This window comes from Streptomyces sp. NPDC043996 (assembly GCF_056435225.1).
Genome location: NZ_JBWKEY010000019.1, coordinates 1 through 57,671 on the forward strand (window position 1 = coordinate 1; position 57,671 = coordinate 57,671).

At 73.6% G+C, this 57,671-nt stretch carries 10 protein-coding genes and 1 pseudogene (1 of these 11 running past the window's edge); 2 read left to right on the forward strand and 9 right to left on the reverse strand.

From position 1 onward, the window contains the following. Positions 1–596 precede the first annotated feature (596 nt). Complete coding sequence (locus AC07A4_RS37235; RefSeq protein ID WP_478607859.1) at positions 597–797, forward strand: hypothetical protein; 201 nt, start codon at positions 597–599, stop codon at positions 795–797. A 135-nt stretch (positions 798–932) separates the two neighbouring features. Here the strand turns inward: AC07A4_RS37235 and AC07A4_RS37240 are convergent, their stop codons facing one another. The 5 genes from AC07A4_RS37240 to AC07A4_RS37260 all read right to left on the reverse strand — a co-directional run bounded on the left by AC07A4_RS37240 (position 933) and on the right by AC07A4_RS37260 (position 6,729). Next, on the reverse strand, positions 933–1,679 hold the full coding sequence (locus AC07A4_RS37240; RefSeq protein ID WP_478607862.1) for a thioesterase II family protein: 747 nt from the start codon (positions 1,677–1,679) through the stop codon (positions 933–935). 84 nt (positions 1,680–1,763) lie between these two features. Continuing rightward, entirely contained in the window at positions 1,764–2,882 is a 1,119-nt protein-coding gene (locus AC07A4_RS37245; protein ID WP_478607865.1) for an agmatinase family protein, read from the reverse strand. A gap of 94 nt (positions 2,883–2,976) precedes the next feature. Then, positions 2,977–4,245 (reverse strand): cytochrome P450, encoded by a 1,269-nt coding sequence (locus tag AC07A4_RS37250; protein WP_478607868.1) that lies wholly within the window; start codon positions 4,243–4,245, stop codon positions 2,977–2,979. Next, positions 4,245–5,195: an ACP S-malonyltransferase gene (locus AC07A4_RS37255; RefSeq protein ID WP_478607871.1), complete on the reverse strand. Its 951-nt coding sequence runs from the start codon at positions 5,193–5,195 to the stop codon at positions 4,245–4,247. The genes AC07A4_RS37250 and AC07A4_RS37255 overlap by 1 nt, the downstream gene beginning before the upstream one ends. A gap of 94 nt (positions 5,196–5,289) precedes the next feature. Further along, entirely contained in the window at positions 5,290–6,729 is a 1,440-nt protein-coding gene (locus AC07A4_RS37260) for a class I adenylate-forming enzyme family protein (RefSeq protein WP_478607874.1), read from the reverse strand. A 414-nt stretch (positions 6,730–7,143) separates the two neighbouring features. Between AC07A4_RS37260 and AC07A4_RS37265 the strand changes: the two genes are divergently transcribed. Further along, positions 7,144–8,577, forward strand: coding sequence for an ArnT family glycosyltransferase (locus AC07A4_RS37265; protein WP_478607876.1), 1,434 nt, complete (start codon positions 7,144–7,146; stop codon positions 8,575–8,577). A 143-nt stretch (positions 8,578–8,720) separates the two neighbouring features. Here the strand turns inward: AC07A4_RS37265 and AC07A4_RS37270 are convergent. The 4 genes and pseudogenes from AC07A4_RS37270 to AC07A4_RS37285 form a co-directional block, all read right to left on the reverse strand. Continuing rightward, a pseudogene (locus AC07A4_RS37270) lies at positions 8,721–21,362 on the reverse strand (SDR family NAD(P)-dependent oxidoreductase); the annotation flags it as partial. Between the two features lie 196 nt (positions 21,363–21,558). Then, on the reverse strand, positions 21,559–37,587 hold the full coding sequence (locus AC07A4_RS37275) for a type I polyketide synthase (RefSeq protein WP_478607880.1): 16,029 nt from the start codon (positions 37,585–37,587) through the stop codon (positions 21,559–21,561). 100 nt (positions 37,588–37,687) lie between these two features. Next, on the reverse strand, positions 37,688–47,821 hold the full coding sequence (locus AC07A4_RS37280) for a type I polyketide synthase (RefSeq protein ID WP_478608069.1): 10,134 nt from the start codon (positions 47,819–47,821) through the stop codon (positions 37,688–37,690). A gap of 30 nt (positions 47,822–47,851) precedes the next feature. Next, positions 47,852–57,671: the 3' portion of a type I polyketide synthase gene (locus tag AC07A4_RS37285; protein WP_478607883.1), read on the reverse strand. Its footprint extends 5,831 nt past the window's final position; 9,820 of the gene's 15,651 nt are visible here — the last part of the coding sequence; its start codon lies off the right edge, out of view — the gene reads right to left on this strand; its stop codon occupies positions 47,852–47,854.

Below are 57,671 nucleotides of genomic sequence, written 5' to 3' on the forward strand. Positions count from 1 at the left end.
CCCAACACCAACAACGGCCACACCCGCCGCACCACCAACACCACCACCACAACCACCTGCAACCCCAACCCCGCCCACGGACCAAACCGCGGGTGGCCGTTGTCCACGTTGCCGATGGCCACCAGAACGTTGGCCACGATGAGAACAGTCATCAAAACGAGGTCGGACGTCGTCGGACGGCACCTCTTGGTGCGTTGTGCTCCGGCCGTCCTGACTGGTTGCACGACAAGCCCACCCCCGTACGTGTCGGCTTCGCGCTCTGTGGGTCGTGAAGGAGCTTAATGCGTACCGCCAGCGCCCGCAGCTAACCGTCTGACCTGCGGCTTTAACGTCCTCTTAGCGCGGTTTGGGGCCTTGTGGCGAGGTCCGGGACGGTGCGGCCGGACCCTCACGCTCCGCCCACACCAGGTCCACGAGAGGGGGAACGCGCGATCAGGGAACAACTTTCGTCGGTAGCGGTACCAACGTTTCCCTCTGCCCCGCGGGTGCCGCGGACCGGTTGAATACATGGTGTTGGCGGCCCGGCAGGGAATGCCGGGGCGCGGAGCGAGCAGCGCGATTCTGCGCACCCGTACAGAAATAAACTGAGGAGCGACATGCTGTGGGTCGGCATCGTCCTGGCCGTTCAGGGAATCGGTTCATTCCTGACCGAGCGCATCTGGGACACAAAATTCGGTGTCACGGCACTGCTGCCCGATGACACCCCTTCCTGGGTGAGCCTGGCCATCGGTGTGGTCGGTCTTGTCATCCTCGCGTTCTGCGCGAGTTCACGCTCTCGCAAGTCCGTGCACAGCTAAATATCACCACAAACTCCCGGTGGCCGGTTCTCCCCCGTAACTGGCCACCGGGCTTCTCTCCCCCGAGCTCCCCCGAGGCTCATGAGGCGGGGCGGTCACCGTGTTCCTTGGTGACCGCCCCGCCTCATCGTCGTGTTACGACGTGAAGTGCCCCTTGAGGACGGCGATGATCTCCTGGGCGTGGTCCGTGAGGTAGAAGTGACCGCCGGAGAAGACCTTCATGTCGAAGGAGCCCATGGTGTGCGGCTCCCAGGCCCGTGCCTCGTCGAGGGTCGTGCGCGGGTCGTCGTCGCCGACCAGGACGGTGATGGGGCTGCCGATCTGCGCGCCGGGCTCGACGCGGTAGTTCTCGATGGCCGTGTAGTCGCTGCGGATGGCGGGCAGCACCATGCGCAGCACCTCGTCGTCCCCGAGGACCCTCGGGTCGGTGCCGCTGAGCTTGCGCATCTCGGCGATGATGCCGTCGTCGTCGCGCTGGTGGACGTTCTCCTCGCGGTAGCGCGAGGGGGCGCGGCGGCCGGAGGCGAAGACGTGCGCGGGGGCCTGGCCTTCCGCCTCCAGGCGGCGGGCCACCTCGAAGGCGAGGACGGCGCCCATGCTGTGGCCGAAGAACGTCAGCGGGGCCGTGCTGGAGCCGCTGAGGACCTCGGCGATGCGGTCCGCGAGCTCCGCGATGTTGTCGATGCCCTTCTCGGTGTGGCGGTCCTGGCGGCCCGGGTACTGCAGGGCCACCACGTCCGCCACCGGGCTGAGGGCGGCCGAGACGGGGAAGTAGAAGCTGGCCGAGCCGCCCGCGTGTGGGAAGCAGACCAGACGGCCCGCGGCTTCGGGCGCCGGGTGGTAGCTGCGGACCCAGAGCTCGGGTGAGGCGACTGTAGTCATGACGGGTTTCCATCCCTGGTCGTCAAACGGACCGAAGGCGGGCCGTGGCCCGCCTTCGACGGCGTGAACACTATGCGCCCGGCGTCACTTGAGAGGGAAGCGGACCTCTCCGGCGACGATCGGGTTCGCGTAGTTCTTGCTGGAGATCTTGATCCGGTTCAGGGCGAGTCCGGTCAGCGTCTCGAAGACGGCCCTGCGGGCGTTCATGGCGGTGGAGTAGCCCGCGTCCAGGTGCGGGGCGACCTCGACGACGTCCATGCCGATCAGGTCCGTCTCGTGCGCGATGCGGCGCAGGGCGGTGAACAGCTCGCGGGTGGTCAGGCCCGCGGGCTCGGGGGTGCCGGTGCCGGGGGCGAACGCGGGGTCCAGGACGTCGATGTCGAGGGACAGATAGACGTGGTCGGCGACCGCGCGGGCCTCCTCGATGACCTTGTCGATGACCGCGGCGAAGCCGATCCGCTCGATCTCGGCCATGAAGTGCGAGCGCATCCCGGCCCGGCGCATCCAGTTGAACAGCTGGTCGTCGGGGCCCGAGATGGTGCGGATGCCGACCTGGATGACGTTCGGGCCCGGCACCATCTCCTCGTCGATGAGGCGCCGGATCGGCGTGGTGTGGGTGGCGCGGTGCCCGAACAGCTCCTCGTGGCAGTCGGGGTGCGCGTCGAAGTGGATGACGGCGATGGAGCCGCGGCCGTGCACCTCCGAGAGCGCGCCGACGCTCGGCCAAAGCAGCGAGTGGTCGCCGCCGAGGACGACCGGCTTGGCCCCGACCTCGGCGATCTCCCGGACCAGGCCGCGGATGGGCTCCATGGACCGGGTGATGTCGAAGGGGTCGACGGCGGCGTCCCCGTAGTCGACGACCTTCAGGACGTTGAACGGGTTGACGCGGGTCGCGGAGTGCACGAACCCCTCGGGCGTGGCGTACAGGTAGCGCTCGTCGGCGCGGATGGCGCGCGGGCCGTAGGCGGCGCCGCGGTGCCCGCTGGAGACGTCCACCGGGCAGCCCACGACGGCGACGTCCACGCCGCCCGCGCGCAGGTCCTCCTGGTTGAGGGCGAGCGGGACGCCCATGAAGGTGGGCACGCCCGAGTAGGACGGCTGGACGTAGTAGCGGCGCAGGTCGATGGGGCCGGCCTCGCGCCGCGGGAAGGTGGAGCGGTCGACCTCCCGCCGCCAGGCCTCGGACTCGGGTGTCTCGCTCATCGTTCTCCTCGGATACGCGGTTCGTACGCGACGGCGCCGCGCCCCGTCAGGGGGGCGCGGGCCGCCGTTGCCCTCAGTCGGGCGCTCGTGGGGGTCAGGCCGTGCCGCTGACGGGCAGCCGGGTGCAGCCGCTGATCACGGGCGAGCTGCGGCGCTGGACGCGGCCGGACACGCGCAGCTCGGGCAGGCGTTCCACCAGGACGCGCAGCGCGGTCTCGCCCTCCATGCGGGCCAGGGGGGCGCCGATGCAGTAGTGGATGCCGCCGGAGAACGACAGGTGTTCGGCCGGGTTCTCGCGGGTGAGGTCGAAGCGGTCCGGGTCGTCGTAGACCTCGGGGTCGCGGTTGGCGGCGCCGATCAGGACGACCACGGAGCTGTTCGCCCGGATGTGGTGTCCGTCGAGGGCGATGTCCTGGTGCGGGACACGCTGCGCCTGGAGGGCGGGCGAGTCGTAGCGCAAGGTCTCCTCGACGGCGCGCGGCGCGAGGTCGGGGTCCTCGCGCAGCAGGTCCCACTGCGCGCGGTCGCCGGTCATGGCGAGCACGGCGTTGCCGATGAGGTTGGTGGTGGTCTCGAAGCCGGTGACGGCCAGGACCGTGCAGAAGGCGAGGAGTTCCTCGGTGGTGAGCTTGCCCTCGCCCTGGGCCACGGTGAGGCGGCTGATGAGGTCGTCGCCCGGGTCCTTCTCGCGCAGCGCGATCAGCTCGGTGAAGACCTGGTCGAGGTCGTCGACGGCGCCGCGGAACTCCCGTGCCATCTTCAGGGACTTGACGCCGTCGATGACCGGGCCGACCTTGCGCCCGGCCCGCACGAACCGGTCGTGGTACTCCTCGGGGACGCCGAGGAGCTCGCCGATCACCAACAGCGGCAGCGGGCCCGCGAAGTCCTCGATGAGGTCGAAGCCCTCGCGCTGCTCCAGCGTGTCGAGGAGGCCGTGGCAGAGCTTCTCCACCTGCACCCGGTACTTGCTGATCATCCGGGGCCCGAAGGCGGGCTGGGCCAGGCGCCGCAGGCGGGTGTGGTCGGGCGGGTCGAGGCCGAGGATGGAGCTGTTCCAGGGGATCTCGGCCATCATCTCGTGCCCGGGTACGCCGCCTTCCTCGCGGTTCAGGAACAGCGTGCGGTCGCGCAGGATCTTGCTGCCGAGCTCATGGCTGCCGGTGACCCAGCTGCCCAGGTGGCTGCGGTGGATGGGGCCGCGCTGGCGCACCTTCGCGTACAGCGGGTACGGGTCCTCGCGGCCCTGGAGGAGATGGGTGAACGGGTCCCCGAAGAGCCCGAACGCGCGCAGCAGGGCGCGGGTCACGCCGAGCTTGGCGCTGAACTTGTACCCGGCCGACTTGCTGTCCATCAGCGTGGCCATCACTGCTCCTTGCGCGAGGCGGTCCGTGCGGGCCGAAGGGCCTGCTCCGGCCCGAGGGCCACCACGTCGAAGTGGCGGGTCGTGACGTCGAGACGGTGGATGAGCCGGTCGGGCCCGGTGACGTGGAGCGTCCGCACGCCGTCGGCGCGCAGGGTGTCCACGACGGGGTGCCAGCGGACCGGGTGGTCGAAGGTGTCCAGGAGCAGGGTCCGCATCTGGTCCGCGCTCGTCACCAGGGAGCCGTCGTGGTCGGCGACCACCGGCAGCTCCGGCTCCGCGAGGTCGAAGCCGGAGAGGACCTCCTCCTCGACGCGGGCGCGCAGCCCGGTCAGGACGCGGCAGTGCGCGGGCGGCTTCATCGAGTACAGGGAGTAGCCGCCGATGGCGCTGATGCGCCGCTGGAAGGACTCCAGGACCTGCTCGCGCATCGTAATCATGTGCATGCCCTCGTCGAGGTGTCCGGAGACCTCGTGGAACTCGCCGCGCTCGGCCAGCTCCCCCAGGACCTCCGCGAGCCCCTCGGCGGGCACGCGCGTGATGGTGAGCGTCACCAGGTCCTGGTACTCCTGCTCGAAGAACCGCCGCTCGCACCGGGCGAGTTCATGGGTGAGCCGGACGGCCTCGGGGAAGGGCAGGGCGCCGCTGAACGCGGCGGCGGCCTTCTGGCCGAAGCTGAAGCCGACGCAGAGGTCCGGCTTCATGCCGCGCGTCTCGACCGCCCGGTCCGCGAGGGCCAGCGAGTTGATGAAGAAGGCGACCTGGGCGAACTCCCCGAAGTCCGTTCCCTGGGTGCGGAATCCGTCCAGGACCGACTGGCCGAGCGCCTCGTCGGCGGCCGCGAGGCGCTTGCGCACGAAGGGGTCGATCATCATGAACTTGCCCACGTCGGTGAAGCGTGAGGGCCCCATGCCCGGGAACACCACGGCGCTGCGTGCCTGGTCGGTCGTCATCGTGTCCGCTCTGTCTGCTCTGTCTGTGCTGTGTTCACTGTCGGTACGGCCGTCTCCCGTGGCCCCCCGCGCGTGCGGGGGGCCACGGAGAGGGTCAGGAGGCGGACGTGGCGAGTTCGGCGGTGTGCCGCTCGGCCGCCCGCTGCTCCAGGGCGCGCCGGTCGGGCTTGCCGTTGCGGTTGAGGGGGAAGCTGTCGATGACGACGACCCGGTTGGGGTGTTCGTAGGAGGGCAGGGCGTCCTTGATGCGGCGGCGCCACTCGGCGACGTCCTGCCCGGTCGGGTCCTCCACGAAGAAGACGAGCTCGGCGCCGCGCGCGTCGTCCGGCAGGGCCACCACCTTCACGGTGCAGCCCGCGACGGCGGCCCGGCGCTCGATGATCTCCGGGTAGAGCGTGTATCCCATGCGGTGCACCGCGAGCTTGCGCCCGGCCACGAAGAGGTTGCCGTCCGCGTCGAGGTGACCGAGGTCGCCGGTGCGGTACCAGCCCTGCTCGACCGGGGCCAGGGTGCCATCCTCGGCGAGGTAGCCGGCCATCATGTCGGGGGTGTTGACGACGAGTTCGCCCATCTCCCCGGCGGCCAGGACGTTGCCGTCATCGTCCTGGACGTTCATCTCCAGGCCCTTCATGACGCGGCCGCAGGCGACGGGGTTGTCGATGGTGGCGAAGGCGATGTTGCCGAGCTCGGTGCTGCCGTAGCTGTCGAGCAGCGGCTGGCCGAAGAAGTCGACGTAGGCGTCGGACAGGGCCGGGTCGAGCGGGGCGGCGCCGCTGCAGAACATGCGGACGCGCCCGAGCGCGGCCGCCACGTCGGGCTGGCGCTGGGCGAGGTTGAGCATGCTGCGGTAGGTGGCCGGGGTGGCGTCGATGACAGTGACGCCGCACTGGCCGCCCATGAGCAGGGACCGGTCGAGCCGCCGGTGCGGCGCGACGATCAGGGAGCACTCGGCGAGCCAGGCGATGAGCACCATGGACAGGCCGTACTGGTGCGCGAAGGGCAGCAGCGGAAGCAGCACGTCGCCGCGGCCGTGGCCCATGTGCTCGGCGTTGCGCCGCAGGTTCTCCAGGAAGCGGCCGCCGTTCTTGACGACGCCCTTGGGCGTGCCGGTGGAGCCGGAGGACCACATGATCAGGCCGTCCGGCAGGGCGCACCACGTCGTGAAGTCGAAGGACCGCTCGGTCGGGACCAGGCCGGAGGCCTCCACGAGCAGCTTGTACAGATAGACGGCGTCGCGCGTCTCCGCGGGCACGGGAGCGTCGTCGTCGTACAGGCAAAGGCGGGCGCGGGTGCGCTCGACGATGCGGCCGGTCTCGCGGGCGTGCTCCTGCTGGTCGACGAGGACGATGGAGGCGCCTACGTGCATCAGCGCGAAGAACGCGTTCAGCCACGCCGCCGAGTTTCCGGCCTTGAGCAGCACCCGGTCGCCCGGCCGGATGCCTTCCGCGCGCAGGACCATCGCCACGCGCAACGTTTCCTGCTCGAATTCAGCGAAGGTACGCGCCGAATCTCCCGTGAAGATGTTCGGTGTCATCAAAGCCGCCCCCTTTCCCGGTTCTGAGAATCATCGGGTCACGATAAGGTCGAGCAATTCCCTCGCCCCGGGCAGATCGCCGGGGAGCTAGCGTAGAAGTTATGCGGAAGCCCGTGCGGACAGAACCCCTATCCTCCCCCTAGCACCCCCTGAGCGGCCAACTTGCCGGACACAGGGGCAAGCTGACGAGCCATGCCAACCGCTACCTTCGAGCGTGTTTGAGCCATGTACTTGATAACCGCGGAGGCCTTGGTGGGAGTACGGACGCAGACCGGTCAAGGACCGGTTGAGGAAGTCGAGGAACAGAATAAAGAACGGCGGGAAACATCCGCCATCACGACGGAGGAAAAGCAAGGAAAGGAACCCGCAGAGCACGCGGAGCACCCGGAGTTCGCGGGGCGCTGGGTGGGCGCGGTGGCGGGCGCGTCCGGCCTCGCCCTGCTCGCGGTCAGCACGCGGTACGGCTTCCAGGGCGACGAGCTGTACTTCCTGGGCGCCGGGCAGCACTTGGACTGGGGGTACGCGGACCAGCCAGTGCTCCTGCCGCTGCTCGCCCGCGCCATCGACGCGGTGACCGGGGGCTCGCTGTTCGCGCTGCGGCTGCTGCCCGCGCTGCTCACGGTGGCGGGCGTGCTCGTCGCCGCGCTGATCGCCCGGGAGTTCGGCGGGCGCCGCCGGGCGCAGCTGCTCACGGCGGCCGCCTACGGCTTCGCCCCCGCCGTCCTGATCAGCGGGCACGCGCTGTCGACGATGGCGGTCGACCTGTTCCTGTGGACGACGGTGAACTGGCTGCTCGTCCGCTGGGTGCGCACCCGTGAGGACCGGCTGCTCCTGTGGGCGGGCCTGGCCACGGCCCTGGCCCTGCAGGGCAAGTATCTGATCGTCGGCTTCTGGCTGGTCGTCGCGGTGGCCGTCCTCGCGGTGGGCCCGCGTGAGCTGCTGCGCCGCAAGCCGCTGTGGATCGGCGCGGCGATCGCCCTGGTGACGTCGCTGCCGGGCCTGATCTGGCAGGCGCGGCACGACTGGCCGCAGCTGGAGATGTCCGGGGTCCTCGCCGACGAGAAGATCCTCGGCGGCCGTGCGGGGTTCCTGCCGTATCTGATCGTCCTGTCCGGCGGCGTGTTCACCGTCGTCCTGGTCTACGGCCTGGTGCGCCTCCTTCGCGCGCCGGAGCTCGCGCCCTACCGGTTCCTCGCCTGGACCTTCCTCGGTCTGACGGCGGTGTTCCTGGTCACCGGCGGCCGTCCCGCGTACGTGGTGGGCGCGTTCGCGCCGCTGTGGGCGGCGGGCGCGGTCGCGCTCGGCGACGGCGGCGGCGCCCGCTGGTGGCGGTGGCTGGCCTCCTGGCCCGCGGTCGTGGTGACGGCGCTTGTGTGCGTGGCCCTGTCGCTGCCGATCTATCCGGTGTCGCAGGTGACGAAGACCGAGCAGCCCGACAACAACCCGATGACGGCCGAGACGCTGCGCTGGCCGCACCTGATCGACGCGGTCGAGAAGGCGTACAAGACGCTGCCCGCCGACGAGCGGAAGCGGGCCGTCGTGGTCACGCAGTACTACGAGGAGGCGGGCGCCGTCGACCACCTGGGCGCCGACCGGGGGCTGCCGTCCGCGTACAGCGGCCACCGCGGCTACTGGTACTTCGGCGCGCCGTCCGACTCCTCGGGCCCGGTCCTGTACGTCGGTTCGGACGTCGCGAAGCTGAAGCCGTACTTCTCGTCGGTGAAGAAGGCCGCGAAGGCGGCGGGCGGCCCCGGCGAGTCCTTCGTCGACGGCGTCCCGGTGTGGGTCCTCGACGGCCGCACCCAGCCGTGGTCGAAGATCTGGAAGGACTACGGCCACCTGTCCTGACCGCCTTGGGCGCCCTCTCACGCCGACGGCCCCGCCCCCACCACCAGGTGGGGACGGGGCCGTCGGCTTGTGTCCGTCAGCGCCGGTCAGGGCCGGTCAGCGCTGGTCAGAGCTGGTCAGAGCTGGTCGAGCCACTCCTCCACGGCGCGGGCCGTGGTGCGGGAGTGCTCCTCCATCACCGTGAAGTGCGTGCCGGGCACGTCCACGGCGCTGTGCTCCAGCTTCCAGGAGGGGCGCCAGTCGTAGTCCTTGGTCCACTCCATCAGCGGCTCGCTCGCCCGGACCAGGAGCGTCGGCGCCTGGACGGGGTCGGGCAGCAGGCCGAGGAACATGTAGCGGGCCATGGCGGTCACCCAGGCGTCGCCCCAGTCGTTGTCGTCCGCGCCGGGCACCGAGTCGTAACGGTCGCTGAGCTGTTCGCCCATCGCGGCGGCCATGTCGCCGAGCGCCTTCTCGTCGACGTAGGTGTCCACGAGGACCACGCCCGCGGGGCCCGTGCCCCGCCGCTCCAGCTCCTGGGCCACGGCGTGCGCCACGAGCCCTCCCGAGGAGTGCCCGCACAGCACGTACCGCTGGTCGCCGACCTGCCGCAGCACGGTGTCCGCGTGCAGCCGCACCAGCGCTTCCTTGTCGGCGGGCAGCAGTTCGCCCTCCAGGAAGCCGGGGTGGGTGATGACGCTGACGTCGCGCCGGTCGCGGAAGTACGCGCCGAAGCGGGCGTAGTCGTAGGCGCTGGAGCGGCCGACGTACGAGGTGAACATCACCACGGCGACGGGCTCCTCGCCCCGCGACAGGGGGAAGACCGCGCGCGGCGCGCCGAGTTCGGACTCCTCGGTGAACGAGGCGCGGAACTGCGCCATGGTGCGAAGGAGCGGGATCAGGTCGTCGGCCCTGCCCTGCCGCGCCGCCTCGTCGTACAGCTCGGCGAGGCCGGTGGCGGGCCGGGGCGCGGCCGGGTGGGCGGTGGGCGCCTCGGCCGGGTGCGCGGGGCGCTCGGGCGTGGTCGGGGCGCTGCCGGGGCGCGGGCCCTGGGGTGCGGGCGCGGTCGCCTCGGGCGCCGCGGGTCCGGCCTGTTCCAGGTCCGCGGCGAGGCGCTCGGCGAGCGACCTCGGGGTGGGGTTCTGGAAGACGATCGTGGCGGGCAGGCGCAGGCCGGTGGCGGCCGTGAGCCGGTTGCGCAGTTCGACGCCGGTGAGGGAGTCGAAGCCGAGCTCCAGGAAGCCGCGTTCGTCCTCGACCCGGTCGGCGGACGCGTGGCCGAGGACGGCCGCCGCCTGGTCCCGCACCAGGGCGAGGAGCAGGTCCGCGCGCTCCTGGCCCGCGGTGGCCGCCAGGCGGCGCGCGAACGCCTCCGCCTCGGAGGCCGCGGCGCCCGCGGCGGTGCGCCGGGCGGGCACCCGCACCAGGCGCCGCAGCAGCGGCGGCACGCTCTCGCCCTGGCGCGCCGCGGTCCGCAGGGCCGCCGTGTCGAGCCGTACGGGAAGCAGCAGCGGCGCGCCGATGCAGCGGGCCGCGTCGTAGAGCTCGACGCCCTCGCTCGACGACAGGGCCTGGACGCCGCCTCGGGAGATGCGGCCGCGGCGGGCGTCGTCGAGGTGCCCGGTCATCTCGCTGCTCTCGGCCCACAGGCCCCAGGCGAGCGCGGTGGCGGGGACGCCCCGGGCGCGCAGGTGGTGGGCGAGGGCGTCGAGGAAGGCGTTGGCGGCCGCGTAGTTGCCCTGTCCGGGGCTGCCGAAGGTGGCGGCCGCGGAGGAGAACAGGACGAACTCGGCGAGGTCCGCGTCGGCGGTGAGCGCGGCCAGGTTGAGGGCCGCGTCCAGCTTGGGCCGCAGGACGGTGTCCACGCGCTCGGGGGTCAGGGACGCGATGAGGGCGTCGTCCAGGACTCCGGCGGTGTGCACGACGGCGGTCAGCGGGTGCGCGGCCGGAACGGTGGCCAGGGTCCGGGCCAGCGCGTCGCGGTCGGCGGCGTCGCAGGCGACGACGCGCGCCGTCGCCCCGAGTGCTTCGAGGTCGGCGACGAGGGCGGCGGCGCCGGGGGCGTCCGGGCCCCTGCGGCTGGTCAGAAGCAGGTGCCGGGCGCCGTGTTCGGCCGCCAGGTGGCGGGCGACGAGGGCGCCGAGCGTGCCGGTGGCGCCGGTGATCAGGACGGTGCCCTCGGGGTCGGGGGCGCGCGTCGCGGTGTCCGGGGCGGCCGGGGCCTGCGCGGGCACCAGGCGCGGCGCGAGCAGCGCCCCCTCGCGGACCGCGAGCTGCGGCTCGTCCAGGGTGAGGCCCTGGGCAAGGAGCGCGGCGACGCGCTCGCGGCCCGCGCCGTCGGCGTCCAGGTCGACCAGGACGATCCCGGCGTCGCCGCCGCCCGCCTGCTCGGACTGGGCGGAGCGCGCCAGGCCCCACAGTGCGGCGCCCGCCGGGTCGGGCACGTCGCCGCCGTCGGTGGCGACCGCGCCCCGGGTCACCAGGACCAGGCGGGCGGCGGCCAGGCGCGGGTCGCCCTGCCAGGCCTGGAGCAGGGCGAGGGCCTGGTGCAGGGCGGCGCGCGTCCGCTCGGCGGTGCCCGCCCCTGAGGCGTCCGGGTCGGGCCCGGGCGCGAAGGTGACGAGCAGCGTGCCCGGCGTTTCGGCGCCGGTGTCGAGGGCCGCGAGCAGGGCGTCGGTGTCGGCGTAGGCGGCCATGTGCGCGCCGGACGCGGCGAGTTCGGCGCCTGCCTTCAGGTCGTCGCCGCCGAGGGTCGCCCAGGTCGTGGCCGTCGCGTCGGCCGTACCCGTGGGCAGCGGCGTCCACTCAACGGCGAACAGGGCGTCGCGGTGCCCGCCGCCGGAGGCGGCGCGCAGCTGCTCGGGGGCGACGGGGCGCAGCTCCAGGGAGTCGGCGCGGGCGACTTCGGCGCCGGTGTCGTCGGCGAACAGCAGCGCCACGCCGCCGGTCGCGGCGGGGCGCAGGCGGACGCGCAGCACGGTGGCGCCCTGCGCGGCCAGCGAGACGCCGCTCCAGGCGAACGGCAGTCTGACGCCGTCGGCCTGGGTGAAGGGCGCGAGGGCCACGGCGTGCAGGGCGGCGTCGAGGAGCGCCGGGTGCACGCCGTAGGCGCGGGCATCGCGGTGTTCGCCCTCGGGCAGCGCGACCTCGGCGTAGACGGTGTCGCCCGCCGGGTCCCGCCAGGCGGCGCGCAGTCCCTGGAAGGCGGGCCCGTAGGCGAGTCCGCCGTCGGCGAGGCGCTCGTAGAAGCCGTCGACGCCGATCGCTTCGACGCCCTGGGGCGGCCAGGCGCCGAGGGTTTCGCCGGGGGCGGCCGGGGCGTCGCCGAGGGTGCCGGTGGCGTGCCGCGTCCAGGGGGCGTCGGGGACGCCCTGGGCGCGCGAGGAGATGGTCAGCGGGCGCCGTCCGGTGGTGTCGGGGGCGCCGGCCCACACCTGGAGGGTGACGGTGTCGTCGGCGGCGAGGACGAGCGGCGCCTGGAGGGTGAGCTCCTCGACGAGTCCGCAGCCGACCTCGTCGCCCGCGCGCAGGGCGAGCTCCACGTAGGCGGTGCCGGGCAGCAGCACGGTCTCGCCCACGGCGTGGTCGGTGAGCCAGGGGTGGGTGCGGCGGGAGAGGCGTCCGGTGAGGACGTACTGGTCGGCGTCGGCCAGTTCCACGCGGGCGCCGAGCAGCGGGTGCCCGGCGGCTTCGATGCCCGCGGCGGTGACGTCGCCGGTGGCTCCGGCGGCGGGCTCGGGCCAGTAGCGCTGCCCCTGGAAGGCGTAGGTGGGCAGGTCGAGGGTGGTGCGCGCGCCGGGCAGCAGGGCCCGCCAGTCGAGTGCGGCGCCGTGGGCGTGGGCTTCGGCGATCGAGGCGAGCAGCCGGTCGGGGCCGCCCTCGTCGCGGCGCAGGGAGCCGAGCGCGACGGCGCTGGTGTGCGGCGCGGCGTCGATGGTCTCCTGCACGGGGACGGTGAGCACCGGGTGCGGGCTCATCTCGAGGAACAGGCCGTGGCCTTCGGCGAGCAGACCACGGGTGGCGTGCTCGAAGAGGACGGTCTGGCGCAGGTTGCGGTACCAGTAGCCCGCGTCCATGAGGGTGTCGTCGGTGAGCCAGTCACCGGTGAGCGTCGAGTACAGCGGGATGTCGGCGGCCTTCGGGTCGACGGCGGCCAGCGTCTCGTGGATGCGGTTCTCGATCTCTTCCACGTACGAGGAGTGCGAGGCGTAGTCGACGGGGATGGTGCGCGCCCTGATGTCCCGCTCGGCGCACTGGGCGACGAGTTCTTCCAGGGCGCGCGGGTCGCCGGAGACGACGAGCTGGGAGGGGCCGTTGACGGCGGCGATCTCGATGCGGCCGTCCCAGGCGGCGAGGAGTTCCTCGGCCTCGTCCTGGGGCAGGACGAGGGAGACCATGCCGCCCTTGCCGGACAGTTCGCGGATCGCGACGCTCCGCAGGGCGACGACGCGAGCGGCGTCCTGGAGCGTGAGCGCGCCCGCGACACACGCGGCGGCGATCTCGCCCTGGCTGTGCCCGACGACGGCGGCGGGCTTCACCCCGGCCGCCTCCCACGTGGCGGCCAGCGACACCATCACGGCGAACAACACCGGCTGGACGACATCCACACGGTCGAAGTGGTCGCCGCTCAACTCCTCGAACAGGTCCCAGTCCACGAACTCCGACAGGGCGGCCGCGCACTCCCGCATCCGCTCCGCGAACACCGGCGAGGCGTCGAGGAGTTCGACCGCCATGCCCGCCCACTGCGAACCCTGGCCGGGGAACACGAACACGGGGCGGGCCGTGCCGCCCTGCGCGCGGCCCGTGACGGCGTCGCGCCCGGTCTCGCCCCGGGCGAGCTCGTCGAGTGCGGCGAGGAGTTCACGGCGGTCCCGGCCGAGGGCCACGCCCCGGTGCTCGAACCGCGAGCGCGCGGCGGTCAGCGACCAGGCGACGTCGGCCGGGTCGAGGTCGGTGCGCGCGAGCAGGTGGGCCCGCAGCCGGTCCGCCTGGGCGCGCAGGGCCTCGGGGGACTTCGCGGAGAGGGCGAGGGGCACCAGGCCCGGCAGCACGGACGACGTCGCGTCGCTGGTCGGCTCCGGCTGCTCGGGCTGCTCGGGCTCCGTCGCCTGCTCCAGGATGACGTGCGCGTTCGTACCGCTGATGCCGAAGGAGGAGACGCCCGCGCGGCGGGGCTCGCCAGGCGCGCGCTCGGGCCAGTCGCGGTTGTCCGTGAGGAGTTCCACTCCCCCGCCGGTCCACTCGACCTCGGGGGTCGGCGCGTCCACGTACAAGGTCTTCGGCAGGACGCCGTCGCGCATCGCCATGACCGTCTTGATGATGCCGCCGACACCGGCGGCGGCCTGGGTGTGGGCGATGTTGGACTTCAGGGAGCCCAGCCACAGCGGCTTGTCGTCGGTGTGCTCCTTGCCGTACGTGGCGATGAGGGCCTGGGCCTCGATGGGGTCGCCGAGCACCGTGCCGGTGCCGTGGGCCTCGACGGCGTCGACGTCGGCGGCGGTGAGGCGGGCGTCGGCGAGCGCGGCGCGGATGACGCGCTGCTGGGAGGGGCCGTTGGGCGCGGTCAGGCCGTTGCTCGCGCCGTCCTGGTTGATGGCCGAGCCGCGCACGACCGCGAGAACGGGGTGCCCGTTGCGGCGCGCGTCGGAGAGGCGCTCCAGGACGAGCATGCCGACACCTTCGCCCCAGCCGGTGCCGTCGGCGGCGGCCGCGAAGGACTTGCAGCGGCCGTCGGGCGCGAGGCCCCGCTGGCGGCTGAACTCGGCGAACGAGGTGGGGGTCGGCATGACCGCGGCGCCGCCCGCGAGGGCCATCGCGCACTCGCCCTGGCGCAGCGCGCGCACCGCCAGGTGCAGCGCGACCAGCGAGGAGGAGCAGGCGGTGTCGACGGTGACGGCCGGGCCCTCGAAGCCGAAGGAGTACGACAGGCGGCCCGAGGCGACGCTGGCCGCGTCGCCGGTCATGACGTAGCCCTCGACGCCTTCGGCGCCGTTGAGGGTGGTCGAGTAGCCCTGGGTCGACAGGCCGACGAACACGCCGGTCTCGCTGCCTCGGACGGCGGACGGGACGATGCCCGCGCGCTCCAGCGCCTCCCAGGACGTTTCGAGGAGGAGCCGCTGCTGCGGGTCCATGGCGAGGGCCTCACGCGGGTTGATGCCGAAGAACTCGGAGTCGAACGCGTCGGCGTCGTGGAGGAAGGCGCCGGTGGTGACGTACGTGAGGCCGTCGTCGCCGTCGGCGCCTTCGAAGCCCGTGGGGGCCGTGACGTCCCAGCCTCGGTTGACGGGGAAGCCGGTGAGGCCGTCCTCGCCCGCGAACACCATCCGCCACAGGTCCTCGGGGGAGCGTACGCCGCCGGGGTAGCGGCAGCTCATGGCGACGATGGCGATGGGCTCGTCCTGCCCGGCGGCGGCGGGCCGCTGGGCCTGGGCCGGGGCGGCGGGCTCGGGGAGCGAGCCGAGGAGTTCCGTGCCCAGGTGGGCGGCGAGGGTGACGGGCGTGGGGTAGTCGAAGACGAGGCTGGCGGGCAGGCGGAGACCGGCGGCCGCGTTCAGGCGGTTGCGCAGTTCGACGGCGGTCAGCGAGTCGAAGCCGAGCTCCTTGAACGCCTTGGCGGCGTCCACCGATTCGAGCGAGGGGTAGCCGAGGACGGCGGCGACGTCGGCGCGGACGAGGTCGATCAGGGCCTGTTCGCGCTCCCGCGCGTCGAGCCCGGCCAGGCGCTGGGCCAGCGGCTCCTGTCCGTCAGCCGCCGGACCCGCCTGGGCGGCGGCCTTGCGGGCCCGCGCGCGGATGAGGCCGCGGAACAGCGGCGGCACATCGGCCCCGAACTGCCCGCGCAGCGTTTCGACGTCGAGCTTCATCGGCACCAGGGCGCCGTCGGCCTGGGTGAGGGAGGCGTCGAGGAGGGCGAGGCCCTCGTCCGCCGACAGGGCCGCCACACCGGCCCGGTTCATGCGGTCGATGTCACCGTCGGCGAGGGCTCCGGCCATGCCGCCCTGGTCGGCCCACAGACCCCAGGCCAGCGACGTCGCGGGCAGGCCGAGCGCACGCCGGTGCTGGGCCAGAGCGTCCAGGAAAGCGTTGGCAGCCGCGTAGTTGGCCTGCCCCGCACTCCCAAGGACACCCGCCGCGGACGAGAACAGCACGAACGCCGACAGATCAAGCCCGGCCGTCAGCTCATGCAGATTGACCGCCGCGTCCACCTTCGGCCGCAGCACCGTGTCCACCCGCTCAGGAGTCAGCGAGGTCAGCACGCCGTCGTCGACGACTCCGGCCACATGCACGACCGCCGACAGACTGTCGCGTACACCCTCCAGGAGGGCGGCAAGGGCGTCGCGGTCGGCGACGTCGCACGCGGCGATCGTCACCCGAGCGCCCAACTCCTCCAACTCCGCCCGCACTTCACCCGCGCCCGGAGTGTCCTCACCCCGACGCGAGACCAGCAGCAGTTCCCGTACGCCGTGTTCCCCGGCCAAGTGCCGGGCCACGACCCGTCCCAGACCACCGAGGGCACCGGTCACCAAGACCGTGCCCTCAGCCCGGAACACCGGCGGCAGCGTAAGCACCACCTTGCCGATGTGACGGGCCTGGCTCAGATAGCGGAACGCCTCCGGCGCCCGCCGTACGTCCCACGCCCGCACCGGCAGCGGCGCCAGCACCCCCCGCTCGAACAGCGACAGGATGTCCGCGAGCATCTCCCGGATGCGGTCGCGTCCGGCGTCGATGAGGTCGAAGCTCCGGTACGTGACTCCGGTGTGCTCCGCGGCGATGACCTCCGGGTCGCGGAGGTCGGTCTTGCCCATCTCGACGAACCGGCCGCCACGCGGAAGCAGTCGCAGCGACGCGTCCACGAACTCCCGGGCCAGCGAGTTCAGGACCACGTCCACGCCCTGGCCGCCGGTGTGGTCGAGGACCGACGCCTCGAAGTCGAGGTCCCGGGACGAGGCGATGTGCGACTCCTCGACGCCGAGCTCCCGCAGGACGTGCCACTTCCCGGCGCTGGCGGTGCCGTACACCTCGGCGCCGAAGTGCCGGGCCAGCTGCACGGCGGCCATGCCGACGCCACCGGCGGCCGCGTGCACGAGCACCGACTCGCCCGCCTGGAGGTCGGCCAGGTCGCGCAGCGCGTAGTACGCGGTCAGGAACACCGTCGGCACGGACGCCGCCTGGGCGAACGACCAGCCTTCGGGTATGCGCGCCACCAGCCGCGCGTCGGCGACGGCGAGCGGGCCGAAGGCGGCCTCCAGCAGGCCGAGGACCCGGTCGCCGACGGCGAGGTCCGTGACGTCGGGGCCGACCTCGACGACGACACCGGCGCCTTCGGTGCCCATGACCGCGTCACCCGGGTACATGCCGAGCGCGATCAGCGGATCACGGAAGTTGACGCCAGCGGCGCGGACCTCGACGCGCACCTCACCGGCGGCCAGCGGCCTGCCGCCGGACACCTCGGCGTCGTCGGCGACGGGAAGGAGCGCCAGGTTCTCCAGGGTGCCCCGGCCCGTCACGCCGAGCTGCCAGGTCTCGCCCGCGGGGGCGGCGAGGACGCCGCCGCCCGCGCGCAGCAGGCGGGGCGCCCACGCTACGTCGCCGCGCACCGCGACCTGCGGCTCGTCCAGGCCGAGGACGGCGGGCAGCTGGGCCAGGGCGGTCGAGGAGCCGTCGACGTCGACGAGGACGAGCCGCCCGGGGTTCTCCGACTGGGCCGAGCGCAGCAGACCCCACACCGGGGCATCCACCAGACCGTCAGCCGACACCACGTCACCGGCACCCACACCCACGGCACCCGACGTCACCACCACCAGACGCGCGTCCTCACCACCAGCGAAGGACAACCACTCCCCCACCACACCGAGCGTCGCGTACAGGGAAGCGCGCACCGACGCGGCGACACCCCGCGCGGGGTCGGGGGCGGCGCAGGTGGCGACGACGGACTCGGGGACGGGTGCGCCGCTCTCGACGGCGGCCACGAGCGCGGCGACGTCGGCGTACGCCGTGACCGTCGCACCAGCGCCCGCCAGCGCCGCCCGCACACCCCACTCGTCCGCGCCCAGCACCGCGTACGAACCACCCGCCGCCACGGCGGGCGCGGACACCACGCTCCAGTCGAGGCGGAACAGGGAGTTCTTGCGGTTCTGCTGGTCGGTGCTCGCTTCGGGTACGGCGATGGGCCGCAGGACGAGGGAGTCCACGGTGGCGACCGGCTCGCCGTTGGCGTCGGCGACGGCGAGGGACACGCCGTCGGTTCCCGCGGCGGTCAGGCGGACGCGCAGCGCGGCCGCGCCGGTGGCGTGCAGGGACACGCCGGTCCAGGAGAACGGCATGCGGCCCTGCTCGGTGTCGGCCACGAAGGTGCCGAGGCCGAGGGGGTGCAGGGCGGCGTCGAGGAGCGCCGGGTGCAGTCCGTACGTGTCGGCGTCGGCGCGGTCCTCCTCGGGCAGCGCGACCTCGGCGAAGAGTTCGTCGCCGCGCCGCCATACGCCGCGCAGGCCCTGGAAGGTGGATCCGTAGTGGAATCCGGCGGCGGCGAGGCTCTCGTACAGCGTCTCGGTGTCCGCGCGCTCGGCGTCGGCGGGCGGCCACTGGGTGAGGTCGGCGTCGGCGGGCCGCCCGGCGGGGGCGGGGGCGAGCATTCCGGTGGCGTGGCGCAGCCAGGGCTCGTCGGACCACAGGTCTTCGGTGGTGGCGTCCTGGGGGCGCGAGTAGAGGTTCACCGGGCGGCGGCCGAAGGCGTCGGCGGCGCCGATGGCGAGCTGGATCTGCGCGGCGCCGCGCTCGGGCAGGACGAGGGGTGCCTGGAGGGTGAGTTCCTCCAGGTGCGCGCAGCCGACGCGGTGTCCGGCGTGCAGGGCGAGCTCGACGTAGGCCGTGGCGGGCAGCAGGGCGGTGCCGCCCAGGGCGTGGCCCGCGAGCCACGGCTGGGCGGTGAGGGAGAGCCTGCCGGTGAACAGGTAGCCGTCCAGGTCGGCGAGGGCGACGGCGGCGCCGAACAGCGGGTGGTCCGCGGGGTGCAGTCCGGTGGCGCGGGCGTCGCCGACGCCGCCGACGGCGGGGCGCGGCCAGTAGCGCTGGTGCTGGAAGGCGTACGTCGGCAGCGCGACGCGGCGGCGCGACGCGACCGGCGCGTACAGCGGTGTCCAGTCGACGTCGGCGCCGCGCACGTGCACCTTGGCGAGGGCGGCGAGGAAGGTGTCGGTCTCGGGGCGGTCCTTGCGGACGGCGGCGACGAGCCCGGACTGCTGCTCGGGCTCGGTGAGCGTGTCGTGCGCCATCGCGGTCAGGACGGAGTCCGGGCCGAGTTCGAGGAGCGTGGAGACGCCGAAGCCGGTCAGCGCGCCGATCCCGTCGTGGAAGCGGACGGCCTCACGGATGTGGCCGACCCAGTAGCCGGGGTCCTTGAGCTCGGTGGCGGTGGCGAGCCGCCCGGTGACGTTGGAGACGACGGGAAGCTTCGGGTCCTGGTAGGCGAGGCCTTCGGCGACCTTGCGGAACTCGTCCAGGATCGGCGCCATGAGCGGCGAGTGGAAGGCGTGCGACACCTTCAGCCACTTCACCTTGCGGCCGTCGCCCCGAAGGGTCTGCTCCAGGCCCTCCAGGGCCGTGCGCTCACCAGAAAGCACGATCTGGGACGGCCCGTTGACCGCAGCCACGCCGACACGCTCGGCCAGGCCCTCCAGTAGCGGCAGGACGTCGGCCTCCGCCGCCTGCACGGCCAGCATCGCGCCGCCCTCGGGCAGCGCCTGCATCAACCGACCACGAGCAGCCACCAGCTGAGCCGCGTCCTCAAGGGACCACACACCAGCCACGTACGCCGCTGCCAGCTCGCCGACGGAGTGGCCGCCGACGATCTCCGGACGTACGCCGAAGGACTCGGCAAGGCGGAACAGCGCCACTTCCATGGCGAACAGCGCGGGCTGCGCGTACCCCGTCTGCTCAAGCAGGTCCGCGTCGGTACCGAACATCACGCTCTGGAGCGAACGTTCTATCCACGGATCAATATGAGCACACACCTCGTCCAGCGCGTCCGCGAACACCGGGAAGGTCTCGTACAACTCCTTGCCCATGCCGACCCGCTGACTGCCCTGACCGGTGAAGACCACACCGAGGCGGCCCTCGGCGACCGTGCCCGTCACCACGCCCGGTGCGCCGCCGTCGGCGGTCACGGCCGCCAGGCCCGTGAGGAACTCCTCGCGGTCCCGTCCGAAGACCACGGCCCGGTGTTCCAGGGGCGACCGGCCCGACAGGAGCGAGAAACCCACGTCGACGGCGTCCAGTCCGGCGTCGGACGTGACGTGGTCGCCGAGCTGTGCGGCCTGGTCCCGCAGGGCCTCCGCGCTGCGGCCCGACACCAGCCAGGGCACGGCGGTCGGCGGCGCGACGGGCGCCACCGGCTCGGTGTCGGCGGGCTCGGCGGCGGGCGCGGACTCCACGATGACGTGGGCGTTGGTGCCGCTCACGCCGAACGACGACACGCCCGCGCGGCGCGGGGCGTCGCCCCGGCGCGGCCACGGCCGAGCCTCCGTGAGGAGTTCGACGGCGCCCGCCGACCAGTCGACGTGGGTGCTCGGCCGGTCCGTGTGCAGGTTCTCGGGCAGGAGGCCGTGGCGCATCGCCATGACCATCTTGATGACGCCCGCGACGCCCGAAGCGGCCTGCGTGTGGCCGATGTTGGACTTGACGGAGCCGAGGAGCAGCGGCTGGTCGGCGGGCCGGTCCTGGCCGTACGTGGCGAGCAGCGCCTGCGCCTCGATGGGGTCGCCGAGGACGGTGCCGGTGCCGTGGCCCTCGACGGCGTCGATGTCGCTGGTGGAGAGGCGGGCGGCGGCCAGGGCCTGGCGGATGACGAGCTGTTGGGAAGGCCCGTTGGGGGCGGTGAGGCCGTTGCTGGCACCGTCCTGGTTGACGGCCGAGCCGCGGACGATGGCGAGGACCTCGTGGCCGTTGCGGCGGGCGTCGGAGAGGCGCTCCAGGGCGAGGACGCCGACGCCCTCGCCCCAGCCGGTGCCGTCGGCCGCGTCGGCGTACGGCTTGCAGCGGCCGTCGGAGGCGAGGCCGCCCTGGCGGCTGAACTCGGCGAACGCGCCGGACGTGACCATGATGGCGACGCCGCCCGCGAGGGCCATGTCGCACTCGCCCTGCCGCAGGGCCTGCGCGGCCAGGTGCAGCGCGACCAGCGAGGAGGAGCAGGCGGTGTCGACGGTGACGGCCGGGCCCTCAAGGCCGAAGACGTAGGAGATGCGGCCGGAGATGACGCTGGAGACGTCGCCGGTGAGCAGGTAGCCGTCGACGCTGTCCGGGGACGACATGAGGGCGGGGCCGTAGCCCTGGGCGGTGGCGCCGACGAACACGCCGGTGCGGCTGCCGCGCAGTGACGCCGGGGGGATGCCGGCCCGCTCGAAGGTCTCCCAGGTGGCTTCGAGGAGGAGCCGCTGCTGCGGGTCCATGGCCATGGCTTCGCGCGGTGAGATCCCGAAGAAGGCGGCGTCGAAGTCGCCCGCGTCGTAGACGAAGCCGCCGCCGCGCTCGGGGCGGCCGGAGTCGTCGGCGCCGCCCTCGGTGCGGCCCGCGAGCGCGTCGACGTCCCAGCCCCGGTCGGTGGGGAAGGCGGAGAGGGCGTCGCGCCCGTCGGCCACGAGCCGCCACAGGTCCTCGGGGCCGCGTACGGCTCCGGGGTAGCGGCAGCTCATTCCGACGATGGCGACGGCCTCGGGCTCTTCCGACTCCACTTCGCGCAGGCGCTGGCGCGTCTCGTGGAGGTCGGCGGTCACCCGCTTGAGGTAGTCGAGGAGCTTTTGCTGGTCCGCCATCGGAAACTCACCTGTTCGCGTAGTCACAGAAAGATCGCGTCGTAACGAAGTTTCATCACGAAATGCCGTAACGAAATGTCGTAACGAAAACACGTGCGATAACAAAGAGCGGTGTCGAAGAACCGCGCTGGTGGGGGCCGGTCCGGCCGGTGCCGCCCCGGGTGTGGGGTGCGGCACCGGCCGGGCCGTGTCGGGGTCAGGACATGCCGAACTCCTTGTCGATGAAGTCGAGGACCTCATCGGCGGACGCCGACTCCAGCCGCGAGGTGACGTGTCCGCCGTCGGCGGGCGCCTCGGCCTCGGTGCCCTTCCACTTCGACATCAGCGCCTCGAGCCGCATCGTGATGCGCATGCGGTCGCCGTCGTCGGGGGCGATGGTGCCGAGGCCCGCCTCCAGGCGGTCCAGTTCCCGCAGGGTGGCGTCGACTCCGTCGGCGTCGTCCTGGAGGAGCTCCGTGCGCAGGTACGGCGCGAGGACGGCGGACGTCGGGTGGTCGAACACGAGGGTGGCGGGCAGCTTGAGCCCCGTGGCCTTGTTGAGGCGGTTGCGGACCTCCACGGCGGTCAGTGAGTCGAAGCCCAGCTCGCGGAAGGCGAGGTGCGCGTCGATGGACTCGCCGCCGGTGTAGCCGAGCACGGCGGCCGCGTGGGTGCGCACGAGGTCGAGCAGGATGACCTCGCGCTCGGGCTCGGTGAGCGGGGTCAGCCTGCGCCGCAGGTCGGCCGCCGCGTCGTCGCCGGTGTCGGCGTCGGCCGCCGTGTCGGCGGCGACGGACCGCTCGTAGCGGCGCACCTCGGGGATGGAGCCGATGAACGGGCTGGTGCGGGCGGAGGTGAACGCGGGCGCGAACCGCTCCCAGTCCAGGTCGGCGACGGCGAGGAAGGTCTCGTCGTACGCGACCGCCTGGGCCAGGGCGGCGACCGCCAGGTCCGGTGCCATCGGCCGCAGGCCGCGGCGGCGGAACTGCTCCTCGCCGTCGTCCCCGGCCATGCCGCCACCGGCCCACAGGCCCCAGGCGACGGACGTCGCGGTCAGGCCGCGGGCGCGGCGCTGCTCGGCGAGCGCGTCCAGGTGCGCGTTGGCGGCGGCGTAGGCGCCCTGGCTGCCGCTGCCCCACACACCGGCGTTGGACGAGAACAGCACGAACGCGTCCAGGGACGCCGTGTCAAGGAGCGCGTCGAGGTGCGCGGCACCGGCGACCTTCGCGTCCAGGACGGCGGCGATGTCGGCCGCCGACGTCTCGGCAAGGGGCTGGCCCTGGCCGACGCCCGCGGCGTGGAAGACGGAGCGCAGGGTGTGCCCGTCCTCGGTGAGCCGGTCGAGGAGGCCGGTGACGGCAGCGCGGTCGGCGACGTCGCAGGCCGCGATGGTCACCTTGGCGCCGAGTTCCTCCAGCTCCGCCTGGAGGTCGGCGGCGCCGGGCGCGTCCGGGCCGCGGCGGCTGGTGAGCACCAGGTGCTCGGCGCCCTCGCGGGCCAGCCAGCGCGCCACGTGCCCGCCGATCGCACCGGTACCGCCGGTGATCAGCGCGGTGCCGCGCGGCGTGAACTCCCGTGCCTCGCCCGTGTCGAGCGGGGCCCGCACGAACCGGCGGACGAGCACGCCCGCCTGGCGCACCGCGAGCTGGTCCTCGTCCCCGGCGCCCGCGAGGACCACGGCGAGCTGGGCGGCCGCCCGGCTGTCGACAGTCTCCGGCAGGTCGACGAGGCCGCCCCAGCGGTCGGGGTGCTCCAGGGCGGCGACGCGGCCGAGGCCCCACAGCTGCGCCTGCGCGGGCCGAGCCGGGGCGTCGGCGCGGCCGGTGGCGACCGCGCCGCGCGTCGCGGCCCACAGGGGCGCGCCGATGCCCGCGTCGCCGAGGGCCCGCACCAGGGCGACGGTGCCCGCGAGTCCGGCGGTGACGCCCGGGTGGTCGGCGAGCGCGGACTCGTCGAGGGCGAGCAGGCTGAGCACGCCGGACAGGTCGGCGTCCGGCCCGGCGGCGAGCTCGAACAGCCGCGCGGTGAGCGCCTCGTGGGTCATCTCGGCCGCCGGGACCCGCAGTTCGAGCGGGTGGGCACCGGCCTGCGTCAGGGCCTCGACGACCTCCGTGACCTGGGCGTCCTGGCCTTCCTCTTCCGGTACGACGACCAGCCAGCGGCCCGAGAGGCCGGGGGCGTCGGCGCCGCCCGCGAGGGGCTGCCAGTCGACCTGGTAGCGCCAGCTGTCCACGGTGGACCGCTCGCGCCGCTGCCGCCGCCAGGACGAAAGGGCGGGGAGCACGGCGCCAAGGCCGGCGGCGGAGGAGTCCCCCACGGCGAGCTCGGCGGCCAGCTGCTCCAGGTCCTCGCGCTCCACGGCGTCCCAGAACCGCGACTCCACCTCGTCCACGGCCAGCGGCGCCGCGGCGGCCTGCGAGTCCAGTTCGTCCTGCGAGGCGAGCAGCCAGTAGTGCTCGCGCTGGAAGGCGTACGTGGGCAGGTCGACGGTGGCACGGGTGCCGGGGAAGAGCGCCTTCCAGTCCAGCTCAGCGCCGTAGGCGTGCGCTTCGGCGAGGGAGGCCGCGAGCCGGTCGGCTCCGCCTTCGTCGCGGCGCAGGGAGCCGAGGGTGGCGGCCGGGCTGTCGGTGGCGTCGATGGTCGCCTGCACCGGGACGGTGAGGACCGGGTGGGGGCTCATCTCGATGAACAGGCCGTGGCCTTCGGCGAGGAGGCCTCGGGTGGCGTGCTCGAAGAGGACGGTCTGGCGCAGGTTGCGGTACCAGTACCCGGCATCCATCGGCGTGTCCGCGTCCAGCCAGGCGCCGGTCAGCGTCGAGAACACCGGAACTGCGGCGGACTGCGGGGTCACACCCGCCAGGGCCTCACCGATCCGCGCCTCGATGTCCTCCACGTACGAGGAGTGCGAAGCGTAGTCGACGGGGATGGTGCGGGCGCGGATGTCCTTGGCCACGCACTGGGCGACCAGTTCCTCCAGCGCCTCCGGCTCGCCGGACACGACCACCTGGGCCGGGCCGTTGACAGCCGCGACCTCGATACGGCCATCCCAACCGGTGATCAGCTCACGCACCTCAGCCTCAGGCAGCGGCACGGACACCATGCCGCCCTTACCCGACAGCTCACGGATCGCGATGCTCCGCAGCGCCACCACACGGGCCGCATCCCTCAGAGACAGCGCCCCCGCCACACACGCGGCGGCAATCTCGCCCTGGCTGTGACCCACCACAGCGGCAGGCTTCACACCAGCCGCCTGCCACACCGCAGCCAGCGACACCATCACCGCGAAGAGAACCGGCTGAACCACATCCACCCGGTCGAAGTGGTCGCCGCTCAGCTCCTCAAGGAGATCCCAGTCCACGAACTCCGCCAGCGCGTCCGCGCACTCCCGCATCCGCTCCGCGAACACGGGGCTGGAGTCGAGCAGTTCACGGGCCATGCCCGCCCACTGCGAACCCTGCCCCGGGAACACGAACACCGGACGGACCACGCCGCCGAGGGTGCGGGCGGACACGACCTGCGGGGCCGCCTCGTCCTGGGCCAGGCGTTCCAGGGCCGCCAGGAGTTCCTCGCGGTCCCGGCCGAGGACGACGCCCCGGTGCTCGAACCGCGACCGCGTCGCGGCAAGGGACCAGGCCACGTCGCCCGGCGCCAGGTCGGTGCGGGCGGCCAGGTGCTCGCGCAGCCGTGCCGCCTGGGCGCGCAGGGCGCCCTCGCCCTTCGCGGAGAGGGCCAGCGGCACCACTCCGGCCAGGACGGGCGCCGGGGCCGCGGTCTCCTCGTCGGCGGCCGGTTCCTCGGCGAGCGGCGGCTGCTCCAGGATCACGTGGGCGTTCGTACCGCTCATGCCGAAGGAGGAGACACCGGCGCGCCGGGGCGCGCCCTCGCGCTCGGGCCAGTCGCGGGCCTCGGTCAGCAGCTCGACGGCGCCTTCGGTCCAGTCGACCTCGGGTGTCGGCTCGTCGATGTGCAGGGTCTGCGGCAGGACGCCGTGCCGCATGGCGAGGACCATCTTCATGACGCCCGCCACGCCGGAGGCGGCCTGGCTGTGGCCGATGTTGGACTTGATGGAGCCCAGCCACAGCGGCTCGCCGCTCTCCGGACGCTCCTGGCCGTACGTGGCGAGCAGCGCCTGCGCCTCGATCGGGTCGCCGAGCGTGGTGCCCGTACCGTGCGCCTCCACCGCGTCGACATCCGCCGCCGTCAGGCGGGCGTTGGCGAGCGCGGCGCGGATCACGCGCTGCTGGGACGGGCCGTTGGGGGCGGTGAGGCCGTTGCTCGCGCCGTCCTGGTTGATGGCGGAGCCGCGCATGACGGCGAGGACTTCGTGGCCGTTGCGGCGGGCGTCGGAGAGGCGCTCCAGGAGCACCAGGCCGACGCCCTCGGCCATGCCCATGCCGTCGGCGGCGGCGGCGAAGGCCTTGCAGCGGCCGTCGTCGGCGAGGCCGCGCTGCTGGCTGAAGGCGATCAGGGCGCCGGGCGACGACATGACGGCGACGCCGCCCGCGAGGGCCAGCGAGCACTCGCCCTGGCGCAGGGCCTGCGCGGCGAGGTGCATCGCGACGAGCGACGAGGAGCAGGCCGTGTCGACGGTGACCGCCGGGCCTTCCAGGCCGAGGGTGTAGGCGATGCGGCCGGAGATGACGCTGGGCGCGCTGCCGGTGAGGATGTGGCCCTCGGCTCCGGCGGACACCTGGCCGGGTCCTGTGCCGTAGTCCTGGTAGTTGGTGCCGACGAACACTCCGGCGGCCTCGCCGCGGACGGTCTTCGGGTCGATGCCCGCGCGCTCGAACGCCTCCCAGGAGGTTTCCAGCAGGAGCCGCTGCTGCGGGTCCATGGCGAGGGCCTCGCGCGGCGAGATGCCGAAGAAGGCCGGGTCGAAGGCGCCCGCGTCGTGCAGGAAGCCGCCGCCCCTGGTCGTGGTGGTGCCGGGGGTCTCCGGGTCGGGGTCGTAGAGGTGGGCGATGTCCCAGCCTCGGTTCGCGGGGTAGCCGCCGACGACGTCGGCCCGGTCCTCAAGGACCCGCCACATCTGTTCGGGGCTGCTGATGCCGCCGGGGTAGCGGCAGCTCATGGCGACGATGGCGATGGGCTCGTCGGTGGCCGCCGCGACCGGGGCGACGGCGGCGGGGGCCGCGGCCGCCTCGGCGCCGAGGACCTGGGTGCGCAGGTACGCGGCCAGGGCGATGCCGTTGGGGTGGTCGAAGACGACGGTGGTGGGCAGCTTCAGACCGGTGGCGGCGCCGAGCCGGTTGCGCAGGTCGACGGCGGTCAGCGAGTCGAAGCCGAACTCGCGGAAGGCGCGCTCGGGGTCGAGGGCCGCCGCGGTGTCGTAGCCGAGGACCGCGGCCGCGTGCGTGAGCACGAGGTCGACCAGGACGCGGTCCCGCTCGGGCCCGGCGAGGCCGGTGAGGCGCTCGCGCAGCGCCGACGCCTTGGACGACGGCTCGGCGCCGTCGCCGTCGGCGGCGGTCCCGCCCTGCGCGGCCAGGACGCGCTGGGCGTCGGGCAGGTCCGCGAGCAGGGGGCGGGCGCGGCGCGAGGTGAACACCGGCACGAACTGGTCCCAGTCCACGTCGGCGAGCGCCAGGAACGTCTCGTCGTCGTCGAGGATCTGCCGCATGCCCGTGAACGCGAGGTCCGGGTCGAGGAACGGCAGTCCCTGGCGGCGCAGCTGGTCGGGGTCGACGTCGATGGGCGCGCTGCCGCTCTCGTGCGGGTTGACGACGTTCCAGACGCCCCAGGCGATGGAGGTGGCGGTGAGGCCGCGGGCCCTGCGGTGCTCGGCGAGCGCGTCGAGGTGGGCGTTGGCGGCGGCGTACGCGGCGTGGTCGCCACTGCCCCAGACGCCCGCGATGGACGAGAAGAGCACGAACGCGTCGAGGTCGGCGCCCGCTTCGCCGTCCAGGAGCTGGTCGAGGACGACAGCGCCCTCGACCTTCGCCGCGACGATGTCGGCGAACTCCGCCAGCGTGGTGGCGGCGATCGGCGCGAGCTCGATGAGCGCGGCCGCGTGGATGACGGCGCGCAGGGTGTGCCCGTCGGCGGCGAGCCCGTCGAGGAGCGCGGCGACGGCGGCGCGGTCGGCGACGTCGCAGGCCGCGATGGTCACCTGGACGCCCATCTCCTCCAGCTCGGCGCGGAGCGCGTCGGCGCCGGGCGCGGCCGGGCCGCGCCTGCTGGTGAGGACGAGGTGCTCGGCGCCTTCGCGGGCCAGCCAGCGGGCGATGTGCGGGCCGAGGGCGCCGGTGCCGCCGGTGACCAGGACGGTGCCGCGCGGCGTCCAGCCGGCGTCGGGGTCCTTGCCCCGCGCGGACGTGGCGGACTCGGCGCGCACGAGGCGGCGGACGAGGACGCCGGAGCCGCGCACGGCGAGCTGGTCCTCGTCACCGGCGCCCGCGAGGATCCCGGCGAGGCGGGCGGCGGTGCGGCTTTCGGGGGTCTCCGGCAGGTCGACGAGGCCGCCCCAGCGCTCGGGGTGCTCCAGGGCGACGACGCGGCCGAGGCCCCAGGTCTGCGCCTGGGCGGGGCTCTGCACGCGGTCGCCGCGTCCGGTGGACACCGCGCCGCTGGAGATCGCCCAGAGGCGGGCGGTGACGTCCGCGTCGCCGAGGGCCTGGACGAGGGCGACGGTGCCCGCGAGTCCGGCGGGCAGCACGGGGTGCGCGGGGTGCGGGCGCTCGGCGAGGGCGAGCAGGGAGACGACACCGGCGAGCGCGGCACCGTCCGCCGTCCGCTCGCGCAGGCGCCCGGCGAAGGCCTCGCGCGTCAGCTCCGCTTCGCTCACGTGGAGGGTGACGGGCTCGGCTCCTGCGCGGGTGAGGGCGTCGGTGACGCCCGCCGTCCACACGTGGCCGGCGGCCTCTTCGGGGACGACGACGAGCCAGCGGCCGGTGAGGACGGGCCCGGGAAGGCTGCCGGTGAGGGGCTTCCACTGCACGCGGTAGCGCCAGCTGTCGACGGTGGAGCGCTCGCGGCGCGCACGCCGCCAGGACGACAGGACGGGGAGCACGGCGCCGAGTTCGTCGGCGGAGCCGCCCGTCACGTCCAGTTCGGCGGCGAGCTGTTCGAGGTCCTCGCGCTCGACGGCCTCCCAGAACCGGGCCTCGACCTCGTCGACGGCGGCGGCGGGCTCGGCGCCCGGCTCGGCCTCCGGCGACAGGAGCCAGTAGTGCTGGTGCTGGAAGGCGTACGTGGGCAGGTCCACGAGGGTGCCCGTGGCCGGGACGAGCGCCTGCCATTCGAGCTCCGCGCCATGGACGTGGGCTTCGGCGAGCGAGGCCACGAGGCGGTCGGCGCCGCCTTCGTCGCGGCGCAGCGAGCCGAGCGCGACCGCCGCCCCCTCGCGTCCGGCGGCCTCGATGGTGGCCTGGACGGGGACGGTGAGCACCGGGTGCGGGCTCATCTCGATGAACAGGCCATGGCCCTCGGCGAGAAGGCCGCGCGTGGCGTGCTCGAAGAGGACGGTCTGGCGCAGGTTGCGGTACCAGTAGCCCGCGTCCATCGGCGTGTCCGAGTCCAGCCAGGCGCCGGTGAGCGTCGAGAACACCGGAACCTGAGCGGGCTGCGGGACGACCCCCGCGAGGGCCTCATCGATCTGCGCCTCGATCTGCTCGACGTACGAGGAGTGCGAGGCGTAGTCGACGGGAATGGTGCGCGCCCGGACGTCCTTGGCCACGCACTGCGCGACCAGCTCCTCCAGCGCCTCCGGCTCGCCCGAAACCACCACCTGAGCGGGGCCGTTGACAGCGGCGACCGAGACGCGGTCGCCCCATGCGGTGATCAGTTCCCGCACGTCGGCCTCGGGCAGCGGCACGGACACCATGCCGCCCTTGCCCGACAGCTCACGGATCGCGATGCTCCGCAGAGCCACCACACGAGCGGCATCCCTCAGAGACAGCGCACCCGCGACACACGCGGCCGCGATCTCACCCTGGCTGTGACCAACGACGGCAGCGGGCTTCACCCCAGCCGCCTCCCACGTGGCAGCCAGCGACACCATCACCGCGAACAGAACCGGCTGAACGACATCGACCCGGTCGAAGTGGTCCCCGCTCAGCTCCTCGAACAGATCCCAGTCCACGAACTCCGACAGGGCGGCGGCGCACTCGCGCATCCGCTCCGCGAACACCGGCGAGGCGTCGAGGAGTTCGACCGCCATGCCCGCCCACTGCGAACCCTGGCCGGGGAAGACGAACACGGGGCGGAGGGTGTCGCCGTGGGCGCGGCCCACGACCACTGTCTGCGTGGCCGCGTCGTCCCGCTCCAGGCCTTCCAGGGCCGTGAGCAGCGACTCGCGGTCGCGGCTGAGGACGACGCCCCGGTGCTCGAACCGCGAGCGCGCGGCGGTCAGCGACCAGGCGACGTCGCCGAGGGCGAGGCCGGTGTGCGCGATGAGGTGCTCGCGCAGCCGTCCCGCCTGGGCCCGCAGCGCCTCGGGCGTCTTGCCCGACAGGGTCAGCGGGATCACGCCGGAGACCACCGACGGCGCGGGGGCCGGGTCGGCGGCGGGCCGCTCCTCCTGTCGCGCCTCTTCGATGATGACGTGGGCGTTGGTGCCGCTCACGCCGAACGAGGAGACGCCCGCGCGACGCGGAGCGCCATCGCGGTCGGGCCAGGCGCGGGCCTCGCCGAGGAGCTCCACCGTCCCGGCGGACCAGTCCACTTCGGGGGTCGGCGCGTCGAAGTTCAGCGTCCGGGGCAGCACGCCGTGGCGCATCGCCATGACCATCTTGATGACACCGGCGACACCGGCGGCGGCCTGCGTGTGCCCGATGTTGGACTTCACCGAGCCGAGCAGCAGCGGCCGGTCGGCGGAACGCTCCTTGCCGTACGTGGCGATGAGGGCCTGCGCCTCGATCGGGTCGCCCAGGGGGGTGCCGGTGCCGTGGGCCTCGACGGCGTCGACGTCGGCGGCGGTGAGGCGGGCGTTGGCGAGGGCCTGGGTGATGACGCGCTGCTGGGAGGGACCGTTGGGGGCGGTGAGGCCGTTGCTGGCGCCGTCCTGGTTGATGGCCGAGCCGCGCACGACGGCGAGGACGGGGTGTCCGTTGCGGCGGGCGTCGGAGAGGCGCTCCAGGACGAGCATGCCGACGCCCTCGCCCCAGCTGGTGCCGTCGGCGGCGGCGGCGAAGGGCTTGCAGCGGCCGTCGGGGGCGAGGCCCCGCTGGCGGCTGAACTCCAGGAAGGTGCCCGCCGTGGGCATCACGGTCACGCCGCCCGCGAGCGCCATCGTGCACTCGCCCTGGCGCAGGGCCTGCGCGGCCAGGTGCATCGCGACGAGGGATGACGAGCAGGCCGTGTCGACGGTGACCGCCGGGCCCTCCAGGCCGAACGAGTACGAGATGCGGCCGGAGGCGATGGCGCCGGAGCTGCCGGTGCCGAGGTAGCCGCCGAGGTCCTCGGGGACGCTGCTGAGCTGCGACCCGTACTCGTGGTAGATGAGTCCGGCGAACACGCCGGTGCGGCTGCCGTGCAGCGTGGCCGGGTCGATGCCCGCGCGCTCGAACGCCTCCCAGGAGGTTTCCAGGAGGAGCCGCTGCTGCGGGTCCATGGCGAGGGCCTCGCGCGGCGAGATCCCGAAGAACGCGGCGTCGAAGTCGCCCGCGTCGTGCAGGAAGCCGCCTTCGCGGGCGTAGCTGGTGCCGGCGTTCGCGGGGTCGGGGTCGTAGAGGGACGCGGTGTCCCAGCCGCGGCCCTCGGGGAACTCGCTGATGGCCTCCTCGCCGTCGGTGAGGAGCCGCCACAGGTCTTCGGGGCTGCCGACGCCGCCGGGGAAGCGGCAGCTCATGGCCACGATGGCAATGGGCTCGTCCTGGGCGGCGGCCACGGCCGCCGGTGCCGCCGCGCCCGTCGTCGCGGACTCGGCCAGGCCGCCGAGGAGTTCGCCGCCGAGGTACTGGGCGAGGACCTTGGGCGTGGGGTAGTCGAAGACGAGGCTGGCGGGCAGGCGCAGGGCGGTGGCGGCGTTGAGGCGGTTGCGCAGTTCGACGGAGGTCAGCGAGTCGAAGCCGAGTTCCTTGAACGCCTTGGTGGGGGCGACGTCGTCGCCGGAGGCGTAGCCGAGGACGGCGGCCACCTGGGTGCGTACGACGTCGATCAGGGCGCGCTCGCGGTTCTCGGGCGGCAGCGCGGCCAGCTGGTCGGCGAGCGAGGTACCGGCCGCGGCGGGCCCGGACTCGACGACGCGCCGGGTCCGGCCGCCGCCCCGGATGAGGCCGCGGAACAGCGGGGGCACATCGGCGCCGAACTGCCCGCGCAGCGTTTCGACGTCCAGCTTCATCGGCACCAGGGAGCCGTCGGGCCGGGCCAGGGCGGTGTCGAGCAGGGCGAGGCCCTCCTCGGCGGAGAGGCCGCCGACGCCGGACCGGGCCATCCGCTCCAGGTCGTCGTCGGCGAGGGCTCCGGCCATGCCGCCCTGGTCGGCCCACAGACCCCAGGCCAGCGACGTCGCGGGCAGGCCGAGCGCACGCCGGTGCTGGGCCAGAGCGTCCAGGAAAGCGTTGGCAGCCGCGTAGTTGGCCTGCCCCGCACTCCCAAGGACACCCGCCGCGGACGAGAACAGCACGAACGCCGACAGATCAAGACCCGCCGTCAGCTCATGCAAGTTGACCGCCGCGTCCACCTTCGGCCGCAACACCGTGTCCACCCGCTCAGGAGTGAGCGACGTGATCACACCGTCGTCGACGACACCGGCCACGTGCACGACGGCGCTGAGGTCACCGCGGACCTCGTCCAGGAGGGCGGCCAGCGCGTCACGGTCGGCGACGTCACACGCGGCGACGGTCACCCGCGCGCCCAACCCCTCAAGCTCCGCCCGCACTTCACCCGCACCCGGAGTGTCCTCACCCCGACGCGAGACCAGCAGCAGCTCCCGTACGCCGTGTTCCCCGGCCAAGTGCCGGGCCACCACACGCCCCAGACCACCCAGAGCACCGGTCACCAAGACCGTGCCCTCAGCCCGGAACACCGGCGGCAACGTAAGGACCACCTTGCCCACATGACGGGCCTGGCTCAGATAGCGGAACGCCTCCGGCGCCCGCCGCACATCCCACGCCCGCACCGGCAGCGGCGCCAGCACACCCCGCTCGAACAGGGACAGGACTTCGGTGAGCATGTCCTGGATGCGGTCGGGCGTCATCTCGGCGAGGTCGAAGCTCTGGTACGCCACACCGGGGTGGGCGGCGGCCACGGCGTCGGCGTCGCGGAGGTCGGTCTTGCCCATCTCGACGAACCGGCCGCCGCGCGGAAGCAGCCGCAGCGACGCGTCCACGAACTCCCGGGCCAGCGAGTTCAGGACCACGTCCACGCCCTGGCCATCGCTGGCGGCGAGCACGGACGCCTCGAAGTCCAGGGTGCGGGACGAGGCGACGCGGGCGTCGTCGATGCCCAGCTCCCGCAGGACGTGCCACTTCCCGGCGCTGGCGGTGCCGTACACCTCGGCGCCGAAGTGCCGGGCCAGCTGCACGGCGGCCATGCCGACGCCACCGGCGGCCGCGTGCACCAGGATCGACTCGCCCGCCTGGAGGTCGGCCAGGTCGCGCAGCGCGTAGTACGCGGTGAGGAACACCGTCGGGACCGCGGCGGCCTGCGCGAACGACCAGCCCTCGGGCATCGGCGCCACCATGCGCGCGTCGGCGACCGCGAGCGGCCCGAAGCCGCCGTCGATGAGCCCCAGGACCTGGTCGCCGACGGCGAGTCCGGTCACTCCGGAGCCGACCTCGACGACGACACCGGCGCCTTCGGTGCCCATGACCGCGTCACCCGGGTACATGCCGAGCGCGATCAGCGCGTCACGGAAGTTGACGCCCGCCGCGCGGACCTCGACGCGCACCTCGCCCGCGCCGAGCGGGCGTTCGGCCCACTCCGGGGCGTCGTCGGCGACCGGAAGGAGCGCCAGGTTCTCCAGGGTGCCGCGCTCGGTCACGTCGAGCTGCCAGGACCGGCCCTCGGGAACGTCCAGGAGGCCGCCGCCCGTGCCCGCGCGCAGCAGACGGGGCACCCACACCACGTCGCCGCGCACCGCGACCTGCGGCTCGTCGAGCTCCAGCGCGCCGGGGAGAAGCGCGAGCGCCGCGTCCGTGCCGTCGACGTCGGCCAGGACGAAGCGGCCGGGGTTCTCCGACTGGGCCGACCGCAGCAGACCCCACACCGGGGCATCCACCAGACCCTCGGCCGACACCACGTCACCGGCACCCACACCCACGGCACCCGACGTCACCACGACCAGACGCGCGTCCTCACCACCAGCGAAGGACAGCCACTCCCCCACCACACCAAGCGTGGCGTACAGCGAGGATCGCACCGACGCGGCGACACCCTGCGCCGCATCGGCGGCACCGCAGGTCACGAAGACGGACTCGGGAACGGACGCGCCACCATCGACCGCCTCAACGAGCGCGGCCACGTCGGCGTACGAGGCGACCGAAGCGCCAGCGCCCGCCAGCGCCGCCCGCACACCCAGTTCATCGGCGCCCAGGACCGCGTACGAACCACCCGCCGCCACGGCGGGCGCCGTCACCACGCTCCAGTCCACGCGGAACAGCGAGTTGTCGTCGTCGGTGCCGGACGCGGCGTCGAGTTCGCCGGTCGCGAGGGCGCGCAGGACGAGGGAGTCGACGGCGGCGACGGGCTGGCCCGTCTCGTCCGCCGCGGTCAGGGTCACCGCTCCGGAGGCGGCGGGCGTCAGGCGGACGCGCAGCGCGGCCGCGCCGGTGGCGTACAGCGACACGCCGGTCCAGGAGAACGGCAGCCGCGCCCCGGCGCCGTCAGCGCTGTCCGCGCCGATGGCCGTCAGGGCGATGCCGTGCAGGGCGGCGTCGAGGAGCGCCGGGTGCAGGCCGTAGTCGCCCGCCTCGTCCCGCTCGGCTTCCGGCAGGGCGACCTCGGCGAACACCTCGTCGCCGCGCCGCCAGGCGGCGCGTACGCCTTGGAAGGCGGGGCCGTAGCCGAGGCCCGCGGCGGCGAAGCCCGCGTACAGCTCCCCGGTGTCCACGGCGGTGGCGCCGGCCGGCGGCCACTGCGCGAGGTCGGCGTCGGCCGCGGGCCGCGCGGTGTCGGCGGTGGCGAGGACGCCCGCGGCGTGCAGGGTCCACGGCTCGTCCGGTACGTCGTTCTGGCGCCGGGAGTGCAGGGTGAAGGTGCGCCGTCCGGTCTCGTCCGGCTCCTCGACCCACAGCTGGAGCTGGACGCCCGCGCCGTCGCCGGGCAGGACGAGGGGGGCGTGCAGGATGAGCTCTTCGAGGAGGTCGCAGCCGACCTCGTCACCGGCGCGCACGGCCAGCTCGACGAAGGCGGTGCCGGGCAGCAGCGCCCGCTCGGCGACGGCGTGGTCGGCGAGCCAGGGGTGCGCGTCGATCGACAGCAGGCTCGTGAACAGGCGCGCTTCGCTCCCGGCGACCTCGACGGCGGCGCCGAGCAGCGGGTGGTCGGCGGCGGCGAGCCCGGCGGAGGTGACGTCGCCGGTGAGCGCGGGGGCGTGCAGCCAGTAGCTCTGGTGCTGGAAGGCGTACGTCGGCAGCTCGACGCGGCGGCGGGACGCGACGGGCGCGTACAGGACCGCCCAGTCGACGGCGACGCCGCGCACGTGCAGCTGCGCGAGCGCGGTCAGGAAGGTGCCGGTCTCGGGGCGGTCCTTGCGGACGGCGGCGACGAGGCCGGACTGCTGCTCGGGCTCGGTGAGCGTGTCGTGCGCCATCGCGGTCAGGACGGAGTCCGGGCCGAGTTCCAGGAGCGTCGAGACGCCGAAGCCGGTCAGGGCGCCAACGCCGTCGTGGAAGCGGACCGCCTCACGGATGTGGCGGACCCAGTACTCGGGGTCCTTGAGCTCGGCGGGCTCCGCCAGCTCACCCGTCAGGTTGGAGACGACGGGCAGTTTCGGGTCCTGGTACGTCAACTTGGCCGCGACCTGGCGGAAGTCGTCCAGGGCCGGGTCCATCAGCGGCGAGTGGAAGGCGTGCGACACCTTCAGCCACTTCACCTTACGGCCCTCGCCCCGAAGGGTCTGCTCCAGGCCCTCCAGGGCCGTGCGCTCACCAGAAAGCACCATCTGGGAGGGGCCGTTCACGGCCGCCACACCCACACGGTCCGATACGCCCGCCAGCAGCGGAAGGACGTCGGCCTCCGCCGCCTGCACGGCCAGCATCGCGCCGCCCTCGGGCAGCGCCTGCATCAACCGGCCGCGCGCGGCGACCAGTTGAGCCGCGTCCTCAAGGGACCACACACCCGCCACATACGCCGCTGCCAGCTCGCCGATGGAGTGACCGCCGACGATCTCCGGACGTACGCCGAAGGACTCGGCAAGGCGGAACAGCGCCACTTCCATGGCGAACAGCGCGGGCTGCGCGTACCCCGTCTGCTCAAGCAGCTCCGCGTCGGTACCGAACATCACGCTCTGGAGCGAACGTTCTATCCACGGATCAATATGAGCACACACCTCGTCGAGCGCGGCGGCGAACACCGGGAAGGTCTCGTACAACTCCTTGCCCATCCCGACCCGCTGACTGCCCTGACCGGTGAAGACGACACCGAGACGGCCTTCCGCGACCACGCCCGTCACCACGCCCGGGCCGCCGGACGCCAGCGCCTCAAGGCCCGTGAGGAACTCCTCGCGGTCGCCGCCGAGGACGACCGCGCGGTGCTCGTGCAGGGCGCGGCTCGAAAGGAGCGACCAGCCGACGTCGACGGCGTCCAGGGCCTCGTCGCCCGCGACGTGCGCGCGCAGCCGTTCGGCCTGCGCGGTCAGCGCCTCCGCGCTGCGCGCGGACACCAGCCACGGCACGGCGGTCGCGGGCGCGGTCTCCGTCGCGGGGACGGGGGCGGCGGACGGCTCGGCGTCCTGGGCGGGCTCCGCCACCAGGGCGGGCGCCTGCTCGACGATGACGTGGGCGTTGGTGCCGCTCACGCCGAAGGAGGAGACGCCCGCGCGGCGCGGCACGCCGTCCTCGCGCTCGTCCCAGGCGCGGGACTCGGTCAGCAACTCGACGGCTCCGACGGACCAGTCGACGTGGGTGCTGGGCCGGTCCACGTGCAGGGTCTGCGGAAGGACGCCCTCGCGCATCGCGAGGACCATCTTCATGATGCCCGCGACACCGGCGGCGGCCTGGGTGTGCCCGATGTTCGACTTGATGGAGCCCAGCCAGAGCGGACGACCCTCGGGCCGCTCCTGGCCGTACGTGGCGATGAGGGCCTGCGCCTCGATGGGGTCGCCGAGCGTCGTGCCGGTGCCGTGGCCCTCGACGGCGTCGATCTCCTCGGGGGCGAGGTGGGCGTTGGCGAGCGCCTGGAGGATGACGCGCTGCTGGGAGGGGCCGTTGGGGGCGGTCAGGCCGTTGCTGGCGCCGTCCTGGTTGACGGCGGAACCCCGTACGACCGCGAGGACTTCGTGGCCGTTGCGGCGGGCGTCGGAGAGGCGCTCCAGGAGCAGCAGGCCCGCGCCCTCGCCCCAGCCGGTGCCGTCGGCGGCGTCGGCGTACGGCTTGCAGCGGCCGTCGACGGCGAGGCCGCGCTGCTTGCTGAAGTCGACGAAGGTGCCCGGCGTGAACATCACGGTCACGCCGCCCGCGAGCGCCAGGTTGCACTCGCCCTGGCGCAGCGCCTGGACGGCGAGGTGCAGGGCCACCAGGGACGAGGAGCAGGCCGTGTCGATGGTGACGGCGGGGCCTTCGAGGCCGAAGGTGTAGGCGACGCGGCCGGAGACGATGCTGCTGGACGCGCCGGTGCCGAGGTAGCCCTCGACGTCCTCCGGCACGGAGTGCAGACGGGACGCGTAGTCGTGGTACATGACGCCCGCGAAGACGCCGGTGCGGCTGCCGCGCAGCGTGGCCGGGTCGATGCCCGCGCGCTCGAACACCTCCCAGGACGTTTCCAGGAGGAGCCGCTGCTGCGGGTCGGTGGCCAGCGCCTCGCGCGGCGAGATCCCGAAGAACGGGGCGTCGAACTGGTCGGCCTCGTGCAGGAAGCCGCCCGTGCGGGCGTAGGACGTACCGGAGTCGTCGGGGTCCGGGTCGTGGAGCGCGTCGGCGTCCCAGCCGCGGTTCGTGGGGAACGGCGTCAGGGCGTCAGTGCCCTGGGCGACGAGCCGCCACAGCTCCTCGGGGGTGCGGACGCCGCCGGGGTAGCGGCAGCTCATCGACACGATCGCGATGGGCTCCTGGTCCCGCTCCTCCACCTCGCGCAGACGGCGACGAGCTTGGCGCAAGTCGGATGTCGTCCGCTTGAGGTAATCCCGAAGCTTCTCCTCGTTCGACATCTCTCGTCAGCTCCTCGTGGTGTTGATCAAGACCGCGCTGGTCGCGGTGGTTGTGCGGTTCACTTCGGGTCTTTCGAATCTTGCGAGCGTCGCGGGCACGTCAGGTGAGGCCGAGTTCGTCGTCGAGCGCGTCGAAGAGTTCCTCGTCGGAGACCGCGTCCAGGTCCAGGTCGTCGTCCGCCGGGCCCGCGCCCTTGGCTCCTTGGCCCTGGGGGGCGCTCCACCGCGACAGCAGGGTCTGGAGCCGGATGGTGATCTTCGATTGGGCGATGCTGTCGGCTTCCAGCGCGAGCAGGGCCGACTCCAGGCGGTCCAGTTCGTCGAGTACCGAAAGGCCGCCCGCGTTCCCGCCGTCGCCGGAGGGCAGGGCGGTGGCCAGGTGCGCCGCGAGGGCGGCCGGGGTCGGGTAGTCGAAGATCAGCGTGGCGGGCAGCCGAAGGCCGGTGGCGCCGTTGACGGCGTTGCGCAGTTCGACGGCGGTCAGGGAGTCGAAGCCGAGCTCCCGGAAGGCGCGGTGGGCCTCCACGGCCGCCGCGGACTCGTAGCCGAGTACGGCCGCCACGTGGGTGCAGACCAGTTCGGTGAGCACCTTGTCGCGCTCGGCCGCGTCGAGTCCCGCGAGCTGGGCGAGCAGCGGCGCCTGGCCCGCCGGTTCGGCGGCGGCACCGCTAGCCGCGGCGCGCCGGGCCGGGGTGCGGACCAGGCCGCGCAGCAGCGCCGGTACGCCGTCGGCGTCGGTCTCCGCCGCGGCCCGCAGGGCAGCGGTGTCCAGGCGGAGGGGGACGAGGGCGGCGGGCGCTTCGGCCGCGGTGACGGCCGCGTCCAGGAGGGCCAGGCCCTCCTCCGTGGACAGCGGGGCGACGCCGCCGCGCGCCATGCGCTGCCGGTCGGCGTCGGCGAGGCTTCCGGTCATGTCGCTGTCCTGGGCCCACATGCCCCAGGCGAGCGAGGCCGCCGGGAGGCCTTGGGCGCGGCGGGAGGCCGCGAGGGCGTCGAGGAAGCTGTTCGCCGCCGCGTAGTTGGCCTGGCCCGCGCCGCCGAAGACTCCGGCGGCGGAGGAGAACAGGACGAAGGCGGACAGGTCCAGGTCGGCGGTGAGCTCGTGCAGGTTCAGCGCCGCGTTGACCTTCGGCCGCAGCACGGTGTCGATGCGCTCCGGCGTCAGGGACGTGACGACGCCGTCGTCGAGTACGCCTGCGACGTGCACGACCGCGGAGAGGTCCGCGCCCTTGTCCTTCAGGAGCTCGGCCAGCGCGTCACGGTCGGCCACGTCACACGCGGCGACCGTGACCGTCGTGCCCAACGCGGAGAGTTCATCGCGCAGTTCCGCGGCCCCCGAAGCCTCCAGGCCGCGACGCGAGACCAGCAGCAGGTCCCGTACGCCATGGCGCTCGGCCAGATGCCGGACCACCACGCGCCCCAGACCGCCGAAGGCACCTGTGACGAGTACGGAACCCTCGCCCCATGGGGCGACGTCATCGCCAGCCGGGGCCGCGACGCGGGCCAGACGCGGCACGAACACCGCACCACCCCGCACCGCCACCTCGGGCTCACCCGAAGCCAGCACGGCTCCCAGGAGCGACCCATCTAGATCTGCATCGGCGTCTACGAGGACGAAGCGGCCCGGATTCTCCGAGCGAGCCGACCGCACCAGACCCCACACCGCCGCACCCACCGGGTCCGGCGCACTCTCACCAGCGGCGACAGCACCTCGCGTCACCACCACCAGCGGCAACGCCTCATCACGCTCATCCGCCAGCCAGTCCCGCACCACACCCAGCGCCTCGGCCAGACGCGCGGACACGGCCTCGGGGCTCAGCTCGGCCCCGGCGTCACCGGCGCGCCACACCGTGACGGCAGGAACCGCCTCGGCCGACGCCAACGACTGCTGCCTCCACTCCACCTGGAACATGGAGTCGTCGGCCACTCCGCCGCCGAGCTGGTCCACGGCGACCGGCCGGAAGACCAGTGAGTCGATGGTGGCGACCGGGTCGCCGAGACCGTCGGCGACGGTGAGGGTCACGGCGTCGTTGCCTGCGGGGGCGAGCCGGACGCGCAGCGTGGAGGCGCCGGTCGCGTGCAGCGAGACGCCGCCCCAGGCGAACGGGAGCCGTGCGCCGTCGCCCTGGCTGTCCGTGTCGCCACGGAGCACACCGAGGCCGAGTACGTGCAGGGCGGCGTCCAGCAGCGCGGGGTGCAGCCGGAAGGACTCCGCCGTGTCGGCCTGCTCTTCCGGCAGGGCGACCTCGGCGAACACCTCGTCGCCGCGCCGCCAGGCGGCACGCAGCCCCTGGAACGCCGTTCCGTAGGCGAAGCCCAGGTCCGTCAGGTGCCGGTACAGGCCCTCGACGTCGACTTCGGCGGCGTCGCGCGGCGGCCACTCGGCGAGCCGGTCCTCCGCCTTCCGCTGCCCGCCGTCGGCGAGTACACCCGTGGCGTGCGCGGTCCACGCGCTGTCGCCCTCGTACTCGTCGCGCTCCGCGCGGGAGTGCAGCGTGACGTTCCGCCGCCCGTCCTCGTCCGGCGCTCCGACGTGGACTTGGAGCTGTACGGCTCCGCGCTCGGGGAGCACCAGGGGCGACGCGAGGGTCAGCTCTTCGAGGACCCCGCAGCCGACCTCGTCACCGGCCCGCACGGCCAGCTCCACGAACGCCGTGCCGGGAAGGAGCACCCGGCCCGCGACGGCGTGGTCCGCGAGCCACGGGTGCGTCGCCAGCGACAGACGGCCCGTGAACAGGTACCCGTCCGCGTCCGCCAGCGGTACCGACGCGCCGAGCAGCGGATGCCCGGCCGCGGCGAGGCCCGTGGCCGACACGTCGCCCGCGGCGCCCGCGCCCGCCTGCGGCCAGTAGCGCCGCCGCTGGAAGGCGTACGTCGGCAGCTCGACGCGGCGACGCGACGCGACCGGCGCGTACAGCGGCGTCCAGTCGACGGTAAGGCCGCGCACGTGCAGCTGCGCGAGGGCGGTCAGGAACGTACCCGGCTCCGAGCGGTCCTTGCGGACGGCCGCGATCAGGCCCTTCTGGGCGGCCGGGTCGGTGAGCGTGTCGTGCGCCATCGCGGTCAGGACGGAGTCCGGGCCGAGTTCGAGGAGCGTCGAGACGCCGAAGCCGGTCAGGGCGCCAAGGCCGTCGTGGAAGCGGACCGCCTCACGGATGTGACGGACCCAGTACTCGGGGTCCATCAACGCGGCGGGATCGGCCAGCTCACCCGTCAGGTTGGAGACGACGGGCAGCTGCGGGTCCTGATACGTCAGCCCCTCGGCGACCTTGCGGAAGTCGTCCAGAGCCGGGTCCATCAGCGGCGAGTGGAAGGCGTGCGACACCTTCAGCCACTTCACCTTGCGGCCATCGCCCCGAAGGGTCTGCTCCAGACCCTCCAGCGCGGTGCGCTCACCAGAAAGCACGATCTGAGAGGGGCCGTTAACCGCCGCCACACCCACACGGTCAGACAGGCCCTCCAGCAGCGGCAGCACATCCACCTCCGCCACCTGCACGGCCAGCATCGCACCACCCTCAGGCAGCGCCTGCATCAACCGACCACGAGCCGCCACCAACTGAGCCGCATCCTCAAGCGACCACACACCAGCCACATACGCGGCAGCCAACTCACCGATCGAGTGGCCGCCGACGACCTCCGGGCGCACCCCAAAGGACTCGGCAAGACGGAACAGCGCCACTTCCACCGCGAACAACGCGGGCTGCGCATAACCCGTCCGCTCCAACACCTCGGCGTCCGCGCCGAACATGACCTCCTTCAACGGACGCTCAAGCAGCGGATCCAGGTGCGCGCACACCTCGTCCAACGCGTCCGCGAACACGTCGAACGTCTCATACAGCTCACGGCCCATGCCGACCCGCTGGCTGCCCTGACCGGTGAAGACGACCGCGAGGCGGCCCTCGGCCGTCGAACCGGTGACCGTTCCGGGGCCGCCGGACGCCAGTGCCTCGAGGCCGGACAGGAGTGCGTCCCGGTCCCGGCCCAGGACGACGGCGCGGTGTTCGAGCGACGACCGGCCCGAAAGGAGCGACCAGCCGACGTCCACCGGGTCCAGGCCGGTGTGCGTCACCACGTGTTCGCGCAGCCGGTCGGCCTGGGCCCGCAGGGCGTCCGCGCTGCGGGCGGACACCAGCCACGGCAGGGCGGTCACGGGCGCGGCGGACGGCTCGGTGTCCTGGGCGGACTCCGCCGCCAGGGACGGCGCCTGCTCCACGATCACGTGGGCGTTGGTGCCGCTGACGCCGAAGGAGGAGACGCCCGCGCGGCGCGGTCCGCCGTCCTGGCGCTGGGTCCACTCCCGCGTCTCGGCCAGGAGCTCGACGGCACCCGCCGACCAGTCGACGTGCGTGCTCGGCCGGTCCACGTGCAGGGACTGCGGGAGCACGCCCGCGCGCATCGCCATGACCATCTTGATGACGCCCGCGACACCGGCGGCGGACTGGGTGTGGCCGATGTTGGACTTGATGGAGCCCAGCCACAGCGGCTCGCCGCTCTCCGGACGCTCCTGCCCGTACGTGGCGAGCAGGGCCTGCGCCTCGATCGGGTCGCCGAGGGTGGTGCCCGTGCCGTGCGCTTCCACGGCGTCGACGTCGGCCGCCGTGAGTCCGGCGTTCGTCAGGGCGGCGCGGATGACGCGCTGCTGGGAGGGGCCGTTGGGGGCGGTGAGGCCGTTGCTGGCGCCGTCCTGGTTGATGGCGGAGCCTCGGAGGACGCCGAGGACCTGGTGGCCGTTGCGGCGCGCGTCGGAGAGCCGCTCAAGGAGCAGCAAGCCGACGCCCTCGCCCCAGCCGGTGCCGTCGGCGGCCTCCGCGAACGGCTTGCAGCGGCCGTCGGCGGCCAGGCCCCGCTGGCGGCTGAACTCCAGGAACGCGGCGGGGCTGATCATGACGGTGACGCCACCGGCGAGGGCCATGTCGCACTCGCCCTGGCGCAGGGCCTGCGCGGCCAGGTGCATGGCCACCAGGGACGACGAGCAGGCCGTGTCGACGGTGACCGCTGGGCCCTCCATGCCGAAGGTGTAGGAGAGGCGGCCGGAGATGACGCTCGTCGCGTCGCCGGTCATGAGGTAGCCCTCGACGCCCTCCGGAGCGTTGGCCAGGCCCGCGGCCCAGCCCTGGGAGCAGGCGCCGACGAACACGCCGGTGCTGCTGCCGTGCAGGGCGGACGGCGCGATGCCCGCGCGCTCGAACAGCTCCCAGGAGGTTTCCAACAGGAGCCGCTGCTGCGGGTCCATGGCGAGGGCCTCGCGCGGCGAGATGCCGAAGAGACCCGCGTCGAACTCGGAGACGTCGTAGAGGAACCCGCCCTGTGCGGCGAAGCTCGCGTCGTCGGAGTCGGCCGTGAAGAGCCCCTCGGGGCCCCAGCCTCGGTCGGTGGGGAACACCGAGACCGCGTCGGTGCCTTCGGAGACCAGGCGCCAGAGGGCTTCGGGGCTGGTGGCGCCGCCGGGGTAGCGGCAGCTCATGGAGACGATCGCGATCGGGTCGTCGTCCACGGCTGCTGCGGCGCGCGCGGCGGGAACCTGGCCCTTGGCGCTCTCGCCGTCTCCGATCAGCTGCGTCCGCAGGTAGCCCGCGAGAACGGCAGACGTCGGATAGTCGAAGACCAGCGTCGTCGGCAGCTTCAGACCCGTCGCGGACGCGATGCGGTTGCGGACCTCGACCGCCGTCAGCGAGTCGAAGCCCAACTCGCGGAAGGCGCGCGTGGGTTCCACGGCCTCCGGGCCCGCGTAGCCGAGCACGGCGGCGGCGTGACCCCGTACCAGGTCCAGGAGCTGGCGCTCCTGCTCGCGCTCGGCCAGGCCCGCGAGCCGGTCGGCCCACTCCGAGCCGGTGCCCGGGCCCGTGCCCGAGGCCTTGCCCGAAGCGGCGGCGGGCTCGGGCTCGGCGAGGGCGCGGCGCACCTCCGGCAGGTCCCCGATGAAGGGGCTGGGGCGCACGGAGGTGAAGGAGGGCGCGAACCGCTCCCAGTCCACGTCGGCGACCGCCAGGAACGTCTCGCCGTACGCCACGGCCTGAGCGAGCGCCGCCACCGCGCGCTCCGGCGCCATGGCCGTCACGCCCCGGCGCCGCAGGTGCTCTTCGGCCTGCTCCTCCGCGGCCATGCCGCTGCCGCCCCAGGCGCCCCAGGCGACGGAAGTGGCGGGCAGGCCCCGGGCGCGGCGCCGCTCGGCGAGCGCGTCGAGATAGGTGTTGGCGGCCGCGTACGCGCCCTGACCGCCACCACCCCACACCCCGGCGTTGGACGAGAACAGCACGAACGCGTCCAGCGTCTCGGAGTCGACAAGGTCGTCCAGGTGCGCGGCGCCCGCCGTCTTCGCGCCGAACACCTCGGCGACGTCGGCCACGGACAGGTCCGCGACCGGGTACGAGGGGCTCACTCCGGCGGCGTGGAAGACGGAGCGGAGGGTGTGTCCGCCCGTGGCCAGCTCGTCGAGGAGGCGTGCGACCGCCTCCCGGTCCGCCACGTCGCAGGCCGCGACGGTGACTTCAGCACCCAGCTCCTCCAGCTCCGCCTTCAGCTCGACGGCACCGGGAGCGTCCAGGCCGCGACGGCTGGTCAGCACCAGGTGCTCGACGCCCTCACGGGCCAGCCAGCGCGCCACATGACCGCCGATCGCACCCGTACCACCGGTGATCAGGGCGGTGCCGCGCGGGGTGAACTCCCGCGTCTCGTCCGTGTCGAGGGGGGCGTGCGCGAAGCGTCGTACGAAGACGCCGGTGTCGCGCACGGCGAGCTGGTCCTCGTCGCCGAGCCCCGTCAGGACCGACGTGAACCGGGACGCGGCGCGCGTGTCGTACGCGGCCGGAAGGTCGATCAGGCCGCCCCACCGGTCCGGGTGCTCCAGGGCCACGACCCGGCCGAGGCCCCACAGCTGCGCCTGCGCGGGGCTGTCCGCGCGGTCGCCGCGGCCGGTGGAGACCGCGCCCCGGCTCACCGCCCACAGCTTGGCGGCGACGCCCGCGTCGCCGAGGGCCCGCACCAGCGCGACGGTTCCGGCGAGGCCGTTCGGCACGCCGGAGTGCTCCGCGTGCGGGGTCTCGTCGAGGCCGAGCAGCGACACCACACCGGCTAGACCGGCGCCGTTGAGGTCCCGGATCCGGGCGGCGAGGGCCTCGGGGGTCGTCTCGTGCTCCGTGACGCGCAGTTCGGCGACCTCGGCGCCGGCGCGCGCGAGCGCCTCGACGACGCCCGTCGCCCACGCGTGGTCCCCGGCGCCCTCCGGTACGACGACGAGCCACCGGCCCGTCAGCGCGGGTACGGGGAGGCCGCCCGCCAGGGGCTTCCAGGTCACCCGGTAGCGCCAGCCGTCGATGGTCGACCGCTCGCGCCGCTGGCGCCGCCACGAGGCGAGGCCCGGAAGGACCGCGCCCAGCGTGCTCTCGTCGACGTCCACGAGCGTCGCCGACAGCTGCGCCAGGTCCTCGCGCTCGACGGCTTCCCAGAACCGCGCCTCGACCTCGTCCACGGTCAGCGAGGCGTCGCCGTCCGTGTCGTCGTCGGGGGCCAGCATCCAGTAGTGGTCGCGCTGGAAGGCGTACGTGGGCAGGTCGACGGTGGCACGGGTGCCGGGGAAGAGCGCCTTCCAGTCCAGCTCCGCGCCGTACGCGTGGGCCTCGGCGAGGGAGGCCGCGAGCCGGTCGGAGCCGCCCTCGTCGCGACGCAGGGAGCCGAGCGTGGCGGCCGGGCTGTCGGTGGCGTCGATGGTGGCCTGCACCGGGACGGTGAGCACCGGGTGCGGGCTCATCTCGATGAACAGGCCATGGCCCTCGGCGAGGAGACCTCGGGTGGCGTGCTCGAAGAGGACCGTCTGACGCAGGTTGCGATACCAGTACCCGGCGTCCATGCGGGTGTCGGTGCCCAGCCACTGCCCCGTCAGGGTGGAGTACAGCGGGACCTGGGCGGCACGCGGGGTGACACCCGCGAGGGCCTCGCCGATCCGCGCCTCGATGTCCTCCACGTAGGAGGAGTGCGAGGCGTAGTCCACGGGGATGGTGCGGGCGCGGATGTCGCGGGCCACGCACTGCGTGACCAGTTCCTCCAGCGCCTCCGGCTCGCCGGACACGACCACCTGGGCCGGGCCGTTGACGGCGGCCAGCTCGATGCGGCCCTGCCAGCCGGTGATCAGTTCGCGCACCTCGGCCTCAGGCAGCGGCACGGACACCATGCCGCCCTTGCCGGACAGTTCGCGGATCGCGATGCTGCGCAGGGCGACGACGCGAGCCGCGTCCTGAAGGGACAAAGCACCCGCCACACACGCGGCCGCGATCTCCCCCTGACTGTGACCGATGACGGCGGCGGGCTTCACCCCGGCCGCCTGCCACGTGGCGGCCAGCGACACCATCACCGCGAAGAGAACCGGCTGGACGACATCGACACGGTCGAAGTGGTCCCCGCTCAACTCCTCAAGGAGGTCCCACTCCACGAACTCCGCCAGCGCCTCCGCGCACTCCCGCATCCGCTCCGCGAACACCGGCGACTCGGCGAGCAGTTCACGGGCCATCCCGGCCCACTGCGAACCCTGGCCCGGGAACACGAACACCGGTCGGACCGTGCCGCCCAGGGCGCGCCCCGTCACCACTCCCCGCGCGGTCGAATCCCCCTCCGCCAGGCCCGCGAGCCCGGCGAGGAGGGTGTCACGGTCCTGTCCGAGGACCACACCCCGGTGCTCGAACCGGGAGCGTGCCACGGCCAGCGACCAGGCGACGTCGCCCGCCGCGAGGGCGGTGTCCGCGAGGAGGCGCTCGCGCAGGCGGGCGGCCTGGGCCCGCAGGGCTTCCGGGGTCCGCCCCGAGAGCACCAGCGGGACCACGCCGGGCACCACCGACGGCGCCAAGTCCCCGGCACCCTCGGCGGGCGCCTGCTCCTCGGCGTCCTGCGCCTGCTCCACGATGACGTGCGCGTTGGTGCCGCTGACGCCGAACGAGGAGACGCCCGCGCGGCGCGGACCGCCGCCGTCCCGCTCGTCCCACGCGCGGGCCTCGGTCAGCAGCTCGACGGTCCCCGCCGACCAGTCCACCTGGGGCGTCGGCTCGTTCACGTGCAGCGTCTGCGGCAGGACACCGTTCCGCATCGCCATGACCATCTTGATGACACCAGCGACACCGGCGGCGGCCTGCGTGTGCCCGATGTTCGACTTCAGGGAGCCCAGCCACAGCGGCCGCTCCGTCGAGTGCTCCTTGCCGTACGTGGCGATCACGGCCTGCGCCTCGATCGGGTCACCCAGCGTCGTGCCCGTACCGTGCGCCTCCACCGCGTCGACGTCGCCCGGCTTGAGGCCCGCGCTCGCGAGGGCGTCGCGGATGACGCGCTGCTGGGAGGGGCCGTTGGGGGCGGTCAGGCCGCTGCTGGCGCCGTCCTGGTTGACGGCGGAGCCGCGTATCACCGCGAGGACCTTGTGGCCGTTGCGGCGGGCGTCCGACAGACGCTCGAGCAGCAGCAGGCCCGCGCCCTCGCCCCAGCCGGTGCCGTCGGCGGACGCGGCGAAGGACTTGCAGCGGCCGTCCGTCGACAGGCCGCGCTGGCGGCTGAAGTCGACGAAGGTACCCGCCGTGGGCATCACGGTCACACCGCCCGCGAGCGCGAGGGTGCACTCGCCCTGGCGCAGCGCCTGCGCGGCCAGGTGCAGCGCCACCAGGGACGACGAGCAGGCGGTGTCGACGGTGACCGCCGGGCCCTCGAGGCCGAGGGTGTAGGCGACGCGGCCGGAGACGACCGAGCCCGCGTTGCCGGTGCCGATGTAGCCCTCGACGCCTTCCGGCAGGGCGTGCAGGCGGGTCGCGTAGTCGTAGTACATGACGCCCGCGAAGACGCCGGTGCGGCTGCGGCGCAGCGCGACCGGGTCGATGCCCGCCCGCTCGATCGCCTCCCACGCGGTCTCCAGGAGGAGCCGCTGCTGCGGGTCCATGGCGAGGGCCTCGCGCGGCGAGACGCCGAAGAACGAGGCGTCGAACTGGGGGGCGTCGTAGAGGAACCCGCCCTCCGCGGTGGTGCTGGTGCCGCGCTTGTCGGGGTCCGGGTCGAAGAGTTCGTCCGTGTCCCAGCCGCGGTCAGTGGGGAACGCGGAGATCGCGTCCACGCCGTCGGCGACGAGCCGCCACAGGTCCTCGGGCGTGTTGACGCCGCCCGGGTAGCGGCAGCTCATGCCGACGATCGCCACGGGCTCCTGGCGGGCGTCCTCCAGTTCGCGCACCCGGCGGCGGGCGTCGCGCAGATCAGCCGTCGCCCGCTTCAGGTAATCGAGGTACTTCCCCTCGTCCGCCATTTACAGCGCCTCCTCGAAGCGGTCGGGCCGGTCCGTGTCCGTGCCGGTGGTTGAGCCAGTGCTGGTGGTGTTGCTGGTGGTGCCAGTGCCGGTGTCCGACGGGGTCTGGAGCTCGCTGTCGAGCAGGTCGAAGAGTTCGTCGGCGGTCGCGCCTTCGAGGTCTTCGAGGTCTTCGAGCTCGCGCCCCGGCTCCGCCGCCGGGGCGGGGCCCCGGGCGGTGTCCCAGGTGGTGAGCAGGGAGCGCAACCGGCCTGCCACGCGGTCCCGTTCCGTGCCGTCGGCGTCGTCGCCCACGGCCTTCAGGGCGCTCTCGAGACGGTCGAGTTCGGCGTCCAGATCGCGGGGGTCGATCGGTCCCGCGGGCAGCACGGCGGCCGTCGTGGGCAGCTCTTCCGACAGGTACTCGGCGAGTGCCGCCGGGTTCGGATAGTCGAAGATCAGTGTGCTGGGCAGCCGCAGCTCGGTCTCGGCCGTGAGGCGGTTGCGCAGTTCGACGGCCGTGAGGGAGTCGAAGCCGAGCTCCAGGAAGCCCCGGCTCAGCTCGACGGCGTTCGCTGACGCGTAGCCGAGCACTCCCGCCACGTGCGTGCGGACGAGGTCCACGAGAATCCGGTCGCGCTCGGCACCGGAGCGGCCCGCCAGGCGGTCCAGCAGTGTTTCCGCGCGCACGGCCGTGGCGTCCGCCTCGGCGCTCCGGGCGCGCCGCACGGCGGGCCGGACGAGGCCTCGCAGCAGGGCGGGCAGCGCCTCCGACGGCTGGGTGCGCAGCGACGCGGTGTCGACGCGGAGGGGTACGAGGGCGGGGTGCTCGCTCGCCGGGGCGAGGTCGAGCAGGGCCAGCGCCTCCTCGGTGCCGAGGGCGAGGACGCCGCCGCGCGCCATGCGCTGCCGGTCGGCGTCGGCGAGGCTTCCGGTCATGTCGCTGTCCTGGGCCCACAGACCCCACGCCAGCGCCGTCGCCGGGAGGCCCGCGGCGCGACGCGAAGCCGCCAGAGCGTCCAGGAAGCCGTTCGCCGCCGCGTAGTTGGCCTGACCCGGGCCGCCGAAGACTCCGGACGCCGAGGAGAACAGGACGAAGGCGGAGAGGTCCAGGTCGGCGGTGAGCTCGTGCAGGTTGAGCGCCGCGTTGACCTTCGGCCGCAGCACGGTGTCGATGCGCTCCGGGGTGAGCGAGGTGACCACACCGTCGTCCAAGACGCCCGCGACATGCACGACCGCGGAGAGGTCCGCGCCCTTGTCCTTCAACAGCCTGGCCAGGGCGTCACGGTCGGCCACGTCACACGCGGCGACCGTGACCGACGTACCCAACGCGGAAAGCTCATCGCGCAGTTCGGCGGCCCCCGAAGCCTCCAGGCCGCGACGCGAGACCAGCAGCAGGTCCCGTACGCCATGGCGCTCGGCCAGATGCCGGACCACCACACGCCCCAGACCACCGAAGGCACCCGTCACGAGCACCGAACCCTCGCCCCACGGGGCGACGTCATCGCCAGCCGAGGCCGCGACGCGGGCCAGACGCGGCACGAACACCGCACCGCCCCGGACCGCCACCTCGGGCTCACCCGAAGCCAGCACGGCTCCCAGAACCGACTCATCCATGTCTGTGTCTGTGTCTGTGTCGACGAGGACGAAGCGGCCCGGGTGCTCGGTACGAGCCGACCGCACCAGACCCCACACCGCCGCACCCACCGGGTCCGGCGCACTCTCACCAGCGGCGACAGCACCTCGCGTCACCACCACCAGCGGCAACGCCTCATCGCGCTCATCCGCCAGCCAGTCCCTCACCACACCCAGCGCCTCGGCCAGACGCGACGACACGGCCTCGGGGCTCAGCTCGGCCCCGGCGTCACCGGCGCGCCACACCGTGACGGCAGGAACCGCCTCGGCCGACGCCAACGACTGCTGCCTCCACTCCACGTGGAAGAGGGAGTCCGTGTACGGGTTCGCGCCGCTCATCCGCTCGATGAGCTCCTTCGACATGGGCCGGAAGACGAGGGCGTCGACCGTGGCGACCGGAGCTCCGGTGGTGTCCGCGACCTCCAGGGACACGCCGTCCGTGCCGTTCGGCGCGAGCCGGACGCGGACCGTGGCGGCGCCTTCGGCGTGCAGCGTGACCCCGGTCCAGGTGAAGGGGAGTCCGCCGGTGGCGGGTTCCGCTTCGTCCGCCGCGCCGGAGGTGGCGGCAGCGGCGGCCCGGGCGTGCAGGGCGGCGTCGAGGATCGCCGGGTGGAGGCCGAAGGAACCGGCCTCCGTGTGCTCGTCGTCCGGCAGGGCGACCTCGGCGAACACCTCGTCGCCGCGCCGCCAGGCGGCACGCAGCCCTTGGAACACCGGCCCGTAGTCGTAGCCCGCCTGCGCAAGGCCGTCGTAGAGCCCGTCGACCGCCAGGGGCTGCGCGTCGCGCGGCGGCCAGGAGGTCAGGTCGTCGGACGCGGCGGGCGCGTCCGGCGCGGACTCGGTCAGGGTGCCGGTGGCGTTCTTGGTCCAGGCGTCGGCCGACAGGCCGTCGGCGGCGTCGCCCGGCTCGGGGCGCGAGTGCAGGCTGATGGGCCTGCGCCCGGTGTTGTCGGGGGCGTCGACGCGCAGCTGCACCTGGATGCTGCCGTGCTCGGGCAGCACCAGGGGCGCGCCGAGCGTCAGCTCGTCGAGTACGCCATAGCCGATCTGGCCGCCCGCGTGCACCGCGAGCTCGACGAACGCGGTGCCGGGCAGGAGCACCCGGCCCGCGACGGCGTGGTCCGCGAGCCACGGGTGCGTGGTGAGCGACAGACGGCCCGTGAACAGGTACCCGTCCGCGTCCGCCAGCGGCGTCCCGGCCCCCAGCAGCGGGTGCCCCGCCGAGGCGAGGCCCGCGGATTCCACGTCGGCGGCGCCGCCGGTCTGCCGCAGCCAGTAGCTCTGGTGCTGGAAGGCGTAGGTGGGCAGGTCGACGCGGTGCCGGGAGGCGACTGGGGCGTACAGCGGCGTCCAGTCGACGGTAAGGCCGCGCACGTGCAGCTGCGCGAGGGCGGTCAGGAAGGTGTCCGGCTCGGGGCGGTCCTTGCGGACAGCGGCGACGAGGCCCGCTTGCGCGGCCGGATCGGTGAGCGTGTCGTGCGCCATCGCGGTCAGGACCGCGTCCGGGCCGAGTTCGAGGAGCGTGGACGCACCGAAGCCGGTCAGGGCGCCAAGGCCGTCGTGGAAGCGGACCGCCTCACGGATGTGGCGGACCCAGTACTCGGGGTCCTTCAGCAGCCCCGGCTCCGCCAGCTCACCGGTGACGTTGGAGACCACCGGCAGCGTCGGCTCCTGATAGGCCAGCCCCTCGGCAACCTTACGGAAGTCCTCCAGAGCCGGGTCCATCAGCGGCGAGTGGAAGGCATGCGACACCTTCAGCCACTTCACCTTGCGGCCCTCACCCCGAAGGGACTGCTCCAGACCCTCCAGGGCCGTGCGCTCACCCGAAAGCACGATCTGGGACGGCCCATTGACGGCCGCCACACCCACGCGATCCGTCAGACCCTCCAGCAGCGGCAGCACATCCGCCTCCGCCACCTGCGCGGCCAGCATCGCACCACCCCCAGGCAGCGCCTGCATCAACCGACCGCGAGCAGCCACCAGCTGAGCCGCATCCTCAAGCGACCACACGCCCGCCACATACGCGGCAGCCAGCTCACCGATGGAGTGACCGCCGACGACCTCGGGGCGCACCCCGAAGGACTCGGCGAGGCGGTACAGGGCGACCTCGACAGCGAACAGCGCGGGCTGCGCATACCCCGTCTGCTCAAGCAGCTCCGCGTCGGTACCGAACATCACGCTCTGGAGCGAACGTTCTATCCACGGATCAACATGAGCACACACCTCGTCCAGCGCGTCCGCGAACACCTCAAACGCCTCGTACAGCTCACGGCCCATACCGACCCGCTGACTGCCCTGCCCCGTGAACACCACACCAAGACGGCCCTCAACAACCGACCCCGACAGGGGGGTGTCGAGACCGGTCAGGAAGTCCTCCCGGTCACGGCCAAAGACCACGGCCCGGTGCTCATGCAAGGCCCGCCCGGACAGCAGCGACCAGCCCACATCCACCGCGCCCAGACCAGCGTCAGCGGCAACGTGCTCACGCAGCCGCTCGACCTGCGCCGTCAGCGCCTCCGCGCTGCGCGCTGAGACCAGCCACGGTACGGCGGTCGCGGGCGCGACGGCCGACTGCACGGGCTCGTCCGCAGCGGCCGGAATCGGCGCCTGCTCCACGATGACGTGGGCGTTCGTACCGCTCACACCGAAGGACGACACACCCGCCCGACGCGGTGCCCCGCCGTCCCGCTCGGCCCATGTACGGGCCTCGGTCAGCAGCTCGACCGCTCCGGCCGTCCAGTCGACGTGCGTGCTCGGCCGGTCCACGTGCAGGGACTGCGGGAGCACGCCCTCGCGCATCGCCATGACCATCTTGATGACGCCCGCGACACCGGCGGCGGACTGGGTGTGGCCGATGTTCGACTTCACCGAGCCCAGCCACAGCGGCTGGTCCTCGGGGCGTTCCTGGCCGTACGTGGCGAGCAGCGCCTGCGCCTCGATCGGGTCGCCGAGGGTGGTGCCCGTGCCGTGCGCCTCGACCGCGTCCACGTCCGTGGCCTCGAGTCCCGCGTTCGCCAGGGCCGCGCGGATCACGCGCTGCTGGGACGGGCCGTTGGGGGCCGTCAGGCCGTTGCTCGCGCCGTCCTGGTTGATGGCCGAGCCCTTGACGACCGCAAGGACGCGGTGTCCCTTGCGGCGGGCGTCCGACAGACGCTCAAGGAGCAGCAGCCCCACGCCCTCGCCCCAGCCCGTGCCGTCCGCCGCCTCCGCGAAGGCCTTGCAGCGGCCGTCGGCGGCGAGGCCGCGCTGGCGGCTGAACTCGATGAAGGCACCGGGGTGGGACATGACGGTGACGCCACCGGCGAGCGCCAGGTCGCACTCGCCCTGCCGCAGCGCCTGCGCCGCGAGGTGCAGGGCGACGAGGGACGACGAGCAGGCCGTGTCGACGGTGACCGCCGGGCCCTCCAGGCCGAAGGAGTAGGCGAGGCGGCCGGAGATGACGCTGCCGGACGTGCCCGCCAGGAGGTAGCCCTCGACGCCTTCGGGGGTCTCCCGCAGGCCCGAGCCGTAGCCCTGCGACGACGCGCCGACGAACACACCGGCCTGGCTGCCGTGCAGGGTCCCCGGGTCGATGCCCGCCCGCTCGAACAGCTCCCAGGAGGTTTCCAACAGGAGCCGCTGCTGCGGGTCCATGGCGAGGGCCTCGCGCGGCGAGATGCCGAAGAACACCGGGTCGAACTGGTCGGCGTCGTAGAGGAATCCGCCCTGGCGGGCGTAGCTCGTGCCCCGGTTCTCGGGGTCGGCGTCGTAGAGGCCCTCCAGGTCCCAGCCACGGCCGCCGGGGAACGTGGACATGGCGTCCTCGCCCTGGGCCAGCAGCCGCCAGAGGGCTTCGGGGCTGGTGACGCCGCCGGGGTAGCGGCAGCTCATCGACACGATCACGATCGGGTCGTCGTCCACGGCTGTGGCGCGCGCGGCGGGAACCTGGCCCTTGGCACTCTCGCCGTCTCCGACCAGCTGTGTCCGCAGGTAGCCCGCGAGGACGGCCGAGGTCGGGTAGTCGAAGACCAGCGTCGTCGGCAGCTTCAGGCCCGTCGCGGACGCGATGCGGTTGCGGACCTCGACCGCCGTCAGCGAGTCGAAGCCCAACTCACGGAAGGCGCGCGTGGGTTCCACGGCCTCCGGGCCCGCGTAGCCGAGCACGGCGGCGGCGTGACCACGTACCAGGTCCAGGAGCTGGCGCTCCTGCTCGCCCGTCGTGAGACCGGTGAGGCGCGCGGCCCACTCGGAGCCGGGTGCGCCCTGCTGGCCCGCGCGGGCCGCGTCGGCCTCGGTCTCGGGCTCGGCGAGGGCGCGGCGCACCTCCGGCAGGTCCCCGATGAGCGGGCTGGGGCGCACGGAGGTGAAGGAGGGCGCGAACCGCTCCCAGTCCACGTCGGCGACCGCCACGAACGTCTCGTCGTACGCCACCGTCTGGGCCAGGGCCGCGACCGCGCGCTCCGGCGCCATCGCGGTCAGGCCCCGGCGCCGCAGGTGCTCCGCGCCCTCGTCCCCGGCCATGCCGCCACCGGCCCACAGGCCCCAGGCGACGGAGGTGGCGGGCAGGCCCCGGGCGCGGCGCCGCTCGGCGAGCGCGTCCAGGTAGGCGTTGGCGGCCGCGTACGCGCCCTGACCACCGCCGCCCCACACACCGGAGTTGGACGAGAACAGCACGAACGCGTCCAGTGCCTCGGAGTCGACAAGGTCGTCCAGGTGCGCGGCGCCCGCCGTCTTCGCGCCGAACACCTCGGCGACATCGGCCACGGACATCTCGTCCAGCGGCTGCGTCTGTCCGATGCCCGCCGCGTGGAAGACGGAGCGGAGCGTGTGTCCGCCCGTGGCCAGCTCGTCGAGGAGGCGTACGACCGCGTCCCGGTCCGCCACATCGCACGCGGCGACCGTGACAGCCGCACCTAGCTCCTCCAGCTCCGCCTTCAGCTCGACGGCACCGGGAGCGTCCAGGCCACGACGGCTGGTCAGCACCAGGTGCTCGACGCCCTCACGGGCCAGCCAGCGCGCCACGTGCCCGCCGATCGCACCGGTACCGCCGGTGATCAGGGCGGTGCCGCGCGGCGTCCAGCGCTTGGCGCCTTCGGGCGACTCCGACCGCTCCAGGCGGCGTACGAGGACACCGGAGCCGCGCACGGCGAGCTGGTCCTCATCGCCGACTCCGGCGAGGGCGGCGGCGAACCGCGCGCCCGCACGGGTGTCGGGCGCCGACGGCAGGTCGATCAGACCGCCCCAACGGGCGGGGTGCTCAAGGGCGGCCACCCGGCCGAAGCCCCACAGCTGCGCCTGCGCCGGGTCCTCGACCTGGTCGCTGCGGCCGGTGGACACCGCGCCCCGGGTCACCACCCACAGCTTGGCGGCGACGTCCGCGTCGCCGAGTGCCCCCACCAGTGCCAGGGTTCCGGCGAGGCCGTTCGGCACGCCGGAGTGCTCCGCGTGCACGGACTCCTCGAAGCCGAGCAGCGAGACGACTCCCGCGGGCTCGGCGACGGCGGCGTCCCGCAGCCGGGCGGCCAGCGCCTCGCGCGTGAACTCAGAGGCGGGTACGTGCAGTTCGACTGCCTCCGCGCCCGCTCGCGCCAGGGCCTCGCGCACTCCCGCCGTCCACGGGTGGTCGCCCGCGCTCTCCGGCAGGACGACGAGCCAGCGTCCGGTGAGCCCGGCCGTCGGCAGGGCGCTGCCGGGCACGGGCTTCCAGGTCACCTGGTAGCGCCAGCCGTCGACGGTGGACCGCTCGCGGCGCTGCCGCCGCCAGGACGACAGGACGGGCAGGACCGCGCCGAGGTCGGCGGCGGCGGACTCCCCCACCTCCAGTTCGGCGGCGAGCCCCGCCAGGTCCTCGCGCTCGACGGCCTCCCAGAACCGGGACTCCACCTCGTCCACGGCGAGCGGCGCCGCGTCGGCCGGGTCCGCGAAGTCAGGCCAGTAGTGCTGTCGCTGGAAGGCGTACGTGGGCAGGTCGGCGACGACCCGGGCACCACGGAAGAGCGCCTTCCAGTTCAGCTCCGCACCGAGCACGTGCGCTTCGGCGAGGGAGGCCGCGAGCCGGTCGGCGCCGCCTTCGTCACGGCGCAGGGAGCCGAGGGTGGCGGCCGGGCTGTCGGTGGCGTCGATCGTCGCCTGCACCGGGACGGTGAGGACCGGGTGCGGGCTCATCTCGATGAACAGGCCGTGGCCTTCGGCGAGGAGGCCTCGGGTGGCGTGCTCGAAGAGGACCGTCTGGCGCAGGTTGCGGTACCAGTACCCGGCATCCATCGGCGTGTCCGCGTCCAGCCAGGCGCCGGTCAGGGCGGAGTACACGGGTACGTCAGGGGCCTGCGGGGCGACCTCCGCGAGGGCCTCGGCTATCTGGGCCTCGATGTCCTCGACGTACGAGGAGTGCGAGGCGTAGTCGACGGGGATCGTGCGGGCCCGGATGTCCTGGGCCACGCACTGCGCGACCAGCTCCTCCAGCGCCTCCGGCTCACCGGAAACGACCACCTGGGCGGGTCCGTTGACGGCCGCGACCTCGATGCGGCCGTCCCAACCGGTGATCAGTTCACGTACGTCCTGCTCCGGCAGCGGCACGGACACCATGCCGCCCTTGCCGGACAGTTCGCGGATCGCGATGCTCCGCAGCGCCACCACACGGGCGGCATCCCTCAGCGACAGCGCACCCGCGACACACGCGGCCGCGATCTCGCCCTGGCTGTGCCCGACCACAGCGGCGGGCTTCACACCAGCCGCCTCCCACGTGGCCGCCAGCGACACCATCACCGCGAACAGAACCGGCTGAACCACATCGACCCGGTCGAAGCGGTCCCCGCTCAGCTCCTCGAACAGATCCCAGTCCACGAACTCCGACAGGGCAGCCGCGCACTCCCGCATCCGCTCAGCGAACACCGGCGAGGCGTCGAGGAGTTCGACCGCCATCCCCGCCCACTGCGACCCCTGACCCGGGAACACGAACACCGCGCGCCCGGCGGCCAGGGACCGTCCGGTGACCACGGTGGTGGCCGTGTCATCGCCGTCGGCCAGGCCCGCGAGTCCGGCGATGAGCTCGTCGCGGTCGCGGCCGAGGGCGACGCCCCGGTGCTCGAACCGCGAGCGGGCCACCGCCAACGTCCAGGCCAGGTCGGGAAGTTCGAGGTCGGTGTCGGTCAGGAGGAGCTCGCGCAGGCGGGCCGCCTGGGCGCGCAGGGCCTCGGGGGTCTTCGCCGACAGGGCCAGCGGCACCACGGACGTCAGCGGCGCGTCGCTGCCGGGCGTCTCGTGCGGCCGCGTCGGAGCGTCGGCGGTCGGCGCCTGCTCCACGATGACGTGCGCGTTGGTGCCGCTGACGCCGAAGGAGGAGATGCCCGCGCGGCGCGGACCGCCGCCGTCCCGCTCGTCCCACGTACGGGACTCGGTCAGGAGCTCGACGGCACCGGCCGTCCAGTCCACCTCGGGGGTCGGCGCGTCCACGTGCAGCGTCTGCGGGAGGACACCGTTCCGCATCGCCATGACCATCTTGATGACCCCGGCGACACCGGCGGCGGCCTGCGTGTGCCCGATGTTCGACTTCAGCGAACCCAGCCACAGCGGCCGCTCGGCCGAACGTCCCTTGCCGTACGTGGCGATCACGGCCTGCGCCTCGATCGGGTCGCCAAGGGTGGTACCCGTACCGTGCGCCTCGACGGCGTCGATGTCGCCGGGCTCCAGGCCCGCGCTCGCCAGGGCCGCGCGGATGACGCGCTGCTGGGACGGGCCGTTGGGGGCGGTCAGGCCGTTGCTCGCGCCGTCCTGGTTGACGGCCGAGCCCTTGACGACCGCGAGGACGCGGTGTCCCTTGCGACGGGCGTCCGACAGGCGCTCCAGGAGGAGCAGGCCGACGCCCTCGCCCCAGCCCGTGCCGTCGGCGGCGGCCGCGAAGGACTTGCAGCGGCCGTCGGCCGCGAGCCCGCGCTGGCGGCTGAACTCGATGAACGTGCCGGGCGTCGACATGACGGCGACGCCGCCCGCGAGGGCCATGTCGCACTCGCCCTGCCGCAGCGCCTGCGCGGCCAGGTGCAGGGCCACCAGGGAGGACGAGCAGGCGGTGTCGACGGTGACCGCCGGGCCTTCGAGGCCGAAGGTGTACGAGATGCGGCCCGACGCGACGCTCGCGGCGCTGCCGTTGCCGACGTAGCCCCCCAGGTCGTCGAGGCCGCCGGGGGCGCTCAGGAGGTGCGTGGCGTAGTCGTTGTACATGACGCCGACG

Excerpts from the sequence above, each read along its gene's own strand:
- AC07A4_RS37235 (WP_478607859.1), top strand. The coding sequence starts at position 597 with ATGCTGTGGGTCGGCATCGTCCTGGCCGTTCAGGGAATCGGTTCATTC.
- AC07A4_RS37240 (WP_478607862.1), bottom strand. The coding sequence starts at position 1,679 with ATGACTACAGTCGCCTCACCCGAGCTCTGGGTCCGCAGCTACCACCCG.
- AC07A4_RS37245 (WP_478607865.1), bottom strand. The coding sequence starts at position 2,882 with ATGAGCGAGACACCCGAGTCCGAGGCCTGGCGGCGGGAGGTCGACCGC.
- AC07A4_RS37250 (WP_478607868.1), bottom strand. The coding sequence starts at position 4,245 with ATGGCCACGCTGATGGACAGCAAGTCGGCCGGGTACAAGTTCAGCGCC.
- AC07A4_RS37255 (WP_478607871.1), bottom strand. The coding sequence starts at position 5,195 with ATGACGACCGACCAGGCACGCAGCGCCGTGGTGTTCCCGGGCATGGGG.
- AC07A4_RS37260 (WP_478607874.1), bottom strand. The coding sequence starts at position 6,729 with ATGACACCGAACATCTTCACGGGAGATTCGGCGCGTACCTTCGCTGAA.
- AC07A4_RS37275 (WP_478607880.1), bottom strand. The coding sequence starts at position 37,587 with ATGTCGAACGAGGAGAAGCTTCGGGATTACCTCAAGCGGACGACATCC.